This is a genomic window from Labilibaculum manganireducens (genome assembly GCF_963665805.2).
In the GTDB taxonomy this organism is placed as follows: domain Bacteria; phylum Bacteroidota; class Bacteroidia; order Bacteroidales; family Marinifilaceae; genus Labilibaculum; species Labilibaculum manganireducens.
In genome coordinates, this window is the sequence record NZ_CAXXEE010000003.1 from 5,132,764 (window position 1) to 5,190,434 (window position 57,671).

Annotated in this window: 39 protein-coding genes (2 of these 39 only partly in view); 32 read left to right on the plus strand and 7 right to left on the minus strand. The window is 35.7% G+C overall.

The features are described 5' to 3' along the window. On the minus strand, positions 1-657 hold the 5' portion of the coding sequence (gene rfbB / locus ACHZAX_RS20415) for a dTDP-glucose 4,6-dehydratase (RefSeq protein WP_101310499.1). 399 nt of this gene lie to the left of the window's left edge; the window shows 657 of its 1,056 coding nt (coding positions 1-657); the start codon lies at positions 655-657; the stop codon falls past the left edge of the window. 250 nt (positions 658-907) lie between these two features. Here rfbB and ACHZAX_RS20420 point away from each other — a divergent pair, with 250 nt between their 5' ends. Beyond that, positions 908-1,852 carry an HU domain-containing protein gene (locus ACHZAX_RS20420; protein WP_320020354.1) on the plus strand — a complete coding sequence of 315 codons (945 nt, stop codon included), beginning with the start codon at positions 908-910 and terminating at the stop codon, positions 1,850-1,852. A gap of 65 nt (positions 1,853-1,917) precedes the next feature. On the opposite strand, the gene metG is transcribed toward ACHZAX_RS20420, so the two are convergent. Beyond that, complete coding sequence (metG, locus tag ACHZAX_RS20425; protein WP_101310501.1) at positions 1,918-3,948, minus strand: methionine--tRNA ligase; 2,031 nt, start codon at positions 3,946-3,948, stop codon at positions 1,918-1,920. Positions 3,949-4,152: 204 nt separating this feature from the next. On the opposite strand from metG, the gene ACHZAX_RS20430 reads away from it, so the two are divergent. Together ACHZAX_RS20430 and ACHZAX_RS20435 are read left to right on the plus strand one after the other, a co-directional pair. Further along, complete coding sequence (locus ACHZAX_RS20430; RefSeq protein ID WP_320020355.1) at positions 4,153-5,079, plus strand: S66 peptidase family protein; 927 nt, start codon at positions 4,153-4,155, stop codon at positions 5,077-5,079. A 2-nt stretch (positions 5,080-5,081) separates the two neighbouring features. Further along, positions 5,082-5,447 carry a YraN family protein gene (locus ACHZAX_RS20435; protein WP_101310503.1) on the plus strand — a complete coding sequence of 122 codons (366 nt, stop codon included), beginning with the start codon at positions 5,082-5,084 and terminating at the stop codon, positions 5,445-5,447. Here ACHZAX_RS20435 and ACHZAX_RS20440 read toward each other — a convergent pair. Both ACHZAX_RS20440 and ACHZAX_RS20445 read right to left on the minus strand, forming a co-directional pair. Further along, the gene (locus ACHZAX_RS20440; protein WP_320020356.1) at positions 5,444-5,845 is read right to left on the minus strand and encodes a response regulator; all 402 of its coding nucleotides are present in this window, start codon (positions 5,843-5,845) and stop codon (positions 5,444-5,446) included. The genes ACHZAX_RS20435 and ACHZAX_RS20440 overlap by 4 nt on opposite strands. Positions 5,846-6,071: 226 nt before the next feature. Next, a complete protein-coding gene (locus ACHZAX_RS20445; RefSeq protein ID WP_320020357.1) occupies positions 6,072-7,826 on the minus strand; it encodes an ATP-binding protein in 1,755 nt (584 codons plus the stop codon). Positions 7,827-7,910: 84 nt separating this feature from the next. On the opposite strand from ACHZAX_RS20445, the gene ACHZAX_RS20450 reads away from it, so the two are divergent. The 14 genes from ACHZAX_RS20450 (at position 7,911) to galE (ending at position 27,369) form a co-directional block, all read left to right on the plus strand. Further along, positions 7,911-8,267 (plus strand): MmcQ/YjbR family DNA-binding protein, encoded by a 357-nt coding sequence (locus ACHZAX_RS20450; RefSeq protein WP_320020358.1) that lies wholly within the window; start codon positions 7,911-7,913, stop codon positions 8,265-8,267. A 58-nt stretch (positions 8,268-8,325) separates the two neighbouring features. Next, on the plus strand, positions 8,326-9,507 hold the full coding sequence (locus ACHZAX_RS20455; RefSeq protein WP_320020359.1) for a C1 family peptidase: 1,182 nt from the start codon (positions 8,326-8,328) through the stop codon (positions 9,505-9,507). Positions 9,508-9,711: 204 nt separating this feature from the next. Beyond that, positions 9,712-10,266, plus strand: coding sequence for an RNA polymerase sigma factor (locus ACHZAX_RS20460; protein ID WP_101310508.1), 555 nt, complete (start codon positions 9,712-9,714; stop codon positions 10,264-10,266). A gap of 112 nt (positions 10,267-10,378) precedes the next feature. After that, a complete protein-coding gene (locus ACHZAX_RS20465) occupies positions 10,379-11,557 on the plus strand; it encodes a FecR family protein (protein ID WP_320020360.1) in 1,179 nt (392 codons plus the stop codon). 95 nt (positions 11,558-11,652) lie between these two features. Continuing rightward, the gene (locus ACHZAX_RS20470; protein ID WP_320020361.1) at positions 11,653-15,312 is read left to right on the plus strand and encodes a SusC/RagA family TonB-linked outer membrane protein; all 3,660 of its coding nucleotides are present in this window, start codon (positions 11,653-11,655) and stop codon (positions 15,310-15,312) included. A 78-nt stretch (positions 15,313-15,390) separates the two neighbouring features. Further along, positions 15,391-16,872 carry a RagB/SusD family nutrient uptake outer membrane protein gene (locus ACHZAX_RS20475; RefSeq protein WP_320020362.1) on the plus strand — a complete coding sequence of 494 codons (1,482 nt, stop codon included), beginning with the start codon at positions 15,391-15,393 and terminating at the stop codon, positions 16,870-16,872. An 11-nt stretch (positions 16,873-16,883) separates the two neighbouring features. After that, positions 16,884-17,870, plus strand: coding sequence for a substrate import-associated zinc metallohydrolase lipoprotein (locus ACHZAX_RS20480; protein ID WP_320020363.1), 987 nt, complete (start codon positions 16,884-16,886; stop codon positions 17,868-17,870). A gap of 2 nt (positions 17,871-17,872) precedes the next feature. Continuing rightward, positions 17,873-19,078 (plus strand): DUF4302 domain-containing protein, encoded by a 1,206-nt coding sequence (locus ACHZAX_RS20485; RefSeq protein ID WP_320020364.1) that lies wholly within the window; start codon positions 17,873-17,875, stop codon positions 19,076-19,078. 586 nt (positions 19,079-19,664) lie between these two features. Then, the gene (gene ltrA, locus ACHZAX_RS20490) at positions 19,665-20,972 is read left to right on the plus strand and encodes a group II intron reverse transcriptase/maturase (protein WP_320020365.1); all 1,308 of its coding nucleotides are present in this window, start codon (positions 19,665-19,667) and stop codon (positions 20,970-20,972) included. A 185-nt stretch (positions 20,973-21,157) separates the two neighbouring features. Continuing rightward, the gene (locus ACHZAX_RS20495; protein WP_320020366.1) at positions 21,158-22,171 is read left to right on the plus strand and encodes a GntR family transcriptional regulator; all 1,014 of its coding nucleotides are present in this window, start codon (positions 21,158-21,160) and stop codon (positions 22,169-22,171) included. A 100-nt stretch (positions 22,172-22,271) separates the two neighbouring features. Continuing rightward, positions 22,272-23,435 (plus strand): galactokinase, encoded by a 1,164-nt coding sequence (locus ACHZAX_RS20500; protein WP_320020367.1) that lies wholly within the window; start codon positions 22,272-22,274, stop codon positions 23,433-23,435. A 92-nt stretch (positions 23,436-23,527) separates the two neighbouring features. Further along, positions 23,528-24,583 carry a UDP-glucose--hexose-1-phosphate uridylyltransferase gene (locus tag ACHZAX_RS20505; protein ID WP_320020368.1) on the plus strand — a complete coding sequence of 352 codons (1,056 nt, stop codon included), beginning with the start codon at positions 23,528-23,530 and terminating at the stop codon, positions 24,581-24,583. 11 nt (positions 24,584-24,594) lie between these two features. Further along, positions 24,595-26,256, plus strand: coding sequence for a sodium/sugar symporter (locus ACHZAX_RS20510; RefSeq protein ID WP_320020369.1), 1,662 nt, complete (start codon positions 24,595-24,597; stop codon positions 26,254-26,256). Positions 26,257-26,346: 90 nt separating this feature from the next. Further along, positions 26,347-27,369: a UDP-glucose 4-epimerase GalE gene (gene galE, locus ACHZAX_RS20515; protein ID WP_320020370.1), complete on the plus strand. Its 1,023-nt coding sequence runs from the start codon at positions 26,347-26,349 to the stop codon at positions 27,367-27,369. Positions 27,370-27,470: 101 nt separating this feature from the next. On the opposite strand, the gene ACHZAX_RS20520 is transcribed toward galE, so the two are convergent. Then, complete coding sequence (locus ACHZAX_RS20520; protein ID WP_320020371.1) at positions 27,471-28,454, minus strand: long-chain-fatty-acid--protein ligase; 984 nt, start codon at positions 28,452-28,454, stop codon at positions 27,471-27,473. A 53-nt stretch (positions 28,455-28,507) separates the two neighbouring features. Here ACHZAX_RS20520 and ACHZAX_RS20525 point away from each other — a divergent pair, with 53 nt between their 5' ends. After that, positions 28,508-28,669 carry a hypothetical protein gene (locus ACHZAX_RS20525; RefSeq protein ID WP_320020372.1) on the plus strand — a complete coding sequence of 54 codons (162 nt, stop codon included), beginning with the start codon at positions 28,508-28,510 and terminating at the stop codon, positions 28,667-28,669. A 217-nt stretch (positions 28,670-28,886) separates the two neighbouring features. Here ACHZAX_RS20525 and ACHZAX_RS20530 read toward each other — a convergent pair whose 3' ends face one another. Then, positions 28,887-30,110, minus strand: coding sequence for a phosphoglycerate kinase (locus ACHZAX_RS20530; protein WP_462677420.1), 1,224 nt, complete (start codon positions 30,108-30,110; stop codon positions 28,887-28,889). A 325-nt stretch (positions 30,111-30,435) separates the two neighbouring features. On the opposite strand from ACHZAX_RS20530, the gene ACHZAX_RS20535 reads away from it, so the two are divergent. The 10 genes from ACHZAX_RS20535 to ACHZAX_RS20580 all read left to right on the plus strand — a co-directional run bounded on the left by ACHZAX_RS20535 (position 30,436) and on the right by ACHZAX_RS20580 (position 42,744). After that, the gene (locus tag ACHZAX_RS20535; RefSeq protein WP_101310519.1) at positions 30,436-31,560 is read left to right on the plus strand and encodes a DNA polymerase III subunit; all 1,125 of its coding nucleotides are present in this window, start codon (positions 30,436-30,438) and stop codon (positions 31,558-31,560) included. Positions 31,561-31,654: 94 nt separating this feature from the next. Continuing rightward, a complete protein-coding gene (locus ACHZAX_RS20540; RefSeq protein ID WP_101310520.1) occupies positions 31,655-32,800 on the plus strand; it encodes a PSP1 domain-containing protein in 1,146 nt (381 codons plus the stop codon). A gap of 2 nt (positions 32,801-32,802) precedes the next feature. Next, positions 32,803-33,273 (plus strand): gliding motility lipoprotein GldH, encoded by a 471-nt coding sequence (locus tag ACHZAX_RS20545; RefSeq protein WP_101310521.1) that lies wholly within the window; start codon positions 32,803-32,805, stop codon positions 33,271-33,273. Positions 33,274-33,290: 17 nt separating this feature from the next. After that, the gene (gene trmB / locus ACHZAX_RS20550) at positions 33,291-34,031 is read left to right on the plus strand and encodes a tRNA (guanosine(46)-N7)-methyltransferase TrmB (RefSeq protein ID WP_320020374.1); all 741 of its coding nucleotides are present in this window, start codon (positions 33,291-33,293) and stop codon (positions 34,029-34,031) included. 3 nt (positions 34,032-34,034) lie between these two features. Beyond that, positions 34,035-34,373, plus strand: coding sequence for an MGMT family protein (locus ACHZAX_RS20555; RefSeq protein WP_156195152.1), 339 nt, complete (start codon positions 34,035-34,037; stop codon positions 34,371-34,373). A gap of 68 nt (positions 34,374-34,441) precedes the next feature. After that, a complete protein-coding gene (locus tag ACHZAX_RS20560) occupies positions 34,442-35,539 on the plus strand; it encodes an Mrp/NBP35 family ATP-binding protein (protein ID WP_320020375.1) in 1,098 nt (365 codons plus the stop codon). A 240-nt stretch (positions 35,540-35,779) separates the two neighbouring features. Next, on the plus strand, positions 35,780-39,355 hold the full coding sequence (gene porW / locus ACHZAX_RS20565; RefSeq protein ID WP_320020376.1) for a type IX secretion system periplasmic lipoprotein PorW/SprE: 3,576 nt from the start codon (positions 35,780-35,782) through the stop codon (positions 39,353-39,355). A gap of 81 nt (positions 39,356-39,436) precedes the next feature. Further along, complete coding sequence (gene porX / locus ACHZAX_RS20570) at positions 39,437-40,990, plus strand: T9SS response regulator signal transducer PorX (protein WP_320020377.1); 1,554 nt, start codon at positions 39,437-39,439, stop codon at positions 40,988-40,990. Between the two features lie 26 nt (positions 40,991-41,016). Beyond that, positions 41,017-41,433 (plus strand): tRNA (adenosine(37)-N6)-threonylcarbamoyltransferase complex ATPase subunit type 1 TsaE, encoded by a 417-nt coding sequence (tsaE, locus tag ACHZAX_RS20575; RefSeq protein WP_101310527.1) that lies wholly within the window; start codon positions 41,017-41,019, stop codon positions 41,431-41,433. Positions 41,434-41,520: 87 nt separating this feature from the next. Further along, entirely contained in the window at positions 41,521-42,744 is a 1,224-nt protein-coding gene (locus ACHZAX_RS20580) for an alanine dehydrogenase (protein WP_101310528.1), read from the plus strand. On the opposite strand, the gene ACHZAX_RS20585 is transcribed toward ACHZAX_RS20580, so the two are convergent. After that, positions 42,710-43,573, minus strand: coding sequence for an HAD family hydrolase (locus ACHZAX_RS20585; RefSeq protein WP_320020378.1), 864 nt, complete (start codon positions 43,571-43,573; stop codon positions 42,710-42,712). The genes ACHZAX_RS20580 and ACHZAX_RS20585 overlap by 35 nt on opposite strands. Positions 43,574-44,157: 584 nt before the next feature. Between ACHZAX_RS20585 and ACHZAX_RS20590 the strand changes: the two genes are divergently transcribed. The 4 genes in view from ACHZAX_RS20590 to ACHZAX_RS20605 are tightly spaced (at most 49 nt apart) and all read left to right on the plus strand, a layout consistent with a single transcriptional unit that may run on beyond the window. Then, positions 44,158-45,102, plus strand: a complete 945-nt coding sequence (locus ACHZAX_RS20590; protein ID WP_320020379.1) for a hypothetical protein — start codon at positions 44,158-44,160, stop codon at positions 45,100-45,102. A 14-nt stretch (positions 45,103-45,116) separates the two neighbouring features. Beyond that, positions 45,117-49,601: a hypothetical protein gene (locus ACHZAX_RS20595; protein WP_320020380.1), complete on the plus strand. Its 4,485-nt coding sequence runs from the start codon at positions 45,117-45,119 to the stop codon at positions 49,599-49,601. A 49-nt stretch (positions 49,602-49,650) separates the two neighbouring features. Beyond that, positions 49,651-51,699 (plus strand): fibronectin type III domain-containing protein, encoded by a 2,049-nt coding sequence (locus ACHZAX_RS20600; protein WP_320020381.1) that lies wholly within the window; start codon positions 49,651-49,653, stop codon positions 51,697-51,699. 2 nt (positions 51,700-51,701) lie between these two features. Continuing rightward, positions 51,702-57,671, plus strand: partial view of a SprB repeat-containing protein gene (locus tag ACHZAX_RS20605; protein WP_320020382.1) — the 5' portion only. 2,925 nt of this gene lie beyond the right edge of the window; only the first 5,970 of its 8,895 coding nucleotides appear in the window; the start codon lies at positions 51,702-51,704; the stop codon falls past the right edge of the window.

Genomic DNA, 57,671 nt, shown 5'->3' on the forward strand with positions numbered 1-57,671 from the left:
ATTATCTCCTTTGCCATAAATAGGCAATGGTTTAGAATTTTTAATGTTGTTTATTACCAACGGAATGAGTTTTTCAGGAAACTGATTTGCACCGTAATTATTGGAGCAATTCGACAATACAACCGGAAGTTTATAGGTGTGAAAGTACGCCCTCACCAAATGGTCTGAGCTTGCTTTTGAAGCAGAATACGGACTTCTCGGATCGTAAGAAGTTGCTTCGGTAAATTTCCCTGTTTTTCCTAAGGAACCGTATACTTCATCGGTAGATATGTGGTAGAATTTTTTGTCATCCATATCATTGGCCCAACATTCTTTAGCTGCATTAAGAAGGTTTACAGTTCCAACAATATTGGTCATAATAAAGGCTAAAGGATCTGAAATTGATCTATCAACATGAGACTCTGCGGCTAAATGCAGAACGCCATCAAATTTATAATTTTTAAAAAGGTTTGATACAAATGCCAGATCTGTTATGTCACCTTTTATAAAAGTGTAATTTACTTTGGAGTCGATATCTCTTAAATTTTCAAGATTCCCGGCATAAGTAAGTGCGTCAAGGTTAATGATTCGATAGTTTGGATATTTGTTTACAAACAAACGAACCACATGTGAACCAATAAATCCGGCACCTCCCGTAATTAATATATTTTTTTTCACGTTCAGATAATATTTATAGTTATTTCACCTTAAAATACTCATAATAATCTCAAGGGTAAAAAATATTGGAAACAGTTTATGTATTATTTTTAATGCTATCAAAAATACAATAGTTTATTGGAGAGTACCTCTTTCTGAATTGATGCATAATATATTTTTGTGTTGTGAAAAGCTTGGTTTATAGTTGATTACTTTTTTTTACGATAAATTCGATTTGAGTGGTGTATATTTTTGATTATATTTGTGTATTATGCTGGAAGTATCAAAATATATTAAAGATCTTTTATTTATTCACGATTGCGTGATATTACCTGGGTTTGGTGGCTTTGTTGCCAACTATAAACCTGCTAATATCGACGATAATTTGAATATTGTTTTTCCTCCGTCCAAAGCTATTGGATTTAACCGTAATTTATCGAAAAATGATGGTTTGCTGATTAATAGATTGGCTGAATCGGAAAATCTGAGTTATTCAGAGGCTGAAAAATCTGTTCAGTTTTTTACTGAAGATATCCGTGTTCGAATTCAGCGTGGAGAAAGAGTTGTGTTGGATCAGGTAGGATGTTTTTACAATGACAGAAGGCATAACATGCTGTTTGAGCCTTCAAAAGAACTTAATTATTTGGTAGATGCATTTGGTTTGGAGCAAATAGATCTTCCTAAACTATCCTTATCTACAGAAGAAAAAATTCATCCGGCAATTATATCTCAAGCTAAAGTAAGGACGCTTTTTACGACAAAACGTTTGTGGTATGTCGCAGCAGCTATTCCTTTTGTATTGACAATTGCCTTACTTCCAATGAATTCTGAACGTTCATTCTTTGGTAACGAAGCTTCTATGGGAATGATGGATGGCAAGAAAGAAATTACCGAGAAGATAGTTCAATTAAAACCGGTAATTTCCCCACCTGAAGAGATGGTTATATTTGAGCCAAAGCTTACAAAGGAAGTGAAACTGGATGAGTTGCGTGAAGGCAGATTTTATTTGATTTCGGGTAGTTTTACTTCGATGAAAAATGCAGAAATATTAAAACAGGAATTGATTTCTAAATCTTATCCTGCTGTCATAATTAAAAATAAAAATTTGTATTCCGTTGCGATCAATCAATTTGATAAAAGAGCAGATGCTGATCAATTTAAAAAGAAGGTAATTGCTAAGAATTCAAAAGCTTACTGCTGGGTTCTGAAAAAATAAAGATCTAAAAAAAAACGCTTTCCGATAGAAAGCGTTTTTTTTATCTTAAATTTTTAAGTCCTGAATTATCTGATTTCAGAACCTGGTTTTATGCTTTGGTCCGGAGAAACAAAAGATAATTTTCCATCGGCATCTTCAGCCATCAAAATCATCCCCTGAGATTCAATTCCTTTTAATTGTTTTGGCTCCAGATTCACTAATATACTCACCTGCTTACCAATAATTTCTTCAGGTTTGTAGTGTTCTGCAATGCCTGAAACAACAGTTCTTTGATCAATTCCGGTATCAACAGTTAGCTTTAAAAGCTTTTTTGTTTTTGCTACCTTTTCAGCTGCTGTAATTGTTCCAACACGAACATCCAGTTTCATGAAATCATCAAAGTTGATATTATCTTTTGCCGGTGCAACTACCTTTTTTTCTGCTTCGTTAGCTGCTTTTGTTGCCAAAAGCTTGTCTACCTGAGCTTGTATTGTTTCATCCTCAATTTTTTCGAAAAGTAAAGATGCAGTATTTATTTGATGATGATTTGCAATAACATTAGCACCAATATTTTCCCAGGCCAAAGTCCCGATGTTCAAAAATCCGCGAAGTTTGCTGGCTGTAAATGGCAAAAACGGCTCGATTAAGGTCGATAGATTGGCTGTAATCTGAAGACTAATATTCATGATCGTTTTTACTCTTTCTTCATCAGTCTTAATCAGTTTCCAAGGTTCGGTATCTGCTAAATACTTATTTCCCAGACGCGCTAAATTCATTGCTTCTTTTAATGCTTCACGAAAATGATAAGTTTCAAGATTCTTTTCAACTTGTTCTTTAAAGACAGGAATCTGGGCTAATGTTTCTTTATCGAAATCAGTTAATTCTCCTTGCGCAGGAATTATTCCATTGTAATATTTATGAGTAAGAACCAAAGCACGATTCACAAAGTTTCCTAAAATTGCAACCAGCTCATTGTTGTTTCTTGCCTGAAAATCTTTCCATGTAAAGTCATTATCTTTAGTTTCCGGAGCATTTGCGGTCAAAACATACCTTAAAACATCTTGTTTATCAGGGAATTCCTCTAAATATTCGTGCAGCCATACCGCCCAGTTTCTACTTGTCGAAATTTTGTCACCTTCCAGATTTAAGAATTCGTTGGCAGGAACATTATCTGGTAGTATATAAGATCCTTCAGCCTTAAGCATTGCCGGGAAAATGATGCAATGGAATACGATATTGTCTTTTCCAATAAAATGAACCATCTTCGAATCATCAGATTTCCAGTATTTTTCCCAGTCGGGAGTTAATTCTTTTGTAGCCGAAATATATCCAATTGGGGCATCGAACCAAACGTAAAGAACTTTTCCTTCTGCGCCCTCAGCAGGAACAGGAACACCCCAATTTAAATCGCGGGTTACTGCTCTTGGGTGCAATCCGGTATCCAACCATGATTTACATTGTCCGTAAACATTTGGTTTCCATTCTTTATGATCTTCGAGAATCCATTTTTTCAGATCATTCTCATATTTATCTAAAGGCAAATACCAGTGTTTGGTTTCTTTTAATTCCGGCTTATTTCCGGTAATTGATGAGGTTGGATTGATTAAATCTGTTGCATTTAATGAAGTTCCACAGCTTTCGCATTGATCACCATATGCTCCGTCGTTATTACAATGAGGACAAGTTCCGGTAATGTATCTGTCTGCAAGGAATTGATTCGCAATAGCATCGTAATATTGCTCACTTGTTTTTACGATAAATTCTCCTTTGTTATCTAAGGTCTTAAAAAATTCAGACGCAGTTTCGTGGTGTGTTTCTGAGCTTGTTCTGGAATAAATGTCAAAAGTAATTCCGAACTTCTCAAATGAATCTTTGATGATGTTGTGATATTTATCCACAACATCCTGCGGGGTAATGCCTTCCTTTTGTGCTTTAATAGTAATAGGTACACCATGTTCGTCTGAACCTCCAATTAGTAGTACATCTTCTCCTTTTATTCTAAGGTATCTTGTGTAGATATCTGCAGGAACATATACTCCAGCCAAATGACCAATATGAACCGGTCCGTTTGCATAAGGTAAAGCCGTGGTTACAAGTGTTCTATTAAATTTCTTCATTTGTGATTATATTTTTTCTTAAGGAATTGCCTTTTATTGTTTTGAGATGAAGGATTCCTCTGTTAATTTTGTTTACTGATTATTGTTTAAAACTTTGACCTTTGGTCGAATTGTTTGCAAAGATAAGATAGAATTGGCAAAAACGTAGTTATCCATTTGTATTTTATTCTTAATTTGTTCTTACTTCAAAAAAACTAAATAGATATGTATCAGCCGGCTGCTTTAGTAAAAGGAGATAAAATAGGAATCATCTCTCCTGCGGGAAAAATTAATCCTGAAAAAGTGGGAATTGCAGTCACTAGATTGGAAGAGGCGGGTTACAAAGTCGTTCTGGGAAATCATGTGTTTGATGTTGAAAACCAATTTGCAGGCAGTGATATGAATCGGTTGCGAGATTTTCAACTCATGTTAGATGATCCTGAAATAAAAGCTGTTCTTTGTGCCAGAGGTGGATATGGGAGTGTGCGAATATTAGAGCATTTAGATTTTGATCTGTTTATTCGCAATCCAAAATGGATTGTTGGATATAGTGATATTACTGTATTTCACAGCTATTTGAATAATATATTAGGCGTGGAAAGTTTACATGCGACTATGCCTGTTAATTTTCCTTCAATGAAGGAGAAGGAAGATAATTCACTATCAACTCTTTTGCATTCATTGGCTGGGGATTCGGAAAATTATGAAATTACTTCTCACGAATTAAATCGAAATGGTGTTACAGAGGGAGAATTAATAGGAGGAAATTTATCTATTCTTTATAGTTTACGTGGAACTGTAATGGATTTTGAACCGCATGGGAAAATTCTTTTTATTGAAGATGTTGGAGAAGAATTGTATCATTTGGACAGAATGATGAAGAATTTGAAAATGGGTGGTAAATTATCGGAACTTCAGGGATTGATTATTGGAGGTATGAGCGATATGAAGGCAGGAAATCCTGATTTTGGGAAAACTGCTTACGAAATTATTTTAGAGTCCATTGAAAATTATTCTTATCCGGTTGTCTTCGATTTTCCTGCCGGTCATATCATGGAAAATTGGGCGTTACCGTTTGGTAGATTTTTAAGGTTGGATGTAAGTGAAAAAGGAGCGAAGTTTACATGGGATAAATGTAAGGAAATGGAATAATTATGGCTGCACACAATGACTTAGGGAAAATGGGGGAAGACCTTGCCGCGAAGCACCTGCTTCAAAAGGGGTATAAAATTCTGGATCGCAATTGGATTTATCAAAAGAAGGAGCTGGATATTGTGGCGGTAAAAGATGATTTTTTGGTTGTTGTGGAAGTAAAATCAAGATCAACCGAATATTTTGAGCACCCGGCTGATGCCATTACACTCTCAAAAATTAAATTTTTGGTACGCGCAACACAGGGGTATGTCGATTCAAAAGAAATAGAACAAGAAGTACGATTTGATGTAATAAGTGTGATAAAACAAGATGCAGAATTTGTAATTGAACACATCGAAGATGCTTTTAGTGCACCTGTTGATTAATCGGCAAGATATTTATCGATAGTTGATAAAAGTTCCTCAAAACGAATTGGTTTTGAGAGATAATCGTCACAGCCGGCATCCAATATGCGTTCCTTGTCCCCTTCAAGTGCATATGCAGTTTGAGCAATGATTGGAATTTGTTTGTGATTTTTTTTGATTCTTCGTGTGGCTTCACAACCGTCCATTATAGGTAATCTGATATCCATTAAAATGACATCAATATCATCTGATTCTTCAATTATATCAACCGCTTCTTTGCCATTTTTTGCCCACAACAATTTCGACTCAGTTCTGCTTAAAGCTGCATCAAAAAACATGTTATTAATCTCTTCGTCTTCAACAATGAGAATTCGTTTGTTTTTCCAATTGTATTTTTGGGCGTAGCCAGTTTCTTCCATGAGTATATCTATTTCTTACTTTTCTGTGAACTAAATATACAAAATTGAGAGAAGTAAAAAAAAAATCATTTATATCATTGGGCAAAACATTTTTTAGGATTTATAAAAAGGCCTGTAAATATTGAACAAAATACAATTTTTATGAAGATAAAAAAAATTATGTCGTATTCATTTAGCCTGACAGTAGTGTTAAATTTTGGATGTTATCATGAATTTTTTTGTTTGATTAGTTTGGATTGATTAAATCGAAAGTGGCAGTGAATTGAAAAATGGAACCTGCCCGAGGATAACTGGTTACATTAATTTCCCCTTTCATTAACAACACTAACTGTTTGCAAATTGCAAGACCAAGCCCGGTTCCTCCATATTTTCTATTTGTGGAAGAGTCTACCTGACTGAATGATTTAAATAGTTTAGTAAGATCTTCAGGATCAATTCCAATTCCAGTATCCTCAACTTTAAAAAGAAGTTCTATCTCGGAGCAGGATTCAGATTTTTTTTCTATTTGCAGAGCAATACTTCCGTTGTTGGTAAATTTTATTGCATTGTTGATCAAGTTTGATAGAATTTGACGTAATCGAGTAGGATCACCCAAGAAATAAGGTATATCTCCATTAGTGTTAGTCGAAAATCTTAGACCTTTCTTAATTGCATTATTTTTATACAAATTCTCTACTTCATCAATAATACTGTATATATTGATGGGAAACTTTTCTAATTTTAGTTTGTGAGTTTCCATTTTAGAAAAATCGAGAATGTCGTTTAAAACAGAAAGGAGCTGATCTGAAGATTGCTGTAAAATACTTAGGTAAGACTTTTGTTCATTTGACAATTCGGTTTGGTTTAAAATTTCGGTTATGCCACATATACCATTCATCGGTGTTCTTATTTCGTGTGACATATTTGCCAAAAAGAGAGTTTTTGCATGGGTGTTTGCTTCGGCTTCTTCCTTTGCGAGTTTGTATTTGGTTGCTTGAGTTTCCAGTTCCTTTGAACGGGAAAAAATAAGCTTGCTTTTGTTATAGTTGTTGAGAACCAGCCATCCAAGAGCGATGAGGTTTATGTTGATAAATATGAAAATGAGAAGAAAAATTAGATTGGCGTTTTCACGATTTAGGTTTTCTGAGATTGAGCAGATTGAAGCGAAGGGTTCTTTTTTGAAATTGTATAACGGATGCATATTAATATCAAAATAATGCCCATCTATTTTAATGGTGAATATATGAGTGCCGGATAATGATGAATTGCTTAATTTTGAAGCAATGTTTTGTTTAATTTTGTGTAAGATGTTGGTGTGGATTTTTTGATTTCCTGCGATTGAGATTATTTCTTCTTTTTTTTGAAAATCATCTTCAGAGATCGTAAAATATTGTTCGGGATACAGTTGGTTTAAATTTTTAAGAATACTGGTTATAGGGTGAGAAATTTCAACAGTACCTACATGTTCACTTTTATAATTTAATGGGTATATTATCCGGTAACCGGTAAATTGTTTTCCATTTTCAAATCCTTTGATGCTGGTTTGTCGGATGTTCGCCAATTCAACTGAAAATTGATTGTCGAATAAATTAGTCCCAAATTGATTGATTTGGTTAAAGCAGATGAATTGTTCTCCATCCCGCAAGTGTATCTGAAATTCACTGATTCCCAATTCATTGAGTTTTTCGTAAATATTATCATACATATTGATGATACTGTCCCTAATCAGATTTATGTTCTTGGGTTTGCTTGAATAAACCCTTAGCATGGCATCTAGGAATTTATCGCTGTTAACCTCATAATTAAAAATGTAGTCTGATAATTCTTCTGAGTTGGTAGTCACACAATTAATATGATCTTTTAGCTCGGAAATTTTGGATTGATTGTAAACTGTTGAGGAAAGATTCTTTAAAATAATAAGTGAGCCAATTAATACCGCCCAGGTGATAATGAAAATTATTATTAGTCTGGGCCTCTCAAACCAAATATTTTGAATGCTCATGAAAATACGAAGTTAAACTTGTGCCCAAAAGTATTTATATTTGTTTGTCTCAGGTTTAAGTAAAACTTAACAAAGTATTAAATAATGAATATTGAAGAGTTACGGGAGTATTGTCTTTCAAAAACTGCAGTAAGTGAAGGATTTCCATTCGATGAAGAAACCTTGGTTTTTAAGGTGCTGGATAAAATGTTTTTGCTCACAAATATAACAGGTGAACTTCAAATGAATGTGAAGTGTGATCCCGAAAAAGCCATTGAGTTACGGGAGATGTATTCTTCGGTATTGCCGGGATATCATATGAATAAAAAATATTGGAATACTGTAGTGATAGATGGTAGTGTATCAGATCGGCAGCTGGAGCAATGGGTTGATGATTCGTATGATCAGGTTGTTGCTAAGATGACTAAAAAGAAACAGAATGAATTAATGAATTTGAAATAGACAAATTAATAAGTTCCTTTAGATTATAATATACTAACAACAAATACGTACTAAAACGATGAAGAAAACATTTTTAACAATCATTATTCTTGCCTTTTTTAGTGTTAATCTAACAATGGCGCAAGAAACAACGAAAGAAGAAAAGGTTTATTCTACTGTGGTAGATATTCCAACAACATCGGTTAAAAATCAGCAAAGTACAGGAACCTGCTGGTGTTTTGCAGGAATCTCGTATATCGAAACTGAGTTACTGCGCATGGGAGCTCCAGCAATTGATTTATCAGAAATGTATATTGTTCGGTTAGCTTATTCTCAGAAAGCCAAAAGGTATTTTCGTTATCATGGCAAAGGAAACTATAGTGAAGGCGGACAAGCTCATGATGTTCTAAACGTAGTAAAAGAAAATGGATTTGTTCCGGAAAGTGTTTATTCCGGGAATAAGTATGGCAGCGATTTTCACATTCATAAAGAGATGGTTCAATCGACCAAAGCTATGCTGGATGAGGTTATCAAAAATCCAAATAGAAAAATCACACCTGTTTGGGAGGAATCAGTAAATGCAGTGTTGGATACTTATATGGGAAAAGTACCAAGTAATTTTGAATTGGATGGAGTTAAATATACTCCTGTTTCTTATGAAGAAAAATTAGGCTTTAATCCGAAGGATTACATTGAATTGACTTCTTATAGTCATCATCCTTTTTATCAGAAAATTAACTTGGAGATTCCGGATAATTGGTCAGATGATTTGTATTATAATGTACCAATGGATGATATGATGGAGGTAATTAACTACGCTCTTAATAATGGCTTTTCAGTTTGTTGGGACGGCGATGTTAGTGAAAAAGGATTTTCCCATAGAAATGGGTATGCTGTTTTGCCATCAGAAAAAACGGTAGATATGACTGATTCTGAAATTGCAAAGTGGGAGAAAGATCTGGCAAAAGATGAAAAGGGAAATAGTAAAAAAGATATTGAGCCCGAAGTAAGTCAAGAGCTTCGTCAGGCCACCTTTGATGATTTTGAAACGACAGATGATCATTTGATGCATTTAACAGGAATTGTTAAGGATCAGTATGGAACGGTTTATTATAAAACAAAAAATTCCTGGGCTGAAAACAGCAATCAATTTGGTGGCTATTTAAACATGAGTGAAGCCTATGTGAAGCTTAAAACGGTTGCTGTAATGGTTCATAAAGATGCGGTACCTAAAGAATTGAAAAAGAAATTGGGCTTGTAATAAAGATTGGTAAATAAGTGAAAGGATGTTCTTTGGACATCCTTTTTTTCGTATCAGTAATTTAAAAATTTGAATTTTATTTTGCACGGGGAAAAGTGAATTTTAGAACGTTTAGGGAAAATACTTGGTTGATAATTAGCATTATTCTGAAAATAATTTATAATATTGTTAGCCCTGTTTTAATATTATTAACCACTACCAACTATGAAAACCTTCGATCAAACTTTCCTAAAGTTATTTAGGAATGGTAATCAGGACTCATTTAAAATATTGTACGACAAGTATTTTGATGCGCTGTTTCTGTTTGGTCATAAATATGTTTTGGCACAAGATGTTGTTGAAGATATAATTCAGGAAAGTTTTATTAAAATTTGGGAAAAAAGATCATCTTTTTATCATGAAGGGGCGATACGAGCATTTTTGTACAAAACAGTTCGTAATTCATGCTTAAATCAAATTGAACATCAAAAAGTCCGTAAATCTTACGAGGGGCAATCCGATAAAAATATCTGTGATGAGGATTACTTTCTTCATAATGTGATTGAAGAAGAAGTGAGTCGAATTATTAAGGAAACGGTTCATAAATTGCCTGAATCAGCCAGATTAATTTACTTATTAAGCTTAAAGGGATTAAAAAATGCTGAAATAGCTGAAGATTTGGATATATCTATCAATACTGTTAAGACACAAAAGCAAAGAGCAAGTAAATTTTTAAAAGAGAATTTAAAGAATTTGTTCTCGATTCTTTACTTCATTTAGAATTGAGTAGAAGCGAAATATTAAAAAGGGTGGTAAAAGTTAAAACTTTTGTCACCCTTTTTTTCATGTCGCCTGTTATAATAAATGTTAATCGCACACAGAAAATTGTAATATGACTAATTTACCATCTGGTTTTAAAATTGCAGATTTAATTGTGAAGAGGCTTGAGGGGAAGCTGAACGCAGAAGAAGAGCAATTTTTGGAGGAGTGGAAACATGCAGAAGAGGAAAATCTTGTGCTTTTTCATAAACTTGCTCAAAACCCGGAGAAACTGTACTTCAAGAAAGAAGCAAAACTTGAAAGTGCAAATAAAGAAGATGTTTGGAGGCAAATACAAACTAAAGTACGAAGAGACAGGCGAATTCAATTAAAGCAACAGGTAATGAAGATTGCTGTGATGCTGATTGTTGCCGTAGGTGTTGGAGGCTTTTTGTATACTATTAGCAACAATTCTGTTCACAATGAGCCCATTGCGATTTTGCCTGGTAAAAATCAAGCCCTGCTGGTATTAAGTGGTGGTGAGAAATATCAGTTGAGCGAAAAAGTTAATCTGGAAGAAAAAGGGATACAGATATCCAATAATTCGAAGGAGTTGGTTTATAGTAAGGTTGCAGAAAAGGTGAGTGAGGAACGGCTGACATACAATACCATTATTATTCCCAAAGGAGGTGAATACAAGCTGACTCTTGCTGATGGAACTAAGATTTGGTTGAATTCTAATTCTAAATTGAGATATCCTTCGCAGTTTGGCACGGGAGTTCGAAAAGTACAATTGGAAGGGGAAGCCTTTTTTCAGGTGGCAAAAGACAAGGAACATCCATTTATTGTTGATGTAACTACTGCTGAGGTTAAAGTTTTGGGAACGTCTTTTAATGTAAATGCATATAATGATCAGGATGAGATTTTCACGACTTTGGTTGAAGGCAAGGTTGAGGTTAACGATGATTTTCGTGGTACTAGTCAGAAATTAGTACCGAATGATCAATTGTGTTTTAATAAATTGAATGGTAAAACTTCAAAAAAGATTGTTGACACAAGATTATATACGGCATGGAAAGACGGACGTTTTGTTTTCGAAAACAAAAGCTTGGAGGATATAATGATTAGACTGTCGCGATGGTATGATGTTGATGTGTTTTTCCTGACCAATTCAATAAAACATTTAAAATACACAGGAGATGTTGCCCGTTATGATAATATTAACAGCATTCTTGATATGATAGAAGTAACTGAAAAAGTAAAATTCACAATAAAGGATCGTAGTGTTATGATCGAAGAAAATTGCAAATAAAAAAAGCCGGAGTTTGCAGCCACAAACCCCGGCAAAGTCAATAAACATTTCTTTTTGAGGAGAAATGTAGTACTAACCAAATCACATTCAAAATTATGAAAAAAAATCGGGAAAAGTCTTTTATGCAGAAAAGAAAACCATTTTTTGCAAAAAGACTCTTGCTTTTATTTCTGGTAGTTAATGTCTTTAGTTTTCAGACATTAGCAAACCTTCAGGGCGAAATTCTGGAGTTGGAAATGACAAGAGGTTCTTTAATTGAGGTTTTCGCAAAAGTTAAGGAGAAAACCAATTACACATTTCTTTACAATGTTGATGACATTAAAGAAGTGAATAACGTTACTATAAGCGCTTCACCCAAAAGCGTTCAAACCATATTAACGGATTGTTTAAAAGATACCGGACTTACGTACGAAATTAGAGACGAGGTCATTATCATTAAACCAGCAGCTAAACCTGTAACTCCTTCAAAGGAAGAAAAACCTGTTGTGGAGGAAAAAAAGGTTGGCGGTGTTGTAACTGATAATACAGGTGTCGGGTTACCAGGTGTTTCTGTTTTTATTAAAGGTACCAGTATTGGAACTACCACAAATATCGATGGAAAATACAACATTCAATTGCCGGATGCATCAGAGGCCATTTTGGTTTTCTCATTTATTGGAATGGACACTCAGGAAATCACTGTTACAAATCAAAAAGTAATAGATGTTGTGCTTACTGCCGGGTCAGAACAAATTGATGAGGTAGTTGTTACTGGATATCAGAAGATTGATAGACGATTGTTTACAGGTTCAGCAGCGAAAATAAAACCAGCAGAAATTAAATTAGAAGCAACTCCTGATGTATCTAGATTTCTACAGGGGCAAGTTGCAGGTGTTTCTGTGGATAATGTTTCTGGTACTTTTGGAGCGGCTCCAGTTGTACGTATTCGTGGTAATGCTTCTATAAATGGAAATAATAAGCCTTTATGGGTAGTTGATGGAGTTGTTTTAGAAGATTTAATTCAAGTTTCGGCCGATGATTTAACTTCTGGTAACTTATCTACCGTTCTAAGCTCGGGCGTTGCAGGTTTAAATCCTGATGACATTGAAGATATTCAGGTTTTGAAAGATGCTTCGGCTACTGCGCTGTATGGTGCTCAAGCTATGAATGGGGTTATTGTAATCAATACCAAAAAAGGTAAGTCTGGAAAAATGTCAGTGAATTATACTGGTAGTGTAGCGATAAAGGAACGTCCTACTTATTCTCAGTTTGATATTGCGAACTCATCAACAGAGATGTCTTTTTATAAAGAATTAGTTCGTAAAGGATGGATTGATTTAGGATCATCTGTAAGAGCAAAGGATTTTGGAGTAATTGGAAAAATGTACAATGAAATTGATAAGGGAAGTATCAATTGGGGTGCCGATGGAGCATTGAATGAAGATTTTCTTTCTAAATATGGAAATGCTAACACTGATTGGTTTGATGTTCTTTTTAAGAATTCGATAAGTCAACAGCATTCGTTTAGTTTTTCAGGCGGTTCTGAAAAAGCAACTTACTATACTTCTATTAGTTTGTATAATGATAGTGGAAGAACAATTGCAGATGATGTAACAAAATACACGGCAACAATGAAGGCTGATTTTAAATTAACAGATAAATTTAAGGTTGGTGTAAAGTTGTCAGTAAATCATAGAGATCAGAAATTGCCAGGATCAAAGGATAGAGATTTTAATGCTGTAGATGGTGTTTATCAAAGAGATTTTGACATTAACCCTTTCTCTTATGCTTTGAATACCAGTAGGAGTATGCGTCCGTATGACGAAAATGGAGATTTGGAGTATTTTAGAAGAGATTATTCTGATTTTAATATTGTTCATGAATTAAATCATAACTCGGTTAATTTAACAGCAACAGATATCGTTGCTCAAGTAAATTTAGATTATGATATTACGAAAAATTTAAGTTTTAGCAATATTTCTCAGGTGCGAAGGAATTCCGCATTACGAGAGCACAAAATTCATGAGACCTCAAATCAAGCTAATGCCTATAGATCCATGTCTACCCAGTTTATACGTGATGCAAACCAACTTTTATTTAAGGATCCTGATAAACCCAATTCAAATCCATATTCTATTTTACCTGAAGGAGGTTTTTATAATACTGTAAATAATAGTCTGGATTTTTATTCGGTTCGTAATTCACTTTCTTGGAATTCTTCTATCGATGATACACATATTATGAGTTTCTTATTGGGGCAAGAAGTAAAGTATACAGATAGAAAAGAAATCGTTAACGATGGTTGGGGGATTTTATATGATCGTGGAGGATTGTATAAAGAACATAAAGATCTTTCGAAGTATCTTAGTTTGAATAATCAGGTGAGAAATAAATTAGAAGAGGAAAGAGATCGATATATAGGTTATTTTTTTAATGCCGCTTATTCTTATCAAGGGAAATATACTTTTAATGGTACCATTCGTCGTGATGGCTCAAACCAACTTGGAAAAACTAAAACTGCTCGTCATTTAACATCATGGAATGTTAGTGGAAAATGGAATGCAAGTGAAGAAGGTTTTTTGGCTGATAGTGAGATTATAGATTTGCTTAGTGTTAAGGCTACTTATGGATTGAGTGGAGTTATGGGACCTAATGCAAGTGCTATACAGAAGTTGATTGCTTACCAAACATGGAGACCTTACGATAAGGAGACTGGTGTAGATATTGAAGATTTTACCAATGAAGATTTATCTTGGGAAAAAATGTACGAATTTAGTGTTGGCGCTGAGGCTGCTTTTTTTAACAATAGAATTTATACTGACTTTGCCTATTACAGAAGAAACTCATTTGATTTGATTGGTTACGTTAGAACATCTGGTGTTGGTGGAGGATCAATTAAATATGGCAACTTTGGGGATATGGAAATTAATGGATTTGAGATTGCCATTAATACAACCAATATCAAAACTCCTGATTTTAAGTGGACTACTAGTGTTAATTTCGATTACAACGAAAGTGAGATTACCAAACTTGATAATTACGATAGAATTGGGGATTATGTTCGAAATACTGGTGGTAATATGTTAGGAAGACCACGTAGAGGTTTGTACTCAATTCGATTTGATGGTTTAACCAATCAAGGCCTACCAACATTTATTGACAGTAAGGGTGATGCTATTAACGAGAATTTGAATATGCAGGCTAGAGAAGATGTGATGAAATATCTTAAATATGAAGGCGTTTTAGATGCTCCCTATTCTGGAGGTATGACCAATACATTCGCATATAAAAACTTCTCATTGGGAGTTGGACTTGTGTTTAGAGCAGGGAATAAAATTCGTTTAGATGATCTATTTAAGACAAGAGACTTACACCAATATGGATATTCATCATTGTCTAAAACGATGGAAGATCGTTGGTCTGCACCAGGCGATGAGCAATTTACAAATGTACCAACTATTGTTGATAGACGATTTGATGATGACTTAAATGCTCAGAGTTTGAATTTGTACGAAATGTATAACAAGAGTGATGTTAGAATAGCTGATGGTAGTTTTGTTAGATTAAAAACAATTAGTGTGGGATATAATATTCCAAAAACTTTTGCTCAAAAAATAGGTATTCAAAACGCGAGAGTTTCAATGCAAGCACAAAATATTGCTTTATTGTATTCCGATAGTAAATTGAATGGATTAGATCCTGAGTTTTACCGCTCTGGAGGGGTTGCTTTACCAGTACCTAGAACTTATACATTCTCTCTTAACGTAGGATTTTAAATAATTCACAAGTAGTTTGTTGTAACAGACAAAATTACTTAAGAGTTTACTTTATTAAGAATTAATAAAACATAAAACATGAAAAAAGCACATATAATATATGCAATTGTATTGTTGTTTTCTTTTGGTTGCTCAGACTATTTAGAAGAAACTCCAGACAATAGAATTGAGGCAAATACATTAGATAAAACGGCAGAGCTTTTGGTTCCTGCCTATCCAAGAGGAGATTATTTCTTTACCGATTGGATGACCGATGATGTAGAATACATTAATACAAATAGTCAAAAAACTCATATGACCGATGCCTTTATGTGGAAGGAATTAGATGAGTTTGACGATTACAATACTCCTACATATTATTGGAATAGTTCATATAAGGCAATAGCACAGGCAAATTCAGCTTTAGAAGCCTTAGAAAAAATTGAAACAGATGAGATAGATTATAAAAATGCTATAAAAGGGGAAGCTTTATTATGTAGGGCTTATGCACACTTTATGTTAGTATCATTTTTTTCGAATAATTATGATCCAGCAACTTCGGATTCAGATTTAGGTGTGCCTTATGTTACGCAAGCTGAAAAGGTACTAATAAAAGATTACAAAAGAGAGACTGTAGCTAAGGTATATGAATTGGTAGAAAAGGATTTGATAGATGGAATGGCTTTGTTATCTGATGATTACTATTCTGGTTCTAAGCGTTATCATTTCACAACAACGGCAGCAAAAGCTTTTGCTTGTAGGTTTTATATGTATAAAAAAGAGTATACAGAGAGTATAAAATATGCTAATCTCATTTTAGGTGAAAATACTGTTAATACCAATTTCATTAAAGATTTTGACGAATTGGGAAGTCAGTCTGGAGCTCTTGCTAAGAGAAATTTCTACATTTTAAATACCGATGCCAGTAATATTTTAATAGTTGAAAAGCAAGTAGGGGTTGGCTTAAGATACAATTATGGTTACCGTACTGGTGTTCGACAGTGGAATGCTTTATTTGATAAAACGATTTTTGGAGGTGATGATTTGAGAGGTAATAACTTAGGATATTACGGAACAGGTGATCGTAATTCAATTATGGCTCCAAAGTTTAAAGAAGAGTTTTACAAAGAAAGTTTAACTGCAACAACTGGTTTTCCTTTTTATGTGCAGGCAGTTTTAAGAGGAGAAGAACTCGTGTTTAATAGAATAGAATGTAATCTTGAGCTTGGAAATTATATGTTAGCTCTTAATGATTTAAATGCGATAGGAGCTTTACGTCATACAGCAGCTACTGAATTATCAATTGCCGATATTCAGACTTTTTATTCAACATTAAATGAAAGTAACAATACTGTAACTCCTTCTGAAAAAGACGCTTTATATAGTCTTATGCTTGACGAGAAAAGGAAAGAGTTTATTCAAGAAGGAATGCGTTGGTTAGATATTAAACGACATGGAATTTCTGTTTCGCATCTTACTTTTGATGGAAAAGAAATAAAATTAGAGGCAAATGATTTGAGGAAGGTTCTCCAAATACCATTGCCAGCTAGTTCGAGAGGTATTGTTAAAAATCCACGTTAAAATTGGAAATGATGAGAAAAACAAGAATATTATTTTACTTATTAGTCGCAGGTTTACTTTTCTCTTGTGACGATGATGATAAAGCAGTATATGTTCCAGAGGTTACTGAAGAATCTACAGATGAAATCAGTGTTTATTTTAGAGCGAATTTTCTAAACCCTTATGGAACAGCAGTAAGATGGCAATGGGTAGATCGTTATGTTGATGATACCAAAAAGGTAACGCCTCCTTTGCGTGATGTATGTATTCCAATGGGAAAATTCATTTTGGATTTCTGGCTTGCTCCTTTTATAAAAACAGAGGCAGGTGAAGCTTTTATGCAAGAACATTTTCCTCCTGAAATTATTTTTATTGGTTCGCCTATGTATAATCCTGATGGACAATCTGTTACCTTAGGATATGCTGATGCTGGAGCAAGAATTACTTTTACCGAAGTAAATAGTTTCGATTTATCGAATAAATCTTGGTTATTGAGACAGTTAAGAACCGCTGAACACGAGTATGGACATATTATTCATCAAAAGAATAATTTACCAAATGGATACAAAGAGGTAAGTCCAGAGAATTACAAGTCTAACAATTGGATTAATATGGGTGAAGATGTCCAGGTAAATGGCCCTAAAATATCAAGAGAGGCAATTACTTTAGGAATGACATCGAATTATGGATCTTCTGATGTGAATGAAGATTTTTGCGAATTGTTATCTATTTATCTTACATCAGAATATGATGAATTTGCAGCTCGTTATTTAACTCATGAACCAACGGCTCCTTATCAAAAAGTTGATGACGAAGGGAATCCTGTAGTTGATGAAGATGGTAATCCAGTAATACTTAAACCTGCTGACGATGCAGAGGGTATGAATGAGGGTCGAGATTTGATAAGTGTTAAGCTTAAGATGATTAAAGATTATTACCTTGAGAAATTTGATATTGACTTAGATCAAGTTCGCGACGATGTAATGATTAAAATTAATGAATCCTTAAATCAAGAATAGATATGAAGAATTTATTTTATATACTAGTTTTATCGCTATTATTCCTTTCAGCTTGCGATAATGTGGAAGATGCGGTATTTGATGAAAATCCAGAACAAAGGCTGAGCTCTGTTTTATCGGATTATAAGGCTAAATTAATAGAAGGTGATGGTAAATGGATTGCTTATTATTTTGGTAATGCCATCTCAATGAAATTTAATGAAGATAATACTGTTGAGTTTGAATCTACCTATAATGATGGAGATGATGATAATACAATAAGTTATCGTATTTCAGCTTCTCAGATTCCAGAATTAACATTTGAAAGTTATTCTGTTTTTCATGCTATTTATGAAGCAAATAGAGATGAAGCTGAATATGAATTTTTGTTTGATCAAGTTTCTGATGATAGAATTGATTTTATAAGTAAAACAGATTCTGGATCGGAAAAGACTAGATTATCATTTTTTAAGAGTAGTGATGGAGATTTGGAAGAAGCAAAAGAAATGATGGCGGAATATAGTAAACTATCATTTTTTAAAAAATTAATTATTGAGGGGAGTGAATATGAGGCTCAGGTTATCGGATTTTCTGATAAGATAGTATTGCGTATTCCTCTAGATGATGGTAGATATCAAATCATTGAAAATGATTATGAAATTTCAAAAAATGGCTTGTTGTTCCCTAAAGGACTAGAGGTTGATGGTTTAATAGTTGAATCTTTTGATTTTGATAAAGAGAATAGTGAGTTTACTTCAGAGGTAGATGGTAAGAAGATAACAATTGTTGTAGGTGAAGTTTTAGAATCTGAAGCTGGTGTTTTTAATGGTTATATGTCTGTTAATTTGAGAAATGTAAAACAAACTTCATATGCAATTAAGGAGATGGTTCCAAGTTTAGTAGAAGGAGTTCCTCTTTTAAATGAGATCCAAATATATAGTGAATTTGGTTATGTTTTATGTTATGCTCCAGGTACCCCGGGAAGTAATTGGGGTGGATTTTCGGATTTTACTTTTGCAGAAAAAGAAGATGCACCAGAGCAACTGCAAGTTACGTGGGGTTATCTTACTTTTGGACCGTGGTGGAGAGATGTATACAATACAGATGGAGCAAAAATGTTATTGGCTCTAATTACTGATCCTAATGGTGTATATATTTCTAAATATGGTCTAAATTCTTATATTTTAATTAGTAATACTGACCCTTCGATGTATATTTTAGTTGAGTAGAATAGTTCATATGAGATAAATAATTTAGTATGTAGTTAAAAAGACAGTCCTTGTGGCTGTCTTTTTTTTGTTGTGTGCCGTGCATGGCGAATAACTAGACGGTGGAAGTCCGTTATGGGGGCTTGTAGTTGCCAACCATTAGTCAAGAGCAAGGGTGTCCATCGCGAGGTGGAATCTGAAGGAAGCTGGCGGCAAATTTCCGGCCCGAGGAACACGAATATCATCAGGCATATCCAGTGGGATGAGTTTGCAACACAAAACGAAGTCCAAAAACTACACAGACACTGGAGTGTAAATGATGCGGGTATATGGAATGAAAGTTATTAGTCTTACCACGGGAGGTCTCACAGACGTGCAGAAACGGAAGTATGATGCGCGGTTGAAATAAGATTTGTTGTGAGAAGTCAGCCGAGGTCATAGTACTGGATTAATCGATTTGATCCGGGAAGGACAGAACCTTAAGAAGTGAAAGTAAATGAATGTTACCGAGTGAAGGAAAGAAAGCAGAAAATATCGAAAGATACCTACCAGCAAAAAAGATAGGGCGGAACCCGAAGGATATGCAGGAGGGCAGACTTTCATGAGGATGACTGAAAACAACATCACTAATGCCGACAATTCGAAATATGGATTACTCGAGTGTATCCTTTCCCCGCAGAACTTAAATGCAGCCCTTAAACGGGTAAAGAGCAATAAAGGAAGTGGTGGTATAGACAAGATGGAAGTCGAATCTCTCGGAGATTATCTGATCTGCCATAAGGACTCATTAATTCAATCCATATTGGACGGTAAATACCGTCCCAATCCTGTCCGAAGGGTAGATATCCCTAAGGACAACGGTCAAAAGAGATCTCTAGGTATCCCCACAGTAGTTGATCGTGTCGTTCAACAGGCTATCGCACAGGTTTTGTCACCTATTTACGAGAAGCAGTTCTCTACAAACAGTTATGGGTTTAGACCCAAACGTAGTGCACATCAGGCCTTGATTAAGTGTAAAGAACATATCACTAATGGTTATAAATATGCCATAGATATGGATCTTGAAAAGTTCTTCGATACGGTAAATCAGAGCAAACTGATTGAGATTTTAACAAGAACAGTAAAAGATGGACGAGTTGTCTCACTTATACACAGATATCAAAAAGCAGGAGTTGTCGTACGCAACAAGTTTGAAGGATCGAAAATGGGCGTACCACAGGGCGGTCCATTAAGTCCCTTACTGAGCAATATCATGCTGAATGAGTTGGATAAAGAGCTTGTAAAACGAGGTCATAACTTTGTTCGTTACGCTGATGATATGGTTATTTTATGCAAAAGCATCCGTAGTGCTAAGCGTACTATGGTTAATATCATCGCATATATTAAAGAACGATTGTTTCTGAAAGTAAATAATGAAAAGACTAGTGCAGCCTATATCTCGAAAATCAAATTTTTGGGATACTCTTTCTATGTGAATAAAAAGAAGGGGCGATTACGATTACATCCCAAAAGTTTAGCCAAGATGAAAGAGAAAATTAGAACTCTCACATCAAGGAATAATGGATGGGGAGATGCAAAACGGAAATTAGAACTCAAGCAGTATATCACTGGTTGGTTAAACTATTTTAAATTGGCTGACATTAAGAGTCTTCTGTCTAAAATTGATGAGTGGTACCGCAGACGCTTACGGATGGTTATCTGGAAGCAATGGAAACGTATCAGAAGTCGTGGACGGAATCTTATTAAGTTAGGTATTGCAAAATACAAAGCTTGGGAGTATGCAAATACACGGAAAGCTTATTGGAGAACATCCAATAGTCCCATTTTAAAAACGTCTATCACCAATGACCGTTTAAAGCAAGCTGGGTATATCTTTTTCTCGGATTATTATCGAAAAGTTAATGGCGTAAATTAAGGAACCGCCGTATACGAGAACCGTACGTACGGTGGTGTGGAAGGACGAAACGGGAACTAATCCCGTTTCTCCTATCCGATTAATACTTTTAATGGAATAAATCGACAAGATCACCAACCAGTACCTAACAGTTTAAAAAATGATTATATTTGGGTTTTTAATTACGATCTAAATATCAATACAATATGCCTTCACGTCTCTTTCACGTCTCTAACGAATCAGTAGTTCCCAAATACAAACAGTTGATAAATTCTTTGTATCAATCCATTGAAAACGGGGATGTTGCTATTGGCGATCAGTTGCCTTCAATCAATGCAATATGCAAGGAGTTTAATTTATCCCGGGATACTGTACTGGTTGCCTTTAACGAGTTAAAGGCGCGGGGAGTTATTTCATCTGTACCGGGAAAAGGTTACTATTTGGAGAGCAATATTACTCAGTTGAAACATAAAATTTTCCTGCTGTTCGAGGAGTTTAATACATTTAAAGAAATTTTATACAATTCCTTTCTGGAGAGTTTGAAGGGGCTGGCTACTGTTGATATTTACTTTCATCATTTTAACGAAAGAGTATTTAAAGAGTTGATTGAGAATAACAATGGGAAATATACGTCCTATGTTATTATGCCGGCAAAATTTACAGATGCCTATTCGGTGCTTAAACAGTTGCCTCAGGATAAAGTGTACATTTTGGATCAAACCAATGCAAATTTAAAGAAGCATTATCCTGCAGTCTATCAAAATTTCGAAAAGGACGTATTCTCTGCACTTTCGTCAGGATCTGATTTGTTAAAGAAATACAGGAAGTTGTTTTGGGTTTTTCCCGGGGGAAAAGAACCGGTTGGACAAATGAAGGGATTTAAGAAATTCGCAAAAGAATTTGCAAGTCAATGGGAGTTTAAAGTAATTGAAAGCATTCAGGGACATGCAATTAATAAATCAGAGGCGTACATAGTTCCCAATGACAATGACCTGGTTTATTTGGTAAAAGAGGCGAATAGCAGGCAATTTAAAATAGGAGAAGAGCTTGGAATTATTTCCTACAATGATACACCGCTAAAAGAAGTTGTTGCCGAGGGTATAACAACAATAAGTACTGATTTTAAAGAGATGGGGGAAATCTTGGCAGAAATGGTGTTGGGATCGAAAAAAGACTTGATAGAGAATAAATCCCGTTTGATTCGAAGAGGATCATTGTAGGGAGGTTAAAACAGAAGAATTTCAAATAGTAAAAAGTTTTTTGGGAATTAATTTAAAACATCTATATTTACCGACCAGTACCAACCAGTAAGAAAAAGTTATGCGTGTTGATAATTTGAAAAAAGAGTTTGAAAATTTTTATGGAGCCGGTGATTGTAATGTATATTTCTCGCCGGGCAGGGTAAATTTGATTGGAGAACATACTGATTATAATGGAGGATTTGTTTTCCCATGTGCATTATCGTTTGGGACCTATTGTTTGATTCGTAAAACTGAACGAAAGTCTTTCCGTTTTCGCTCCTTGAATCAGGAGATTGTACAGGAAATTGATTTGGATTCTTTATGCAATCCTTTGCCTAAAGGAACATGGGTAAATTACGCAATTGGCGTAATTGCTCAGTTTGTGAAGAACGGACAAAAGCCGGATATAGGTGCCGACATTTTAATTTGGGGAAATGTACCCAATGGCGCAGGATTGTCATCCTCTGCCTCATTAGAGGTAGCAACAGGTGTTGCAATTAATGAGGAATTTCAGTTTGGTCAGAATCGGTTGACCATCGTAAAGTACAGTCAGAAAGCAGAACATGAATTTGCAGGTGTGATGTGCGGAATTATGGATCAATTTGCTTCCGGAATGGGAAAAAAGGATCACGCAATTTATTTGAACTGTGATAGTCTTGAGTACGAATTGGTGCCTGTAAAACTATCAGGAGTTAAAATTATTATCGGAAATACAAACAGTCCGCATAGTTTGGATGCGGGAAAATACAATGAACGGGTTGATGAATGCCGGGCTGCTGTTGATGCAATTACCCCCTCAAAGTTAATTGCCAACTTGGGTGAATTAAGTCCGGCAGAATTCAACTCTTTATCAGCAAGTATTGAAAACGATATTGTACGAAAAAGAGCCCGCCACGTGGTTACTGAAATTGAGCGTACTAAAAAGGCAGTGGAAGAATTAAAATTGGGTAACTTGTTGGCTTTTGGGGAATTAATGAACCAATCGCACAATTCGCTTCGCGATGATTATGAGGTGACAGGAGATGAATTGGATGCAATGGTTACTGCAGCCCGAAAGATTGAAGGAACTATAGGTTCACGGATGACTGGGGGCGGTTTTGGAGGTTCAACGGTAAGTTTGGTAAAAGATGAATTTGTTGATGAATTTATTGAAAAAGTGGGCGCCGAATATTTCGAAAAAACCGGAATTAGAGGAGAGTTTTATGTTGCTGAAATTGGCGATGGAGGAAGAAGAATTAATTAAGAATGATGAATTACGAATTATGAATTGAAGAGAGAGAGTGATCTTGTTCTTTGAAAATTTTCCAATTCATAACTCATAATCAATAATTGATAATGATGGATAAGTTTGATTATATAGAGAATCCCCACAGAAGGTACAATCCTTTAACCGGAGAATGGATATTGGTTTCGCCTCACAGATCGAAACGGCCTTGGCAGGGACAGGTTGAAAAAGTAGTGGAAGATGTTCGTCCGCCTCACGATCCAAATTGTTACCTATGTCCGCGTAATGAGCGTGTTGGGGGTGAGAATAATCCTGATTACAAGGATGTTTACTCTTTTCAGAACGATTTTAGTGCTTTGTTGCAGGATACTCCGAAAGGGAAATTTGAAGATGGTGAACTTTTTAAAGCGGAGAGCGAATCAGGAGTATGTAAAGTGCTTTGTTTTAGTCCTGATCATAGTTTAACAGTTCCGGAAATGGAAGTGGATAATATCCGTAAAGTAGTTGATCTTTGGTGTAAAGAATACGACGAACTGGGATCCAGAGAGGACATTGGCTATGTTCAGATATTTGAAAATAAAGGTGCTATTATGGGATGTTCAAATCCGCATCCGCATGGTCAAATATGGGCTTCGGCATTGGTTCCTTTAGAAACTTCGAAAGAATCAGAAACTCAGAAAGAATATTTCGAACAACACGGAAGAACATTGCTGTTCGATTATCTGAATAGTGAATTGGAGAAGAAAGAACGTATTTTAGTTGAAAATAATTCATTTGTTGCTCTGGTTCCGTTTTGGGCAGTATGGCCTTTCGAAACCATGATTATTAGTAAAAGACCAGTTTCGAACTTATTGGAATTAACCGATGAGGAAAAAACTGATTTAGCAGATATATATAAGAAACTGACAATAATGTATGATAACTTATTTGAAGTTTCTTTTGCGTACTCAGCAGGATTGCATCAGGCACCAACCGATGGTGAAGAGCATCCGGAGTGGCACTTGCACATGCATTTCTATCCACCATTATTACGCTCGGCTAGCGTTAAAAAATTTATGGTTGGATACGAAATGTTGGGCACGCCGCAAAGAGATATCACAGCAGAAGGTGCAGCATTGCGTTTAAGAGAACTGTCTAAAGTGCATTATAAATCAAAAACTAAATAAATATCCTTACTATGGAAAATGCGTTTTCAACTCTGGATTATATCATCTTTATTTTATATGGATTGGTAATTGTTGGAGTAGGTTTATGGGTATCCCGCGATAAAGAGGGACATCAAAAAAATGCCGACGATTACTTCCTGGCAAGTAAATCATTGCCATGGTGGGCAATTGGAGCTTCCTTAATTGCTGCAAACATTTCTGCAGAGCAGTTTATTGGAATGTCAGGTTCTGGTTTTGCAATTGGTTTGGCTATTGCTTCCTACGAATGGATGGCGGCTTTAACTTTAATAATTGTAGGTAAATATTTTTTACCAATTTTTATCGAAAAGGGATTGTATACCATTCCCGAATTTGTGGAGAAACGATTTTCGACCAACCTAAAAACTATTCTAGCCGTATTTTGGATTGCATTGTACGTATTTGTAAACCTAACTTCTGTTCTTTATTTGGGAGCATTGGCTATGGAAACGATTATGGGGATTCCTATGATGTATGGAATTCTTGGTTTGGCTTTGTTTGCAGCCAGTTATTCTCTTTACGGTGGACTTTCTGCTGTGGCTTGGACTGATGTTATTCAGGTTGTATTTTTAATCATGGGAGGTCTGATTACAACCTATTTGGCCTTAAATAATGTATCCGGTGGTGAAGGTGTTATTGCAGGATTTAAACACATTTATGAAGTTGCTCCGGATAGTTTTCAAATGATTTTGGATAAGGCAAACAGTCAGTATGTAAATCTTCCCGGAATTGGAGTAATTGTTGGAGGTTTATGGGTTGCAAATTTATATTACTGGGGATTTAATCAATACATTATTCAAAGAACTTTGGCTGCAAAATCTTTGGGCGAAGCTCAAAAAGGAATTGTATTTGCAGGTGTTCTGAAATTGATCATTCCTTTAATTGTTGTAATTCCAGGTATTGCTGCTTTTGTAATGGTTAATGATCCTGCAATTATGGCTCGCTTGGGTGTCGGATCAATGGACAACATTCCAACAATGGATGCTGCAGATAAAGCATATCCATGGTTATTGCAATTTCTTCCATCAGGATTGAAAGGGGTAGCTTTTGCAGCCTTGGCTGCGGCTATTGTATCTTCATTGGCATCTATGTTGAATTCTACTTCAACTATTTTTACAATGGATATTTACAAACCATATATTAATCCGAATGCTACCGATAAGGAAACTGTAAATGTTGGTCGTCTTTCTGCTGCAGGTGCTCTATTAATAGCCGGAATTGTTGCTCCGTTATTGGGAGGTATAGATCAGGCATTTCAGTTTATTCAGGAATATACCGGCGTGGTTAGTCCGGGTATTTTAGCTGTGTTCTTGTTAGGATTGTTCTGGAAAAAGACAACAAATAAAGGTGCCATTATTGGTGTTTTATCATCAATTCCTATTGCTATGTTCTTTAAAATTGGTCCAAAAGGCTGGTTGGCAGGAAGCTCTGTTGAAGGCATCTTCCCGAATGTTCCTTTCCTGGATCAAATGGGATACACTGCTTTGTTATCTGCAGCTGTAATTGCATTGGTTAGTTACATGCAAAACAAAGGGGCAGATGATGAAAAAGGAATTGAAATTAGTAGAAAAACATTTGTAACAGGTAAGGTTTTCAATATTGTATCTTATGCAATCTGCATTGTTCTTGTTGTTTTGTATGCAATGTTTTGGTAGTAAAATTAAGTTGTACATTCAATATTTTTAACAAAAGTTGAGTGTATACTAATATAGACGAAAGAAAATAATTCTTTTAGAATTTAGATTATGACGAATAAAGTATTAGTAACAGGGGGAACCGGATATATTGGTTCCCATACTGTAGTCGAACTTCAAAATAGTGGCTGCGAAGTAGTGATTGCAGATAATTTATCAAATTCTAAAATTGAAGTTTTAGATGGTATTGAAGCGATTACCGGTATTCGTCCATTGTTCGAAAAGGTAGATTTAAGTTGTGCAAAAGAGTGTACAGAATTCTTCACGAAACATACAGGAATAAATGCAGTCATTCATTTTGCAGCCTCGAAGGCGGTAGGGGAATCGGTTGTGAAACCATTGTTGTACTACAGAAACAATTTAAATTCATTGATGAATATTTTGGAAGCAATGAAGGAATTCAATGTTCCCAATTTGGTTTTTTCTTCATCGTGTACTGTTTACGGACAGCCTGATAAATTGCCTGTAACAGAGGCAACACCTCGCAAAGAGGCAGAATCTCCTTACGGAAATACAAAAACCATTTGTGAAGATATCATTAGAGATACCACGAAAGCAAATCCTGAATTAAAAGGAATTGCCTTGCGCTATTTCAATCCGATCGGAGCTCATCCATCAACAAAAATTGGAGAATTGCCTTTGGGTGTTCCCGGTAATTTAATTCCGTTTTTAACACAAACAGTTGCAGGAATGCGTGCTGAGCTAAGTGTATTTGGAAATGATTACAATACGCCTGATGGTTCTTGTATCCGCGATTATATTAATGTTGTTGATTTGGCTAAAGCTCATGTTGTTGCAATTAATCGTTTGATTGAAGAAAAGCAAAAATCGAATTACGAGTTTTTTAATATTGGAACAGGAAAAGGAGTTTCGGTATTGGAACTTATTGAATCGTTCGAACGGGCAACAGGTGAAAAAGTACCACATAAAATTGTGGGACGACGTGCCGGTGATATCGAACAAATCTTTGCAGATACTACTTTTTCAAATAAAGAATTAGGATGGAAATCTGAAAAAAGTCTTGACGAAACCTTGCTTTCTGCCTGGAATTGGCAGGTAGCTTTAAATAAATAAGCGTTAAAAATCTAATGTTGGGTTCCTTTTGGTAGGGGGATCTATAAGCATCAAATAGAGTTGGTTTACATTCATTAAACTCTATTTGGTGTTTTCTTTTTTTACTCATTCACCAGCAAATTGCAGCCTCTGATATCGGAATGGTCGAAACGACCCAGAATTTCGAAGCTTCCATCAGCATGAATTCGTCCCAAATCCTGTGTTTCGATAAAGGAACAAGAGTGTATGTTAGCCAAATCGATTACATTCACCCCGCCGCTTCTGCCTTGCTGTTCGTAAGAAAAAGGATCGTAAGTATCCCGAATTAAAATTTTCATCCAGCTTGGCGTAAAAAACAAACTGTCTCCTTTCGAATAGGCTTGCGATAACAATTCTGTCATTCCATATTCCGAATGAATTTTTTCGACACCCAATCGTTGGGTCAGAAAAGCATGCAATTCCTCTCGGGTAATTTCTTTTCTGCGCCCTTTCATTCCCCCCGTTTCCATTACGATTACGTCATCCAAATTCAGCTGGAATTTTTCAGCCAGATCGAGCAAAGCAAAACTAACACCTAACAAAAGAATCTTTTGATTCTGTTTTTTCAGATCAGAAATGGCCGCAATCAATTCTTCATGATTGTGCAGGTAAAAGCCGCTTTTTTCATGTTTGCTGTCCTTTATCAACTTCTCCATCATGTAAATAAGAGAAGAACCTTCGCGCTCCAAATAAGAAGGCAGGAGAGCCAGAATGCAGTAGTCGCTTACCGCACCATAATATTGCTCAAATCCTTTGGTAAAGCTGGCTTCATAAATTTTTAGATCGGGCACATAATGGCGGCTGGTTAAATTTCCTGTCGTTCCGCTGCTGGTGAAAATTGCTTGTGCTTCTTTATCGGTAGAAACCACTTTGTGCGATTTAAAGAAATCAATAGGAAGAAAGGGAATTTGTGTAAGGGTTTTAACCGTTGAAATATCGAATTTTAAATGCTCCAGATATTCTTTGTAAACTATATTATTCGTTGCCTGATATTGAAAAATCCGTAGTGCTGTTTTTTCAAAATCATTTTCGTTTGTAATGGCAAATATTTCCTCTTCCCAATTCATTTATCTGATACCTTAATGTTGATTTATTGACAAAGATAATTGAAAACTTTAAGATGAAAGGGCTTTTAGCTGCGACTGATAAAATGACCAAATTGATAAGGAATGATTTGATATCGCCACTTGGAGCGGTTAATTTGCCAATGGATGGGTACTTATTGCCAATGGGAAGGTATACCTTGCCTCGGGAAGCCATCAAGTTGCTAATTGGAGGGTAATTGTTGCCGATTGACTGCTCCAAGTTACCGATTGGATGCATAAAAGTCCCGATGGGAGGGTGTGACCTGCCTCGGGGCTAATAAAATTAGGTGTTGTAGTATCAACTCCTGAAATAGCTTGACAGATTATTACTGTGTTTGGGATTGTAGTATAAAAAAACGCAGCTCCATTACAGAACTGCGTTTGGTTTCCCAAAGGGAAGTATTTTGGATTTAATTATCCTCTGATAGCTGTTACACCTGGTAATTCTTTTCCTTCGATGTATTCCAATAAAGCACCACCACCAGTTGAAACGTAACTTACTTTGTCAGCAAGACCGTATTTGTTGATTGCAGCAACAGAATCACCACCACCAATTAACGAGAAAGCACCTTTTTCGGTAGCAGTCACAATCGCATCAGCAATTGCTTTGGTTCCTTTGGCGAAAGTATCCATTTCGAATACTCCAACAGGACCATTCCAAAGAATAGTTTTTGATTCTTCAATTACTTTTGAGAAGCTGGCGATAGTTGCATCTGCAACATCCAGTCCCATCCATCCTTCAGGAATTGCATTTACATCACACACTTTAGTGTTAGCGTCGTTAGAGAAGGCATCAGCAATTAAAGCATCGGAAGCAAGGTGAAGTTTCACGTTGTTCTCTTTTGCTTTCTGAAGAATTTCTCTGGCCATTTCTAATTTATCATCCTCAACCAATGAGTCTCCAATAGTTCCACCCATTGCTTTCACAAAAGTGTAAGTCATTCCACCACCAATAATCAAATGATCAACTTTTGACATTAATGTTTGGATGATTTCAATTTTTGAAGAAACTTTAGCTCCTCCCATAATGGCAGTTAACGGATGCTTGGTATCTTTCAATACCTTATCAACGCTTGATAATTCGCCTTCCATTACATATCCGAAAAGTTTGGCTTCCGGGAAAAATTTTGCGATAACAGCAGTAGAAGCATGTGCACGGTGAGCCGTTCCAAATGCGTCGTTGATCCAAAGGTCAGCTAAATCAGCTAATTTCCCGGCAAATTCTTCATCACCTTTTTCTTCTTCTTTGTAGTAACGAAGATTCTCCAATAAAAGAACTTCACCAGGCTTTAAATCAGCAGCCATCGTTTTTGCACTTTCACCAATACAATCATCAGCAAATTTTACTTCAACACCAATCGACTTTGTAAGGTGAGCAACAATGTGCTTCAATGAAAATTTCTCATCTACACCTTTTGGACGACCAAGATGTGACATCAGGATAGCAGAACCATTACCATCTAATACTTTTTTGATAGTAGGCAGAGCTGCACGAATTCGTGTGTCGTCAGTAATTTCGAATTGCTCGTTTAAAGGCACATTGAAATCTACTCGGATAATAGCCTTTTTACCTGAAAAATTGTAAGTGTCAATACTTTGCATGATATAATTGTCTTTAGTTTTTTTTCGTGTATCCAAAGGTAGCTTTTTCTGCAAATGAGTGCAAAAAAGATAGGGTAAACTATTGTATCTGCAATTAATGCAGTGGGTTAGGTGTTATGAGGCATTAGTTTTGAAACGATTGCATAAAAAAATAAATTTGAATAATAGGAGCCAAAACGTCAGATTTGGAGACTTCTTAATTGCAAGATGATTACTTTTAGCAAAGCACTCTGATATTTTTTTAACTTTGGGTAGCCTAATGGGTTTTTGCAGCTAATTTTGCATTTTAGTGATCGCTCAGAAATCGATGTTAAATGATTGATAACATTAGGATACCTGTAACAGAATCGAAATTAATTTCATGCAATTCAAAGATATAATTGGACTTGAATCGGTAAAGAGTCAGTTCATACAAACAGTAAAAGAAAATAGAATTAGTCACGCTCAGCTATTGGTTGGGCCGGCCGGAGTTGGAAAATTACCTTTGGCAATTGCTTTTGCGCAATATGTGTCTTGTTTGGATCAGAAGGAGAATGATTCATGTGGTGTTTGTTCATCGTGCAAAAAGTACCAGAAGTTAATTCATCCCGATTTGCATTTTGTTTTCCCGGTAGTAACCGGTAAAGGTTTTACGAATCCGGTGAGCGATAATTTTATTGGCAGCTGGAGATCTCAAATTGAAAGTGATCCGTATTTTGATTTGGGCGAATGGTACCAAACTCTGGGGGTAGATAATTCTCAGGGCTTAATATATTCTTCGGAGAGTAATGAAATTATCCGGAAGTTAAATCTGAAGACTTACGAGTCTGATTACAAAATAATGGTGATTTGGCTGCCGGAAAAGATGCATCGGTCCTGTGCCAACAAATTGCTTAAAATGATTGAGGAACCACCAAAGAAAACATTGTTTTTAATGGTTTCGGAAGAGCCGGAAAAAATTCTTCAGACAATACTTTCCAGAACGCAGATTGTAAATGTTCCAAAAATTGAATCCAGAGATTTATCGCAGGCGCTTACATCCGAGTTTAATTTATCGGGAACCGAGTTAAGCAATGTGGTTCGTTTGGCTGGCGGCAGCTATTGTAAAGCCCGGATATTGATTCAGAATTCGGATGAAAACGCTTTTAATTTTGAGAATTTTGTTGCTATTATGCGATTGAGCTATGCGCGTAAGGTGATGGAAATAATGGATTGGTCGGAACAAATTGCAGGGATTGGCCGCGAACGTCAAAAGAGTTTTTTAAACTATTGTGTTCGTATGGTGCGCGAGAATTTCATTTTGAATTTAAAAAAGCCTGAAATGGTATTTTTGAATGGCGAGGAAATGAATTTTTCTCAACGGTTTTCGCCTTTCATTAATGAGGAAAATGTATGGATTCTGGCTGATGAGCTTTCAAAAGCTCATTCGGATATCGGCAGAAATGCCAATGCTAAAATTGTTTTTCTCGATCTGAGCTTGAAACTGGTTAAATTATTAAGGCCATAAGAGGCTATTAATTCGGCGAATTAGTATCTTTAAAAGTTTATAAATTAAAATTATTATTTTTGCGGTCGGTTACCGACTAATAATCAATATACATATGACAGAAAATAAGGAACCAAAAGGGAAGTGCGGAGGTTGTGCTTCCAATAAAAAAGATGATAGACTTCTGTATGGAAAACTAGATGTTTATGATTGGTTGAGTGATGTTCCTGAGAGTGTGTTATGTCCGGATATCGTTGAAGTAAAATTTAAAAATACCCGAAAGGGATTCTTCTCAAATTCGAATCAATTAAGACTACAAAGAGGCGATGTTGTTGCTTTAGAGGCATCACCGGGACACGATATAGGAATTGTTACACTAACAGGAGATTTGGTTGTAGAGCAAATGCGAAAGCAGAAACTGAATCCGAAAACATACGAGGCAAAAAAAATATACCGTAAGGCTAAGCCGGTGGATATTGAAAAATGGCATGAGGCCATTGCGCTGGAACACAAAACAATGATTAAGGCCCGCCAGCTGTCTGCAGAACTAAAACTTAATATGAAGATTGGTGATGTAGAATATCAGGGCGATAAAACCAAAGCAATTTTTTACTACATCGCTGATGATCGGGTTGATTTTCGTCAATTGATTAAAGTGCTTGCCGAACAGTTTAAAATTCGGATTGAAATGCGTCAGATTGGCGCAAGGCAGGAGGCCGGAAGAATTGGCGGCATTGGTCCCTGCGGAAGAGAACTTTGCTGCTCAACCTGGATTACCAATTTTGTTTCGGTAACAACAAATGCCGCCCGTTATCAGGAGATTTCATTGAATCCTCAGAAATTAGCCGGTCAATGTGGTAAGCTTAAATGTTGTTTGAATTTTGAATTGGATTGTTACATCGATGCTCAAAAAGATTTTCCGAATACAAATATTCCGTTGGAAACAAAAGATGGTACAGCTTATCATCAGAAGACAGATATTTTTAAGAGGCTGATGTGGTATTCGTATGATAAATACAACACAATGAATATGGTTCAGCTGTCGGTAGATACCGTTAAGGATATTATCAAACAGAATAAAAAAGGCATTAAGGTTAATAAACTGGTAACAGAATTTGTTGCAGAGCCTAAGAAAACTTTGGAATACGAAAATGTAGTTGGTCAGGATAGTTTGAATCGTTTCGATTCGGTGGAAAAACCGGCAGCGAAAAAAGCGAAGCGTAAATTCCGACGTAAACCACGAAAAAATAATCCGTCCTAATCATGAAGATGTTGAGGGTTCTTTACACATTATTACTGGGAGTCTTAGTACTTTCCTGTGATTCTAACAGAGTGTACGAACAGTATGAGAATATTCCTGATTTTGAATGGAATCAGGATAATATTCTTCGTTTTGAAGTGGAAATAACAGATACGGTTCAGGCAAATAATATTTTCATCAATCTGCGCAATTCGGGAGATTATGCCTACAGTAATTTGTGGGTGTTTGTGAAAGTAATATCTCCTGACAATGAGATTGAAGAAGAGAAAGTTGAGATTGAGTTAGCTGATGAAACCGGTGATTGGTATGGAAGCGGGTTTGGTGATATTTTTGATTTACAGGTTCCGTTTAAGCAAATAGTAGTTTTTCCAAAACCGGGAAAATATGTGTTTGAAATTACTCAGGGCATGTACGACCTGAAATTGAAGGGAATTGCAAATGTTGGAATTCGTATTGAGAAGGAAAATAGATAATATAAGAGGTTTTAAAAGTGGGAAAAAATAAATTACAGCGCTTTGCTGAAATGAAGTCTTTTGATAATGTTTTTCAACCAACCCACAACGAAGTTTGGGAAACAAACTATCAGTTAAAAGGAAAGTGGAACAAGGATGTGTTTAAGAATGATAATCCTATAGTTCTTGAAGTTGGTTGTGGAAAGGGTGAGTATACGGTTGGTTTGGCAAAACAATTTCCAAATAAAAATTTTATTGGGATAGACATAAAGGGAGCCCGCATCTATTGTGGTGCAAAAGAAGCTATCGATAATGGTTTAAGTAATGTTGCTTTCATCAGAACCTATGCAGAGTTGCTTCAATCTATTTTTGAATCAGGAGAAATTGCCGAAATTTGGATTACTTTTCCTGATCCTCAAATGAAAAAAGTTGGCAAGAGATTGACAGGAACCCGGTTTTTAAAGTTGTATAGTAATCTTCTTTCTAAAGAGGGAATTGTTCATTTAAAAACGGATAGTAACTTTTTGTATGAATACACTAAATATGTTATCGAGGAGAACAATCTAAAAGTTCTTGTTGATACCAACGATTTGTATCATTCCGGCAAAGCGGATGAAATTCTCTCTATTAGAACTTTTTACGAGCAGCAATTTTTGAATCGGGGAATTCCGATTAAGTATCATAAATTTATGCTTGAGGGTAAAACTGAGTTTATTGAACCTGATGTAGAAATTGAATTGGATTGGTACCGAAGCTTTGGCAGGGAGAAAAAAGAATAGCTAATGTCTGATTTGTATTCCCGAATTTACGATGTAGTGCGGTTAATTCCCGCAGGACGAGCAACCAGTTATGGTGCAATTGCCCGATTTGTTGGTTCTCCGCGAGGATCGAGAATGGTAGGTTGGGCTATGAACCAGTGTCATGCTCACAAAGAATACACGCCCGCACATCGGGTGGTGAACCGATTGGGAATGCTGTCAGGAAAACATCACTTTCCGGGTGAAAATGTAATGCAGGAACTTTTGGAAAGTGAGGGCATTGTGGTTATCGACGATCAAATACAAAATTTCGATCGTGTTTTTTGGGATCCATTCAAAGAACTAGGTGGGATAACTATTTAAATAGAATCTAAATACATACATTTGTACGTATTCTTTAAATAATTCAAAGACTTAAAATTTAATATATCATGAGTTATACTCAAAAACAGGTTACGGATGCTTTGCGATTGGTAAAGTTTCCTGGTTCCGATAAGGATATCATGGCCCTGGATATGGTTCGTAACATTAAAATTGAAGGCAAAAAAATTGGTTTTGATCTGGTTTTCCAAAAATCAGACGATCCAAATATTATTACCTTAAAAAAACTTTGTGTTTCTGCCATTTTGAAATTTGTTGATAAAGACGCAGAAATTAAAGGAAACATCAAGGTGAAAGCGGTTCATATTGTTGATGAGCCTGGAGTTCTTCCCAATGTGAAAAATATCATTGCAATTGCTTCCGGTAAAGGTGGCGTTGGAAAATCAACGGTAGCTTCAAATCTGGCTGTAGCTTTGGCCAATGCCGGTGCTAAGGTTGGTTTAATTGATGCAGATATTTTTGGTCCTTCAGTTCCTAAAATGTTTGGCTCTGAAGCAGCACGTCCGAGCTTAATTAAGATTGACGACAAAGACAGAATTGAGCCTCATGAAAAATTTGGCGTGAAAATGTTGTCGATCGGATTCTTTGTAGATCCTGCTCAGGCAACTGTTTGGCGCGGACCAATGGCTTCGAATGCATTAAAACAAATGATTGAAGAAGGAAACTGGGGCGAGCTCGATTTTGTACTGATCGATTTGCCGCCGGGAACAAGTGATATTCACCTTACTTTGGTTCAAACAGTTCCGGTTACAGGTGCTGTTATTGTTAGTACGCCTCAGGAAGTAGCTTTGGCTGATGCAGTTAAAGCAATCAGCATGTTCGAAGGAGCTGGTGTGAATGTTCCTGTTTTGGGAATGGTTGAAAATATGGCTTGGTTTACTCCTGCTGAATTGCCAGAGAATAAATACTACATTTTTGGTAAAGATGGTTGTAAAAATCTTGCTGAAGAAAAAGGCATTGATTTATTGGGACAAATTCCACTAGTGCAGAGTATTAGAGAGGGTGGCGACAACGGAACTCCGGCTGCTGTTAATACAGATACAGTTACAGGTATGGCTTTCGCCGATTTGGCTGCAAAACTGATGTCAGTTGTTGATCAAAGAAACGCAGACAAAGACCCAACAAAGCGTGTAGAAATTACTCGATAAAGTATCAGATATTATGATTTGAAAGGGAGCATCTGATGCTCCTTTTTTATTTTCGCTTAAATAAGCTTATATTCAGAAAGTTTTAATAATTTTCGGGAGTATTACTATTTATAATCAGATTTAGATTAACTGTTTGATTTATATGGTTTATGAAGAAGTTGTAAGTGAAATTTTACTTTTTATTGTTCCTTCGTATACTAATTTCTCAATTTTAACGGTTATCTAACAAAACGATAAGTCTTGGCTAGTAAATTTTTTCAAAAAGCGTATGTTGGAGTTTGTTGTTTACTTTTTGTGTTTGGCTGCTCAAATCAGAAAAATACATTTGTAAGCAGACAATATCATGCATTAACCACACATTACAATGTTTATTTTAATGGGAAAGAAAGCCTGAAGAAAGGTGAAAAGAAAATTGAAGACGGAATTACCGAGAATTATTCTTTGCTTCTTCCTGTTTTTGAGTATCAGGATCCAACTGCCAGAGCATTGTCTTTTTCCGATATGGACAGAGCCCTCGAGAAGGCAGCCAAGGCCATAAAAATACATTCGATTACGCGCAATCCTAAACGTAAAAAAGGCAATCAATCGGAGAAATACAAAGAGTTTAGAAAAAAGAAGGAATACAATGATTGGATAGATGATTGTTACCTGCTAATTGGGAAAGCAAAATTCTACAAAGGAGAGCATCATGTATCTGAAAAAGCATTTGAGTTTATTTTAAAAGAATACCCCGAATCGGATTTAATTCCGGAAGCAAAACTTGGTTTGGCCCGTAGTTTAATTGATAGAGGTGAGTTGATAGCGGGAAATGAAATTCTTGACCGATTAACCGATGATCCTAAACTTCCTAAAGATTTTATTCTTCACATATCAACTTTGCGCGCAAGTACTGCAATTCAGCAAAAAAAGTATGAAAGTGCAATTGACGAACTGGGAAGAGCAATTATTCTTGTAGGTTCTAAATCTAAAAAAGCAAGATACTACTATTTAACTGCACAGCTTTATCAAAAGTTGGGGGATGCTGATGCTTCGCTGCGTACTTTGCAAAAACTGATTGACTTAAATGCATCTTATGAGATGACATTTAATGCCAAAATCAGCAGTGCATTGTCATACACTGGAAATGAGAATGGCGAAGAAATCCGGAGGAGTTTGCGAAAAATGCTCCGCGATGAAAAGAATACAGAATATCAGGATCAGATTTACTACGCTCTGGCGGAAATGGACGTGAAGGACGGAAATATGGATGCTGCGGTTTCAAATTATTGGGAATCAACGAAACGAACTGTTTACAATGAAAATCAGAAGGCAATATCATTCTTAAAATTAGGAGATTACTATTTTGAAGATCTGAATTATCCAAAATCTCAAATGTGTTATGATAGTTCCATGACATATCTGGGCAAAGACTATCCCAATTATTCTGAAATATCAGTTCGAATTGGAAATTTGACCGAATTGGTGAACAATCTTAATTTGGTTGAGAGAGAAGATAGTCTGCAGCGGGTGGCTTCCATGAGTTCTGCTGACAGAGACAAATTGATTCAGGGAATCATTCAGAAAATCAACGATAAGGAAAGAGAACAAAAGCAAAAAGAAGCAGAAGCGGTTTCAAACAGAGCCTTTTTTAGTCAGAATAATATGTTGGGAAACTCCAATAGAGCTACTGCAAGTCAAGGCAACTGGTATTTCTATAATCCTACCAATATTGGTCTGGGGAAATCAGATTTCCAGCGAAAGTGGGGACGACGGAAATTAGAAGATAACTGGAGAAGGAAAAATAAATCGACTTTTAGTATTGAGGATGTTGAACTTGCATTAGAAGATAATACAGGAACTGATTCTGTGGATCCATCACTTAAAAAGGATCCTAAATCGAAAGATTATTACCTGGTTGATTTGCCGGTTACAAAAGGAGGAATGGAAAAGTCCAATGAACGAATCATGTTGGGTTTGTATCAGGCTGCATTGGTGTATGAGGAAAAATTGAATAATCCTGAAAAGGCTTTGGAGACAATGGAAATACTCATTCAGAGATTTCCGGATAATCCATATCTGTTATCAGCATACTACCATATTTATTCATTAAATAAGGAGATTGGAAATTTTTCGAAAGCTGATGTTTATAAGAATAAGATATTAACTGAGTTCAAGGGAAGTGATTATGCGAAAGCACTCAGCGATCCTAATTTCTTTGCTAAAATTGAAGCGGAAGGTCAAAAGGCGAACCAATTGTATGCTGCAGCCTATGAGGACTATCAGAATTTCTATTACCTAAGAGTTATAAAAAGCTGTAACGAAGGTTTGTTGAGATATCCGGAAAGTGAATTACGCCCACGTTTTTTATTTTTACGGGCCTTGTGCATTGGAAGAACAAAAAATGTATCACAGTTTCGACAATCATTGGATCAGTTGCTCGAGTCGAAACCTACACCCGAAATAGCGAATACTGCCAAAGCCATTTTAAAAGGACTTGATGATGGTGCGGTTCCGATGCAGTATACTGAACTGGACATGGAACAGGCCCGGCAAAATCGTTTGCTTAGAAATTGGCGGATTGAAGGTGATCAGGCTGCTGTTACTCTTGCCCGAAAAGAGAAAGAGGTAAAAGAAAAGCCGATTTATAAATTTGATGAAGCAGAAGAGCACTACTTTGTATTGCTGTTTGACAAGAAGGATGCTGATCCTAACCGAACGCTGTTTAATATTTCCAAATACAATTCAGAGGCATACAATAACCGTGTTTTTAAAGTAGATAGACTCTCTTTAAACAAAGAGCAGATCATGATAATGGTGAAGGGGCTGGAGAATAAAGAAGATGCTTTGAATTATTTTAATGGAGTTATCACGAATGATAATGCTTTTGCAGGTTTAGAGAATGCTGATTACCGGAATTTTGTGATTTCTGTCTCTAATTTTAATGTTTTTAAGAAGAATCAGGATGTTGAAGGTTATCTGGATTTTTATACCCAAAGCTATTTTAATATCAGCAGAACAGACAGAAAAACAACCGTTAGGCGGAATGATAAGTTGGTTTCTGTGAATTCGAATTTGGATTCAACAAAGTTTGCAGTTAATGCCAACGACAATCATAAGTTTATTCTTTTGGTACCGGCACGAAAAGTAAATATTGGCAAATTAAGGACTGATATTTTTAATCATGACAAAGATTTTAGCGTATTAAGAGATCAGTACGATGACGACTTAAATATGATTGTGGTGAATAATGTTGGCTCGAAGGCCGAGGCAATGAGTTATTTTAGGAATCTGATAAAAGATGAGTCGGTGTATGCGCAACTGGCAAATGTAGAATATCGAAACTTTGTGATTACCGAAGAGAATTTTAATAAATTCTACATCAGTAAAACCTTGTTCCCTTATCTTGATTTTTTTAAAGAAAACTACCTGAATAATGAAAAAACCGAGGTGGTTAAACCGAAGGCGAAATTAGTTCAGGAAGGGATATATACCTACAAAGAAGAGGTGCCGCACTATTTTGCATTGGTTTATTCTACAGATAATGTAAATAAAAAACAACTTGTAAACGGAATTAAGAAATACAATACAAAAAGTTTAAAAGTGGAAGTTCGTGCTTTGGATGAGAATCGGGAAATTCTTTTAGTTACCAATATGCGTAATAAAAAGCAGGCCATGATGTATTTCAGGGCAATTGTCACGAATCGTATGCTTTTTGAACCCGTTGAGAAAGTTAACTACCGAAACTTTGTTATTTCTGATGAAAATTTAGATGTTTTCATGAAGGATGGCGATCCTGCTGTTTACCTGGAATTTTTTAAAAAGTGGTATCTTAGGTAAACTCTGCGAAATAAAAGGTTCCGTATTTCGTTACTTCTGGTACTAAGCCAGGTTATTCGGTTGAACTAAAAATGAACGTTTGTGAAAGATATTACGATACTTTGGGTAGATGATGAGATTGAGCTGTTGAAACCTCACATTATTTTTTTAGAAGGAAAAGGATACATTGTAAAACCATGCAATAACGCTCATGATGCAATAGATATGGTTCGCGAGGATCATTTCGATTTGGTTTTACTGGATGAAAACATGCCTGGCATGAGTGGTTTGGAAGCTTTAGGTGAAATTAAATCCATCGATTCGGCGCTGCCGGTTGTCATGATTACCAAGAGTGAAGAAGAGGACATTATGGATGAGGCAATTGGAAAGCAGATTTCTGATTACCTGATAAAACCAGTAAATCCGAACCAGATATTGCTTACCATTAAGAAGCACATCGATAAAAAAAGATTGGTTTCGGAAAAAACAACGATTGCCTACCAGTCGCGGTTCGGACAATTGGGAATGGAAATCAACGATTGCCGCGATTTTACCGATTGGATGAAAATGTACCGGAAGCTGGTGTTCTGGGAATTGGAACTTGCCAATATCGAAGAATCGGGAATGGATGAAATTCTGCGCATGCAAAAGAACGAAGCCAATAATTTGTTTGCCCGTTTTATAAAAAAGAATTATTTGGAATGGTTGGAGCCTGGCAATACGGATAAACCGTTACTAACTCCTGCCGTTTTTAAAGAAAAGGTTTATCCTTTGCTTGATAAAGGACAAAAGGTAGCTTTTATTCTTATTGATAACCTTCGCTACGATCAGTGGCAAACCTTATATCCTGTAATTAACAGTTACTATTCGGTGGTAGATGATGATATGTATTATTCCATTTTACCAACAGCAACCCAGTATGCCCGAAATTCAATGTTTTCAGGCTTAATGCCTTTGGACATTCAAAAGAAACATCCCGGTCACTGGATTCATGAGGATGAAGAGTCAAGTAAGAACATTCACGAAGAGGAGTTTATCGGATTTCAGTTTAAACGCGATTACAAGGATGTAAGCTACCATTACGAGAAAATCAATAACGAAAAAATGGGTGCCAAAGTAATGGAGAATATCAGTTCTATTCTGGAATCTCAGTTGAGCGTTTTTGTCTATAATTTTGTGGATATGCTTTCGCATGCCCGCACCGAAAGTGATATGATCCGTGATTTGGCTCCTGATGAGGCTGCATATCGCTCTTTGACTCTTTCCTGGTTCGAACATTCTATGTTATTGGAATTAATTAAGAAGCTGGCCGAAAAGAATGTAAAGCTGGTTATTACAACCGATCATGGTTCCATTCGGGTTCAAAATGCGGTAAAGGTGATTGGCGACAGACAAACAAATACCAATTTGCGGTATAAAATGGGTAAGAACCTGAACTACAATCCAAAGCATGTTTTTGAGGTGACAGATCCACGAAAAGCACTTCTGCCTCAGGTAAATGTAAGTTCTTCTTATATCTTTGCATTTGGCGAGGATTTTTTGGCTTATCCAAATAACTTTAACTACTACAGTTCCTATTACCGAAATACTTTTCAGCATGGAGGAATTTCGCTCGAGGAGGTTTTAGTTCCGTTAATAACACTAAATCCGCGCTAGAAGTTAGATTTCAATTGTTTTCGAAAATGAGTGTATTAAAAATTAACTCGCTGAAAGAGATTAATGCAGCAGCAAAAGAATTTCTTTCCATAGTGGGAAAAAAGCGTGTATTTGCTCTTTATGGAGCAATGGGTGTTGGAAAAACCACCTTTGTAAAAGCAATTTGTGATGAAATGGGCGTTGAGGATACTATTAACAGCCCAACGTTTTCTATTGTGAACGAATATCATACACCGAAAGATGACATTATTTACCATTTTGATTTCTATCGGATTGAGGATGTAAAAGAGGCTTATGATTTTGGTTACGAGGATTATTTTTACGGTAACGCCATGTGTTTTATTGAGTGGCCCGAAAAAATTGAATCTATTTTACCTAACGATACTGTGGAAGTCTTTTTTAAGGAAGAAATGGATGGCAGTCGCTCGATTACCATTCACTAATTAAGGAATATGCATAATAGTAAAAAATTGTTTAAATTGTAGATTCATTATACTTGTTATAATCTTCTTTAATATTACAATTTTTATATGGCGCCACTAAGTGAAAGATCGAGGAATTTTCCGATTGGGCAGAAATTTTACCAGCCTAAAGAAGAAATGTTGGAAGTTGAACGTCGACGTAAACAATTAGCCATTGGTATCCCAAGAGAGGAAGGTAAAGGTGAAAACCGTATTTGTTTAACTCCTCAGTCTGTAGAAGTCCTGGTGAATAATGGTCACGATGTTATGATTGAACGTGGTGCAGGACTGGCATCCAATTATACCGATAAGGAATACAGCGAAAACGGTGCTCAGATTGTCAGTAATAAAAGTGAGATTTATCAATGTGATGTGATCATTCAGGTTTCACCCTTGTCGTCTTCAGAAATTGATATGCTTCGGGGAAATCAGATTCTGTTTTCTGCTCTTCAAATTAAAAGTCAGTGTGTAGAGAACATCCGCAAGTTAATGCAAAAAAAAGTGACGGCTATTGCGCTGGAATTGGTGAAGGATGAAAATGATTTTTTTCCGGTTGTTCGTTCCATGTCCGAGATTGCCGGGATTTCTTCAGTAATGATTGCCGGCGAATATTTAAGCAAGGCTCATGGAGGAAAAGGGGTTATGCTGGGTGGAATTACCGGAATAACACCAACCGAAGTGATTGTTTTGGGTGCAGGAACAGCTGCTGAATATGCCACAAGATCTGCCACAGGATTGGGTGCTATGGTTAAAGTGTTCGACGATTCAATTTATCGCCTGCGCAGATTGGAAGATCATTTGGGACATCGTGTATTCACATCAATTTTTCATCCTCATGTTTTGGAAAAAGCCTTGGCCTCGGCCGATGTTGTAATTGGTGCATTGCGTTACGAAAAAAATGTAAGCGGTTTTATTGTTACCGAAGATATGGTTTCAAAAATGAAGCCGGGCTCTATCATTATCGATCTGAGTATCGATCAGGGTGGTTGTTTCGAAACCTCAATGATGACCACGCATAAAGATCCGGTATTTAAAAAGTTTGGTGTTTTGCATTATTGTGTCCCCAATGTACCTTCTCATGTAGCCAGAACGGCTTCTCTTGCCCTAAGCAACATCTGTTCGCCATTGTTGTTGCAAATTGGAAACAACGGAGGCGTGCATCAGTTTATTAAACATGATATTGGCTTGCGGCATGGAACGTATATTTACAGAGGAATTCTAACCAATCGTCGCTTGGGCGATTCGTTTGGCATTTTGGCTAAAGACATCGATTTGCTGCTTGCTGCGATGTAGTTTGTTTTTTCAATATACATTCTACAGCTTTAGAAAAACCATCATCAGTAACACTATCGGTTACCTGATATTTTAACCGCAATTCTTTGGGAGCATTGGCTACCACAAAACTGTGCTCCCCCCAATCGAGCAGATCAATATCGTTGTAATCATTTCCTATTGCAAATGATTCGGTATTTGAGATCCCTAATTTATTGCAAAGCCACTGACATCCTAGTCCTTTTGAGATGTGCTCGGGAAAAATCTCCATCCAAATCGATTCATGATCGAGTGGCGATGTTGCCCGAATGATTTTAATATCTGTAAATTTTGCCTTTAATTCCTCAAACCAATCTACTTTATTGGGCAAAATAGCCAAAATCTGACAGGCATCCCGTTTGGTATCCTCCAGTTTACCCACAGGTGTTGCAAATTGCTTGTAAAGCGCCAGCCTTCGGTCAAAATCTAAATTTTTATTTCCGCTTTGATAGTACCAGAACTGATGATTCAGAGGAATTGGATCGAGAATCATAAAATCAACTTCATGATCGATTAAAATTTTCGATACCTCCAAAACTTCTTCGGCCTCAATTTGCTGAGAGTAGATCAATTCTTTCGTATTCCATTGCATAATGCCTGCTCCCGATGAAAAAATGAGGTAATCAATCGGAAAATCTTCCGGCAATACTGCCAAAGCTGAGTAAAGAGTTCTTCCCGTGGCAATTACTCTAATAATATCTTGTTCTTTTAGTTGGTACAGAGTGTCGTAATTCTTTTTGCTGATACTACCCAGCGAAGGAAGCAAAGTGCCGTCTAAATCAGTAACTACGATTTTTATTTTTGGAGTCATAAAAGAGAGTTTTGGAAGAATTCTCAATTTACAGATTTAGAATGACAATCGCTCAGGGATTGAGTTTAAATATGGATTTTAATAATCTCATATTAATGGCTACTAATATTGCCTAAGGAGTCAAATTGAAAAGAATCAAAGGAGTAATTTCTTATATTTTTAATGCACCCATTTTAAATGTTTTTTGTTTTTAAATACAATTGTACAATTAATGCTATGTTGAGCTTATTCACTTTGTTTTAAGGAGGATGTATGTTTTGTTGCTGAAGTAATTATGGATGTTTTCACTTGTATGTAATTTTTGAATTTTAAGTCTTGTAATTTCCTTTTAGAGTCTGTTTGTTCGTCGGTATTAGTTCGTTTTCAGTTGTTTATAACATTTTAAGTTGAGATGTTATGTTTTGCCTAAGTAGTTGGTTTAATGAGTCTTGCACTTGATTTTAAAAGTTATTTTATGATAGTTTTAATTTATATTGATTAAAAAATACCTATAACGTGTAATTATTTATTATATGTTATATTATTTTACTTATTTTTGAAAATTGTTAACTGTTTCAGTATTAAAATATAGAGACCCTGCCTTTATGGATAAACTTTACCCTAAATTATTATTAACGTTTTTTATTTTGTTGAGTATTCCCTTTACTTCAATTCGAGTATTCTCGCAAAGCACAAGTAATTTGGATGCAATTGTAAATAATTTTCTATCTGGTAAGGTTGTTTATGATGAAATTTATGATTTTACAAGTAAGGGTGGAACACTGGAAATAGTAGATGCCGTTAATTTATATTTGAGCTATGATAATTCGCGGGTAAGAGGTTTGGTATATCAGATTCTTAAAAAATCTATAATTAAGGAAACGGATTTAAAAGCGAAACAAAAAGGGGTATCAGTATTGTGCAGTAGTGGACTTTCTGATGCAGATGCTGGAAATGTTTATGCTGTTATTAATTATCTTGAAGAGTTTGACATGGAGTGGTTTGATATTAGGTCAAGGAATTTTATCACTTCAATAGTTGTTCAACACCCTCCACATTTTTCAGATTTAATAAAGCTGGTTGGTAAAGTTGAACTTATTCAATTAATACCTTATCTGGAATTGGGGCTTCAGGATAAGAAAATGAATTCCTCCGACATTTGGAGTATCAATTTGGTTTTAGCTCGCTGGGGTGATGAAACCAAGGCAAAGTATTGTGTTGAATCAGTAAGAAGGCTTGGTCTTTCCGATGAAGTTGTTTTCCGATTAATTCCCGATTTAATTTATATAAATAATAAAATTATTTACGATTATTTGTTTGAAGAAATTCAGAAAAAGGACTTGAATTGTTTGTCAACAGATCCTGATAATGAAGTTCAAATTAACTGTGCATATAGATTAATAGAGTTCATTTCCCCACATATAATTGATTTTCCTGTTGGCTTATCGCCTACAGGTGAGTTAAATGTAAATAGCTACGAAGCTGCATTAGAGTCCGTTCGGACATGGATTGAATCCAATAAAAATTCATATCAATTAATTAACAATTAAACTAATAAAGGTTTATGAAACTGAATTTTTTTACCAAGCTCTTAATTAGTTTGTTGTTTAATATATTGTGCATCAGCAGTTTTGTTCTTGCGGATGATTATGAGGAGGGGAGTGTTCGTTATTTTGATGATTTTACTCAAGATCAGGTATATACAAATGTCCAATTAGAAACTATTTCTGCAGTGCCGGATGAATCTCCAAATAGGTGGGATTTAATACTGGATAAGGTTGTCTGCGAGAATAGAATTACTTCATCACTAAAAGAAGATTCTTTTTTTAGTTTACCTATTGGTATTTCTTCCGGAGCTTCGTCTTCTTATATGATTGTTATTGATGAGGCAAGTGTATATGCAGATCATGCAGAGTTTAGTGCATTTATGGTGCTAACTAATCCATTAGATGGTACAAAAATCCGATTTAGAGCAAAGGATATTGCGTTTTCATTTGAGAGTGGACTCCTGAATGGGATGAAACTTGAATTGATGGATACCAAGAAAAGTAAAATCATGAAGGATACCTACTTGAATTGGTTACCTGGTTGTTTTGTTGAATGGGATTGCAACGGTTTTAAGAGTCTGGGTATTAATGGAAGTATTGAACTAAATGAAAAATCATATGTAGCGGTAAATCCTACGAATGGTGAAGAAACAGGTATTGTTGTTGCTCCAATATACGCTACAGGTTCAGATTTTCAGAACATTCTTGTAGAGTTTTCGCTGCCAACATTTAAGAAGAAGGGGTTTGATGAAACATTCTTTTCTTTTACTTCTGTTGTATTGGATTTATCAGATACAGATAATGCACCTGGGTTTAAATTTCCTGATAATTATCCTGGAGGTTTTAATGGAGAAATGAAAAATCTTTGGCAAGGTTTCTATGTGAAAGATGCTACGATTACGTTGGCTAAAAAATTCAATGATAAAAGCGGACAAATGACATCATTCTTTGCAAGTGATCTGTTATTAGATGATTTTGGATTAACAGGTCATTTGGGAGTGGAAAATTTAATTTCAATTGAGAATGGACGCTTAGGTGCATGGCCAATGTCAATTTCTAAGTTGGAACTTGATTTTTTCACAGGGGAATTTAAATCTTTCGGTATTGATGGTTCTGTAATAGTACAAGGTTCTAAAACAGAAATGAAATATACTGCCTTTTTTGATAGTGAAGGGATATATCACTTTGGAGTGAATCCAGGAAAAGGATTAAAATTTGATGTGTTTGCTGCGGAGGTGATACTAGATGAAAACTCGCGCATTGAAGTGACTGTTGATCATGGCAAATTTCTACCAACTGCTATTTTAAATGGTAATATATCCTTCGCTTGTTCTAAAAAAGCTGGTGGAGAGAGTAAAATGCTGAAACTTCCAAATTTGGATTTTCAGGGAATGCGGATATCTTCCGTCGCACCGGCGTTTGATTTAGAGTATATGGGAATGAGTTCTAAAGAGGAATTGTCATTCAATAAGTTTCCTGTAACATTAACCGAAGCCGCATATCAAAAAGTGAATCAAGGTGTAGGAAAATTTATTTTCGGAATTAAGATTAATCTTTCCGGAGATAGTTTTGTTGGAGAAACGGTAGTGGGAATAATTGCCGATATGTCTGGTACTACCTGGAAATTTAATGGTTTAGACATAAAGAAAATATACATAAAAGCTGAAAAAGAAGGAGCCTATACTGTTGAAGGAACGATACTAATTGCCGATAACGATCCTAATTACGGAGATGGTTTTAGAGGTGATGTAAAAGCCTCGTTTAATAGTTTTGAAGTGTCGGCAGTTGCTGTGTTTGGTAAGGTTGATGGTTTTAGATATTTCTTTGTTGATGGTTTTGTTTGTTTGCCTCCACCTGGTACTCCAACCGGACCTTTTATTCTTCAAGGTTTTGGTGGCGGATTGTATTACAAAATGAAGCAAGCAGGTCCAAATGGAATTCATTCAGAAATGGGTGAATCTCTTTCAGGAATTACTTATGTGCCTGATAAATCTTCATCATTAGGGATTAAAGCAGGGATCAAAGCTGGAATTGTAAATGAAACGCTGGTAAATTGCACTGCCAGTTTTGAAATAATTTTCAATAATCACGGGGGTATCAATCAGATTGGTTTTGTTGGAGAAGCAAAATTTGTTTCTCCTATGGAAGCTTTATCAATTGAGGTAATGAAAGAAACTGCATCCGGAGCAGCAATGAATGTTAAAATACCAATTCCCTTAGATGAAGTTTTACGAGCAAAAATTAAAATATTAATAGATTTTCAGAATAGTAGTTTTCATAGTGAAATGGAAGTTTTTGTAAATGTAGCTGGCGTATTAACGGGAATTGGAGCCGAAAATCGAGCTGGTTATGGAATTATCCATGTAGACCCCGACAAATGGTATTTACATATGGGAACACCTACCGATCCGGTTGGTTTGAATTTTATTGGATTCATGAAAGTTGGGGGCTATTTTATGGCTGGCCATGATATTCCTGATACTATGGTGATGAATCCTAAAGTTTTGGAATATTTAGATATTAACCAAGCGAAATTGGATGGGAATAGACAAGAAGGAACTCTGGCCATGGGAAAAGGCTTGGCTTTTGGTGCACATTTTAGTTTGGATACAGGTGATTTAAAATTCTTAATATTTTATGCCAGATTCGAACTGGGTGGGGGCTTTGATATCATGTTACTGGATTACGGTAAAAATGCATATTGCCTTGGTAGAAACGGCAATTTAGGAATGAATGGCTGGTATGCCAAAGGACAGGCATATGCCTATTTTGGTGGTAAAATTGGAATACGGGTTAAGGTTTTTGGACGCAGAAAGAAATTTGACATTATAGATATTAGAACAGCCGCAGCTATTCGGGTGGAAGGACCAAATCCTACTTTTATGTGGGGTGCTGTAGGCGGTAGTTATAGAATTCTTGGCGGTCTTATTAAGGGAAAATGCAAGTTTGAAATGACCGTTGGTGAGAAATGTAACATACAGACCAATCCCAAAGAACTTTCCGATTTAGAAATTATAGCTGATTTATCACCAATGCATGATGCCAGCAAAGTAGATGTATTTACCTTACCACAGGCCGTATTTAATATGCCGGTTGATAAAGAATTAAAAATATCAGAGGACAATAAGTTAACCAAAGTCTTTAAAATTAATTTGAAAGAGTATTCTCTTTATAAAGATGGAGCTAAACTTGGTGGACAAATCGAATGGGATGGTGAACATACCACTTTGGCATTTACTCCTGATATGATGTTCTATCCACATTCGAAATATAAAATTGTGGCAAAAGTTAGTTTCGATGAGAAGATTAACGGAGTTTGGCAGGAATACAAAGATGATTCAGGTAAAGTATATATAGAAACCAAAGAAGCTGAATTTACAACAGGAGAACTTCCTGAACGAATCCCTGAAAATTATATAAGCTACACTTACCCAATTGATAAACAGGTACATTTTTACAAAAATGAATATTCGTTAGCATATGTAACATTTAAATCAGACTTGACTCCATTCTTTGTACCGGTAGATGGATGGGTGAAAAAAGTAAAATGGACTCCGGTTAATGGAGTTGGCTTTTATTCTGATTTGTCTTACAATCCATCAAATAAGTCTGTTGAAATAAATGGCGCAGAAAAATTAAACCTTGCTACGGTTTACCGATTAGATTTGGTGAACACACCCGTAGATGATAATTCTTCAGTGAATAGAAATGTTTCTGAATCGACTAAAACGGAAATTGCAGAAGGTGAAAATATTGCAGATATAACTACCCGTGAAGCAACAGGTACAATATCCAATGTAGATGAAAAAGCATTCTTTGGACTCGATTTTAGAACGAGTAAGTTCAATAAATTTTTAGATAAGGTAAATAAAAACGAACTAAGCGTATTGTACATTCATTACGTTAGACCAGCAGTCGATTTTCCCGTTGGAAGGTTTAGTGGAGACGAGATGTTCGATGGATATGAAATTCATGGAAAAGGAGATGTGGAGGCTTTGATACAAAGAGAGGCGGTATTAGAAACTGCCGATTGGTATCTGGAAAATATTTATCCTTTAATGTATGATGAATATCCTCTACACTCAAGAGCTAAAATTTTGAATAGAAATATTTCTTTACTAGGACTCCCTCCTACTAAAACTATAGATATTTGGCAAACGAATGATACCTATTTATTAAATGAGACTGACGTAGCAACGGGACAGATTAGAATGCATGATAATGTTTCTCAATTTGTATACACTTTACCTAATTTATGGGCAAGAGACTATTATGACATTAGAAATGGATTGGCAAATCTAGTTGCTGATGGATATACGCCAAATGCCAAGATGAATGCAATCCTATTGAAGTATCCATGGCCACAGGTCAGTGCTGGAAATTATCCTATAAAATTAGAGTATGTATTGCCAGGGCGAAAAATTGTAACCAGTACACGAGTTATTAATCTGAAGAATGAATTTAAGACTAGACAGATCAACTTGCTTGATGTTGAATTCTAATTTCTTTAGAAATTTGAGTTGATACCAGTCATGAAATAAAGAATTAAATATGAATTATATATATAGTAAAATTAAAATAGTTGCCAGGTTGCTTGTTTTTCTGGCTTTTCTTAGCTCTAGTGCTACTATTTATGGACAGGAGGAAGAAAAGCATGAAATTAAGTTATTGACTCGTGCAATGCAGGATTCCATTCTGTTGCGATGGGGACCTACGACATATCCTTTGTGGTTGTATGGAAATAAAGTTGGGTATAAAATTACACGAACTCTTTTGGTTCGTGATAACGATTATGTAGCAAAACCAAAAGTAGTATTGTTAACGCCTACGCCCTTAAAGCCATTACCACTTAGAGAATGGGAATTGTTGGCCGAAAGTGATGATTATGCAGGAGTGGCAGCACAGGCAATTTATGGTGACGATTTTGAAGTTGAGGCAAATAATGGCAGTCCAAGCATGATTGATATTGTAAATAAAGCCAAGGTACAAGAATCTCGTTTTGGTTTTGCATTATTTTCAGCCGATCAAAGTAGTAAAGTGGCTGAATATTCAGGTTTGTTCTTTAATGATAAGAATGTTATGATGGGTGAAAAATATTTGTATAAAGTATTTTTGGCTCAAGCTCCCGAAGGAATGAAGGTTGATACGGCTTATTTTTTCACAGGAATTGACGAATACATGCCATTACCAGCACCTTTGAATGTAAAAGCCGAAGAAGGAGATAAAATGGTGACAATTACTTGGGATAAAAAGTATCAGGAGGATTTTTACAACAGTTTTTGGGTTGAAAAATCAATGGATAATGGGAAAATCTATATCAAGGTGAATGATACTCCATTGGTAAATACAACACCGGATGGATATGCTGAGTCTGATTTTGGTTTTGTGATTGATACTCTTGTAGACAACTATCATACCTATTTGTATCGGGTTATTGGTATTTCCGTATTTGGAGAGTTGAGTCCACCATCAGAAGTAGTTGAGGTGAAAGGAAAGAATACAATTACTTCAGTTCCTCTTGTTCACTTGTCAAAAACAGAAGATGGAACAGGAGTTACCATTAAATGGGAATTTCCGGATGACAAAGGAGAAATAGTAGATGGATTTCGAATATTTAGATCTGATAAATTTGCCAAAGATTACCAATTATTGGTTGATAGTTTATCTCTTATTCAAACCTCTTATACCGATAAACACGCCTTACTAACAGGATATTATCGAATGCAAGCTTATAATTCTGATGGTTCCGGACCATATAGTATACCAAAAATGGAGCAATTGGTTGATTCGATACCACCTGCAATTCCTCTTGGCTTAAAAGCAGTTGCAGATACAACTGGTTTGGTAAGGCTTACATGGTCGCCTAATAAGGACGATGATATTTTTGGTTATAGAGTCTATCGGGCCAATAGCAAAAAGGAAGAGTTTTCTCAGTTAACAAGTAAGGCTATTAAAAATCCTTTTTACAAGGATCAAATTAGCCTAAAAACATTAACAAAAGAAGTTTACTATAAAATTGTTGCGGTAGACAATCGTCAAAATCAGTCAGCATTTTCTGAAATATTGGAATTGGAAAGACCAGATATTGTTCCACCTGCCTCCCCATTTATTAAAAGTATTAAATCGGTGGATAGTGGATTGGAAATAAGTTGGATTAGAAGTGCAAGCAATGATGTGGTTAAACAAGTTGTTTACAGAAATACCAGTGGAAGCAGGGAATGGGAACTCATAAAAACAGAATCAGATACTACGACTCATTTTACCGATGGAAGAGTACTTCCTGATGGAATTTATAAATACATATTACTGGCTGTTGATAAAGCCGGGAATGAATCAAAAACCATTAAACCTGTTGCGGGAAAATTTATTGGAAATAAACTCAACGATTTGTGGATAGTTCCACATGTAAAACGAGATAAGAAAACCAAAGAATTTATTCTTACATGGATTCCCCCAGTTTATGAAGTGGAAAGGTATATGATCTATTATAAGAATAGTAAAGGAATTTGGCGATTGTTGGATGGGGTGGATTCCAGAAGTTTGAATTACACAACTAAAGTTGAAGGAATGGAGTTTAAAGTATTTTGTAAAATAAAATAGATATGGGAAAGCGATTATTTTTTATCATACTAGTACTGACTTTCTCTAATGTTTTGTTCGGTCAATATTATGTGAGGGTAGGTATGCAACGACCAGCAGGAACCATTGGGGAGATGAAGTACAGTTTTAGTATGAATGGCAAATCGTTTAATGGAATGTTTAAAGCCGATGAAGATGACGTATATGTGCATTCTGTCGAAAGTGCAATTCCTACTCACATTAATATTTTTTTAAGAAGTAAGGAGAAATGTTTTACCGATTGGACTTGGCGTGATGCTGACTGCAAGTACACGGTAAGCGAAGATTATGGAAGGGATAATACTAAAGATCCACAAATGGTTCACAGTACAGTGAAAGTATATTCAAAATTGATGTTTAATGTTGGAAGTCCTTTTATCTGTGTTAAGAATGGAAATGAAGAATTACATCTTACATCTCAAACGCTGTCTTCTATTTGTAGTGGATCTTTTACCTCTACAAACCTTCCTGTTAATTTGGAAATAACTTGTGGTGGGGTAACTAAAAAACTCACGACTTCGGCTACACGAGATATTTATATTGCATATTCAAAAATTAAAACGGCATTCGGAACCCAAAATATATTTAATAAAAACATACAAGTCAAAATATATTTTGGGACAAATCTAATTGCGACTTTAGGAGGTATATGTTTTATTCCAACACCAAATTTTACCGTTACATCTAAACAACCAACATGTTTTGATTCTGATGATGCAAAAATAATAATTAGTGACTTACCCGATTTTGAGGAAGGTCAGGCAAGCTTGAAGATTAATATTAAGAAATATGGAGTAGATACTTATGGTAATATTAGTACTAATTTTGAGGGAAGAACCTTGAGTTATGATAATATTATAGGGAATCAACCTTTAGTGATAGATAGTGACGAAATTATGTCTAATACAGGAGTGGAATTTCCTCTTATTGCAACAAAATACGATTTTTTAGTGTTTTTTCAAACAGGGTTAGGAGGAGCTGACTGGTGTCCAATCGAAGAAACCATGACGATTAAACCTCCAGATCCTATTGTAATAGAAAGTGTAGATGTGGGCTTGAAACGTGCTAAAAACTGGACAGGTGAATCTTACCATATAACAAAAAATGGAGGAACAACTAGTGGTACGATAAAAATAAAAGGAAGAAAAGCTGCAGTATGCGAAAGTGCTACCGATGGAATTACCATATCTAACGGTAAGCAATTTGAAGGTATTGATGATGTTTATGTGTACGATATTGCTGGACTTAAAGCTGAAAATAGTATTTATATTAAGGATGACAATGGTTGTAAAAGTAAAATAGCTTTTGTTAAAGAACTTACCCAGCCTCCAGTTTTATCTTGCACTTTTAGTAACACAGAAATATTATGTTGGGGAGATAAAGCAGAAATTGGATATAAAATTTCTGGTGGTTTTGGTCCATATGATATTAAATTGTTTGGAGGAATACATAGTGAAATATTTCAAGATTATGGTTCTAAAAAAGAAAGTGGTGTTTTTAGTGTAGTTGATGGAGATTGGACTATTAATGTTATAGATAGAGGTTCCAGTGCACCTGATTCTGATTCTAAAATAATTAGATTAAATAATCCTTTCCCTGTTTCTCTTAAAAGTCTCGATAAAATCAATCCTAGTTGCTTTGATAGTTCTGATGGTTCAATTGAAATTGAAGGTGATGGTGGTGTTGGAGAATACACCTATTCTTTTAATGGAGGTAGTTATACTAAATCTGGTAATAAAGTATCTGGTTTAGGAAATGGAACACATGTTTTTCGTGTTAAAGATAAAAATCAGTGTTGGAAACCTTTCGAAATAAAGCTTACAGGGCCAGCAGCGCTAAGTATCAATAATGTAAAAATTGTACATGCTAGCTGCTCAACAGCTTCCAACGGTAGTGTGAATTTTGATTTAGATGGTGGAAATAATGCTGATGCCGAGGCTGGCGAACTATCTGTTACGCTTGTAACGGGAATTGAAAATGTCCCTATAAATCCAGTTATCACTAATAGAAACATTAGCATATCAGGCCTAAAGCCAGGTAATTATTCGGTTAGTGTTGCAAATGCAGCTAGTTGTAGTCCTGCTAATGAGGTATTTACCATTTCGGAATTAGATGTTTCCGATCAATTCAAAATTACTTCTGTAGATATCAAACCAGAATCTTGTCCTGACAAAAAGGATGCTGAATTAAAAATAAATACAGAGAAAGGAAAACTATTTAGTGATGGAGTTTATCATTTACAATTGGATGAGGAAAATAAAGGCAATTATATTCCTAGTAATTATATAAATGAATTGGGAGCGAGAGTTTATAAAGTAAAGCTTACAGATGCTAATAATTGTATTGCAAGTAAGGATTTAGCGATTGGTATTGATCCCAACACTTTGCATATAGGAGATCTAACTATCACAAAACCTACTTGTAGTGCAGCCACAAATGGTAAAATAGTTTTACAAGGTAAAAATGGACTTGCAAACCATGCTGTATCAACGAGTAGTTACCTTTACAGTTTAGATGATGGCAATTTCATGTCTGGAAATGAGTTTTCTAATCTTCCATCTAAATCATTTAGTTATAGAGTTAAGGATGATATAGGTTGTATTGTTAGTGGTACTATTAATTTAAACACAACTGTGCAACCAATTAGCTTTAGTTTATCTACAACCGATGAATCATGTGAAAATGCTAACAATGGTAAAATTCAAATAACTGATTTGACTCACAGTGAAAATTTAACTATGACCTATCACCTGCTTGAACCGAGTGATAAGGCATGCGTAGCTGGGGAGTATTTGGGATTAGATGCAGGTAACTACAATGTTACAATATCAGACAATAATCATTGCTCGACAACAAAAAGTGTAATTGTAGGAAATTCAGGTGAATCTCCTGCAATTTCTAATACCATTGTTACAGAATTAGCTTGTTCTACAGCCTCAAATGGTACTATAGATGTTGATTTTTCTGCAGTAACATCTTACGGTTTGTATGATTCAAATGATAAAAGGATTAGCGGTGAATCAACCGATGACACAAAATTTACTGACTTAGATAATCAAGAATATTATTTTTTGGCTACTGATGCGAATAATTGCTCTTCAACTTTACCTATTACAGTACCTGTAAGTGAAAATGCTGTTAATCTTACAAGGGAAGAGTGGATTCCGGCGACTTGTATTGCAGCAAAAAATGGAATTATAAGGGTGGAAGCTTCAGGAGGTGTTCCTGATACTTTTGGCTACACATTCTTTTTTAATGGAATTGAGAAGAAAGGATTTTCAGCAGAGTTCACAGGGCTCGAAGTTGGAACAGAAGGAAAAGTTACTGTAACAGATCAATTGGGTTGTAAAGCAGAAACAGAAGAGAAAAAGGTTCAAGTCACAAGTGATTTATTGCAAATTGCAACAGTAGATAAAACAGACCCTGTTTGCTTTGGCACAAATTCAGGGGAAATTAAACCAACAATTTTAAATGGTTCTGAAACATTAATATACACAATCGGGAAAAAGGATGTTAATGATCAGTATATTCTTCTTGAGCCTTCAAATTATGTAGTAGAAAGTAAGGCTTATAAAGGTCTTTATGCTGGGGTATACAAAATTATAGTTGATGAATTAGATGGTTGCAGCTCATCCTATGGAATTGAACTCCTTAATCCTGAAAAAGCAGAAGTAACAGAGTCAAACTACAACTATATCAAAGTAAAAGGTGAGCTTACAGGAGAATATGAAATTACCTTAACTGGTAAAGACAAATCTTTTACATATAAATTAAGTAGGCTTGTTTCTGGAGGTTCAGATATCGAAATTGAAGTAGGGAAGCTATTTTATAATACAGGATTCGAGATTGTGAAAAAGTTTGAGTCACTTCAGGCAGGAGATTATCTATTTACATTAACAGATGATAATAGCTGTTTGGATTTTAATGGAAGTGATACTTATACTGAAGAATTTACAATACAAGAACCAGAATTTGACTTAAGCTATACCGATGAAGTGATCACGGATGTTTCTTGTAACGGATTAAGCGATGGAGCCATTAGTATTTCTGGTTTTGGAGGTTGGGGAGAGTATACTTATTCGCTAAATGGTGGTTTATGGCAAAACAATGGAAATTTTTCAAATTTAGCAGCAGGGAACTATTCTATCGAGATAAGAGATCGCGAAGAGACAAGTATTAATTATTTGATTACTCTTACCGAGCCAGATATATTTAGTCTTGCCATTGATAAGTATAAAGATGCAACCTGTCCTGCTTATGCAAATGGACGTGTATTTGCCACCAGTTTAAATGGGGTGCCATTTGCAAATGGTTTGCATTATTGGATTGAAAATACAGATGACAGATCGATTGTTTTTGGAGATAGTTATTCTAATAATTCTTATGAATTTAAAGATTTGCCTAAAGGGAATTACGAATTGTTTGTAAGTGATAGTCATACTTGTTCTGATAGTAAAAGCTTTTCGATTAATGAACCTGATGTTGCGACAATAGATTTAGACAATAATTATATTAAAACCAAGGGTGATGCTACGGGTGAAATCTCGCTAAATATAACTGGCGGAAATGGACTTTTCGATTACCAATGTTTATTAAACGATGAACTTTTGCCTTTTGAAACTGGGCAGACAGCAGGATCCATTCAGTTGAATACTTTAAATGCCGGAACCTATCAAATTCTTGTACGTGATACTGCTGGATGTGTATACGAAGACAAGGAGTGGATGGAAAGAACAATTGAAATTCGGGAACCAGATTTGGCTTTGGGTGCAGAAGTTAAAGATAAATCTGAAGTTTCATGTTATTCTCTTTCCAATGGTTCAATAAGAGTGGATGCGATTGGTGGTTGGGGAGATTATTCTTACTCTCTTGATGGTGCTGCCTGGCAGAAGGATGGTACATACAGCAACTTAATTGCCGGAGATTATTCTATTCTAATTCGCGATAGTGTTGATATCAGTTATTTGTACAAATTTAATATTAGTGAGCCTGATACACTAAACATAGAAATTGATAAAATAAAAGATGCGACCTGTCCTGCGTATGATAATGGGCGTGTGATTGCTACCAGTTTGAATGGTGTGCCATTTGGGAATGGATTGCATTATTGGATTGAGAATTCAGATAAGAATACCATTATGTTAGGTGATCAGTTTTCTGATAATTCTTATCAGTTTAAACAATTGCCTAAAGGAAATTATGAATTGTTTGTAAGTGATAGTCATTCGTGCGAGGCCAGTAAAACCTTTTCGATTAATGAACCAGAACCTGCAAAAATAGAACTTACTCATAATTACATTAAAGCAAAAGGTGATGCTACAGGTGAAATTTCACTAAACCTAAGTGGTGGAAATGGCACTTTTGATTACGAGTGCTACTTAAATAATTCTTCAGAAACATATAAGCAAGACCAGGTAAAATCTGAAATAGCATTGAATAACTTACTTGCTGGAACCTATACCTTTTTGGTGCGCGATACGGCAGGTTGTGTTTACGAAGACAAGGAGTGGATGGAAAGAATTGTGGAGATGCGTGAGCCCGATCTTGCCCTAAGTTTTGACATTGAGGAACAAAGGGATGTAACTTGTTTTGGATTGACAGATGGATATCTTAAGCTAAAAGGAATAGGCGGCTGGGGCGATTACCGCTTTCAATTGGATGCTGATTCACAAACTGTTTTTAATGAGTTTCCAGGTTTACCGGCAAAAGTTTATCAATTGCAAATATCAGATAGTGTTGGTATTAGTTGGAAACGGGAGATCAGTATAATTGAACCGGATTTATTAACGGCAGAATACCTATCGCATAAAGATGTGAATTGTTTTGGTGGAAATGATGGTGAAATAATTCTGAAAATTGAAGGTGGAAATCCGGATTATAATCTTTCCCTGAATGAAATAGATTGGATTACAGGATCTGCAATGACAGAATTAGTGAAAGCTGACTACGATATT

Bases quoted from the DNA above. Each gene is read 5' to 3' on its own strand.
- ACHZAX_RS20420 (WP_320020354.1), top strand. From the start codon at position 908: ATGCTGGAAGTATCAAAATATATTAAAGATCTTTTATTTATTCACGAT.
- metG (WP_101310501.1), bottom strand. From the start codon at position 3,948: ATGAAGAAATTTAATAGAACACTTGTAACCACGGCTTTACCTTATGCA.
- ACHZAX_RS20430 (WP_320020355.1), top strand. From the start codon at position 4,153: ATGTATCAGCCGGCTGCTTTAGTAAAAGGAGATAAAATAGGAATCATC.
- ACHZAX_RS20435 (WP_101310503.1), top strand. From the start codon at position 5,082: ATGGCTGCACACAATGACTTAGGGAAAATGGGGGAAGACCTTGCCGCG.
- ACHZAX_RS20440 (WP_320020356.1), bottom strand. From the start codon at position 5,845: ATGGAAGAAACTGGCTACGCCCAAAAATACAATTGGAAAAACAAACGA.
- ACHZAX_RS20445 (WP_320020357.1), bottom strand. From the start codon at position 7,826: ATGAGCATTCAAAATATTTGGTTTGAGAGGCCCAGACTAATAATAATT.
- ACHZAX_RS20450 (WP_320020358.1), top strand. From the start codon at position 7,911: ATGAATATTGAAGAGTTACGGGAGTATTGTCTTTCAAAAACTGCAGTA.
- ACHZAX_RS20455 (WP_320020359.1), top strand. From the start codon at position 8,326: ATGAAGAAAACATTTTTAACAATCATTATTCTTGCCTTTTTTAGTGTT.
- ACHZAX_RS20460 (WP_101310508.1), top strand. From the start codon at position 9,712: ATGAAAACCTTCGATCAAACTTTCCTAAAGTTATTTAGGAATGGTAAT.
- ACHZAX_RS20465 (WP_320020360.1), top strand. From the start codon at position 10,379: ATGACTAATTTACCATCTGGTTTTAAAATTGCAGATTTAATTGTGAAG.
- ACHZAX_RS20470 (WP_320020361.1), top strand. From the start codon at position 11,653: ATGAAAAAAAATCGGGAAAAGTCTTTTATGCAGAAAAGAAAACCATTT.
- ACHZAX_RS20475 (WP_320020362.1), top strand. From the start codon at position 15,391: ATGAAAAAAGCACATATAATATATGCAATTGTATTGTTGTTTTCTTTT.
- ACHZAX_RS20480 (WP_320020363.1), top strand. From the start codon at position 16,884: ATGAGAAAAACAAGAATATTATTTTACTTATTAGTCGCAGGTTTACTT.
- ACHZAX_RS20485 (WP_320020364.1), top strand. From the start codon at position 17,873: ATGAAGAATTTATTTTATATACTAGTTTTATCGCTATTATTCCTTTCA.
- ltrA (WP_320020365.1), top strand. From the start codon at position 19,665: ATGACTGAAAACAACATCACTAATGCCGACAATTCGAAATATGGATTA.
- ACHZAX_RS20495 (WP_320020366.1), top strand. From the start codon at position 21,158: ATGCCTTCACGTCTCTTTCACGTCTCTAACGAATCAGTAGTTCCCAAA.
- ACHZAX_RS20500 (WP_320020367.1), top strand. From the start codon at position 22,272: ATGCGTGTTGATAATTTGAAAAAAGAGTTTGAAAATTTTTATGGAGCC.
- ACHZAX_RS20505 (WP_320020368.1), top strand. From the start codon at position 23,528: ATGATGGATAAGTTTGATTATATAGAGAATCCCCACAGAAGGTACAAT.
- ACHZAX_RS20510 (WP_320020369.1), top strand. From the start codon at position 24,595: ATGGAAAATGCGTTTTCAACTCTGGATTATATCATCTTTATTTTATAT.
- galE (WP_320020370.1), top strand. From the start codon at position 26,347: ATGACGAATAAAGTATTAGTAACAGGGGGAACCGGATATATTGGTTCC.
- ACHZAX_RS20520 (WP_320020371.1), bottom strand. From the start codon at position 28,454: ATGAATTGGGAAGAGGAAATATTTGCCATTACAAACGAAAATGATTTT.
- ACHZAX_RS20525 (WP_320020372.1), top strand. From the start codon at position 28,508: ATGAAAGGGCTTTTAGCTGCGACTGATAAAATGACCAAATTGATAAGG.
- ACHZAX_RS20535 (WP_101310519.1), top strand. From the start codon at position 30,436: ATGCAATTCAAAGATATAATTGGACTTGAATCGGTAAAGAGTCAGTTC.
- ACHZAX_RS20540 (WP_101310520.1), top strand. From the start codon at position 31,655: ATGACAGAAAATAAGGAACCAAAAGGGAAGTGCGGAGGTTGTGCTTCC.
- ACHZAX_RS20545 (WP_101310521.1), top strand. From the start codon at position 32,803: ATGAAGATGTTGAGGGTTCTTTACACATTATTACTGGGAGTCTTAGTA.
- ACHZAX_RS20555 (WP_156195152.1), top strand. From the start codon at position 34,035: ATGTCTGATTTGTATTCCCGAATTTACGATGTAGTGCGGTTAATTCCC.
- ACHZAX_RS20560 (WP_320020375.1), top strand. From the start codon at position 34,442: ATGAGTTATACTCAAAAACAGGTTACGGATGCTTTGCGATTGGTAAAG.
- tsaE (WP_101310527.1), top strand. From the start codon at position 41,017: ATGAGTGTATTAAAAATTAACTCGCTGAAAGAGATTAATGCAGCAGCA.
- ACHZAX_RS20580 (WP_101310528.1), top strand. From the start codon at position 41,521: ATGGCGCCACTAAGTGAAAGATCGAGGAATTTTCCGATTGGGCAGAAA.
- ACHZAX_RS20585 (WP_320020378.1), bottom strand. From the start codon at position 43,573: ATGACTCCAAAAATAAAAATCGTAGTTACTGATTTAGACGGCACTTTG.
- ACHZAX_RS20590 (WP_320020379.1), top strand. From the start codon at position 44,158: ATGGATAAACTTTACCCTAAATTATTATTAACGTTTTTTATTTTGTTG.
- ACHZAX_RS20595 (WP_320020380.1), top strand. From the start codon at position 45,117: ATGAAACTGAATTTTTTTACCAAGCTCTTAATTAGTTTGTTGTTTAAT.
- ACHZAX_RS20600 (WP_320020381.1), top strand. From the start codon at position 49,651: ATGAATTATATATATAGTAAAATTAAAATAGTTGCCAGGTTGCTTGTT.